Here is a 56,825-nt window from a genome sequence, read left to right on the forward strand (position 1 = left end):
TGATACCATGCCACGCCTGATCCTTGGCTTGTATGAACGGCGGCGGCGCCAGTGTTTCCGGGGGAAGGTTTCGGCGCTGCCCATCTGGTACCAGAGTAAGCATGCGTATCTCGCCGTCAGTGTAGTAACGGCTTCCCTCTCCATTGCGCCCATTGAGGGTCGGGCCGACCCCAGAGACCAAGTATATCGCTTCAACCATGCCGGCGTTTGAGAGGCTGGTTGAGAAAAAATCGCGTTCGGCATCGATGTCAGGATCGATCTCGTGTGTAACCTGGCCCGTATATTCACTAAGCCCAACACTCTTGTCGAAGGTCGCAGAGCCAAGCCAGACTGGACGCTGTTCCACCCCCGTTTGCAGAACCCTCCATAACCGGACGTGATGACGTTGACGGGCACTGGTGCCAACAGGCTTTTCATAAGCAAGGTCCTCGCGCCTCCCGTCATAAAAGAGCGAACTGACAGGAGCCGCGTCATACGGGCGGTCCAGGACCACACTTCCTATGATGTCGATGCTCGAACGGAGTGTAATCGGATCAGCCGGATACCAATCGCCCGCGTGCATGGCACGAATGATGTCTTCGCGGTCGCCTATCAGCCCGACGTTGAGCGGATCGCCGGGGATACCTCTCTCCGTATTGGTTACCATCGGGTGCCTGGCAAGATCCGGCTGTCGCTCAGGCTGCCGGAAGCACAACGTATGCTAGAATGACATAGACAGAGGCGACAACCGCAACGCTTACGAACAGACGCTTCATGGCTTACCTCACAACTCCGAAGGGCTCTCCAAGATGCGTTCGATCGGCTGCCTGGCGCGGAGATAGCTATGATATTCGCACATCATTCAAGACAGGGACACCGCCGATCATTGTCCAGTAGGACCCGAGAAGACTTCATTGTCTGCCTGGTATAACGCGCCGAATATTTGCGGTCGTCAGCAACGCGTTGCCACCAGGCCAGTCCGGCTGTATGTGATTTATCCATCGATAGCCTGGACCCTCGCATGACCGCTCGTCCCTTGCCGATCCACACCTACTTGATCCCGATCGGATCCCTCGTTCTTGCTGTCGGGATCCGTCTCGTTGGTTTTCCCATGGGGCACGAATATCCGGTATTGAGTATCGTGGTCTCCTTACTCGCCATCTGCATACTGCTTACGACGGTCTTCATCGTTCTCCAGCATGCGGAAGTCTTGGCTATACGCCTTGGCCAGCCGTACGGAACATTGCTTCTCACATTTGCCGTTACCACGGTCGAAGTTTCAATCATTGTGTCGATGATGCTGCACGGGGAGAACAATCCAACTCTTGCCCGAGAGTCGGTATTTTCGACGGTCATGATCGTTTGCGCCGGCGTCGTGGGTCTTTGTCTCACACTGGGCGGCCTGCACCACCACCAGCAGGAGCTGAAACGGCAAGGTACGAGTGCAATTCTTTCTGTCCTGACTGCGCTGACAATCCTGACGCTCGTCCTGCCCAACTTCACTCTCGCTGCGGCGCCGGGTACTTTTTCTCCTGTGCAGCTTGTCTTCGTCAGCTTCTGTTCAATCCTGCTTTATGGGAGCTTTGTCTTCGCGCAAACTGTAAGACATCGCGATGATTTTCTGGATGACGGCCGCCCCGGTGGAGATCATGCAAGTCACGGTATTTCTGGAGAGGCCAATTGGGGAAACGCCGCTCTGCTCCTCATTGGCCTAATTGGGATCGTCCTTCTGGCCGAGCAGGTTGCAACTGGCGTAGAAGACGGCCTCGCGGCTCTTCAATTTCAACAGACCGACGCAGTTGTCGGCGCCTTTATCGCAACACTCGTGCTCCTGCCGGAGGCACTCTCAGCCATTCGAGCCGCCCTGATCAACGAGCTGCAACGCAGCCTCAATATCGCACTTGGCTCGGCGCTCGCAACCATTGGGTTGACCATTCCTGCGGTAGGCATGGCCAGCGTTTTAACCGGCCGCGAGCTTACTCTCGGCCTTACACCGGGCGATTCGGTGCTTCTGGCTTTGATCCTCTCAATCAGCATTCACAGCTTCGGGACTGGTCGAACAACCGTTCTGACCGGGCTCGTCCATCTGGTGGTGTTCATTGCCTTCCTGTTGTTGATCGCGTTTCCCTGAACACACGTGTCTCGCTGGCCCCTCCTGGGTTTACATAACGGATTGGCAATTGTTTACCGCTACAAGAATCAAGTGAAATCACTGACGTGGACGGATGCTCATCTGCCTTCGGCCATGTCGGTCGCGCAATTCTGTAGAGCTCTGTCATGCCGCCTTCCGGAAGGGATACGAAAAAGGAAAAACGGACCGAGGAACGCAAGCGAACGAGGCTGCGCTCAGGCAAGCTCGTAACGCTCAGCGGCCAGTTCCTGACCGAGTGTCATTTCCATAACCTTGCGGGTGGCGGTGCCAGGATCAGGATTATGACCCAGTGTGTCATACCGGATCGCTTTTGGCTGTTTGACGATCAGTATTGCGGCGCCTTGATCACCGAAATCGTCTGGCGCAATGGTTCCGATTTCGGCGTGCGCTTTGTTCATGATCCAGGCGTCGCTCCCCTGAACGACACCACCCTGAACACGCTGGCGGGCAAGTATTACTCACTGTAGTGAGAGCTCCATCTCCGGGGTGTATGAGCCGCTACGGCCGCTCAAGCCCTTTGGTATTCTGGTCTCGAATCTCTTTTGACGTGATGTAGTTGAATTGCTCGACCAGGAGGTCTTGCACCAGCGGCTTTGGAAACCGCGCGTTGACCCCGTCGATAATCGACTTCTTGACGTCATCGAACTTGATTTTCTGCACGTCCTTCGTGTCCGAAAAATGCCCATAGAACTGCCGAAAAACTTCATCGTTGATAAAATAAGCCACCGGCACATCCATGGCATCTTTGGCGCCCTTGTCGAGAGTATAGGCGAGCTGGGAAACGACATATCCCTGGACAGTCCCGCCGACAATAATGGGAACACTGAAGACCTCGGTCTTGCCAACGTCGAGTGCTTCCTTGGCCACCGGTGCGGATACGGCCGCTGTTGCTGTGTTTTGCCAAACCGCGAAATACAGCGATCCGAGAGCAACCGCGCAAATCCAGAGGCCGATCAGCGCAATTCGGATCATGCGCCTTGCCCGTTCCTAACCTGGTCGACGGTGTATGTGCCGTCAGCCTCCTGCGTTTCAAGGGCATTGCGGATGATGCCTGCCAGCTCTGTAACCGCGCGCAAATGCAATTTGATGGCATCGCAATTGCGATCAAGTTTCTTGCGTAGATTGTCGAGAACCGGTTGCAGCGATTTAAGCGCGAGCGCGTCAACAGTTTTTGCTGCCTTGCTCATCGCTTTGTTGAAGTCGCGCAAGCCGCGGCTCTTGTGCGCATTAATGTCAACAAGATCGACAGTCTGGCCATCGAGGAGCAATCGCGTTTCCCGCTCGACGACTTCTTCCAGCCGCCGGATTGCGACAAGGACAGGCTCAAGCGCAGGTTCATGCCGGGGAGCGGTTGGAATGTGTTCGATCATTGTGCCATCGTTCAGGTTATCGTTCATTGAATCCATTTCCATTTCCTCCAATCTTTTCGGCCTCAGCTCTGTCTGGTTTCTTCAACGTTTTCCGTTGCTTTTAATTGTTTTTGGATCAGTTGCCGTTCGATCTGGTACAAAATGACGTTTGAATCGCGCTCATGAATATGATTCTGATCATTGAAAATTGCCGGTGTCGCAGGGTCGTATATTGCCGCCTCCGATTTCGCTTTCTTTTCGCTTTGCACTTGCAGCATACGTGCAACGCCGATGCCGCCGGCATCGCTCATCTTGTTTGCGATGGCTTCCGCCATCATGGATTTCCAGTAATCACCAGCGACGCCCTGGCCGAATACCGCCTGGTTATCGCCGGTAAACATCGATTCAATGAACGATTGCAGCATGAACGCTTCAAACTTCTTGAACGATGGGTTCGGCGCTTCACTGGACTTGCCGGCGGAATCGATTGCCAACCCGGTCTGCTGCATCGAAGAAAAATTATCGCGAGACAACTGCATCTGTGCGGCTACCCGAGCGGACGCGATACTGCGCAACTTTTCGACGGAAGCCCGCAAAGTGTCCGGATCCGCCGCCATGGCGACATCCAGTATAAGGTCGGAAGGTGGGCTAATGGCCATTGATTGCTGCCGCATTCTGATTCATGACCTGCACTCTAATCGCCCAAACTTACGGGAGGCTTGAGCCACGCCCGGTCAAATCGCATGTTTGGCAAGCAAATGACCGACGTGCTCGTCAATCTCCATCGCTTCTTCGGTTCGCAACGACGCTCGTTCAAAAGCACTGAGCCGATTATTCAGGATATCGAGCATCCGTGACACTTTAAGAAGATCGCGGGTCTCTCCTGCAATGTGCGCCGATAACTGCGTCTGCAGTATTTTGTTCGCATCCAGGCGCCTTATGATGATATGCACAGGAACAAAGCTGGCGTTGCCCTCGAACTGCTCGTCCTGCATCTTGAACAATGTGCCGTTCTCCTCTTCCATCACCGCAAACTGCGCGTTGAGGCGCGACAGTTCCATCTCATGGCGAGTCCTGGCGAGTTTCTGCAATCTGATCATACTGCGATAGGCGGTCCGGACATTTCCCGTCATCACTTAAAAACTCCTGAGATACGTACCGGCTTCATTTGTAAAAAACCGCAACAGGTCTGGCATGCTGAAGTAGAGCAGCATCAGTCCCCCGGCGAGAACAAACGGCATTGAGATGAAGTAAACCGGTATGGCTGGCGTAAGTTTGTTGATCAGCCCCACCGCGATGTTGACCACAACCGCAAAGACGATGAACGGGGCGGCTATGCGGATCGTGCTGAGAAACGCCTTTGACAAGGTGTCGGTGAAATTGACCATGGCAGTTGCCGGTTGGAAAATTCCGTCCACCGGAATTGCCGAATAGGAGGAGAGCAGCGCCCGGAACACTTCGAGGTGGAGATCTGAAACGAAGAACAGGCACAGTGCGGACAAGGTTACGATACTGGCGATGGCTGCCTGTGGTTCGTCCGCTTCGATCGCAGCGGCGGCCGCGCCCGAATAGCCGGTCGCCATGGCAATCGCGTTCGCCATGAACTGGAGCGCCCAAAAATAGATCCGCGCCAGGATACCAATGAGCCCGCCAACAATGATCTCAACGATGATGAGGCGCATCAGCACGAGCGGAGCTGCTTTTGCTACCGGAGCAACCTGCGTGAGCACGAGCGGAACAACCATGAGCGAGCAGGCGAGCGCAAGGAAAAGCCGGACCTGCATGGGAATGCGCGGGTTCGATATTCCCGGCACAATCAGCAGGCAGGCACCGACCCGCGCAAAAACCAGAAAGGCAGTGATGATTGTATCGTTCAGGGGCGGCATTAGGAGGTCACAGCCTCACGAAATCGTTCCAAGCGATCGGACCTCCACCCCGCGTGCAATCTCGACGTGTGACAGCACTGACAGCGTCGCAAACAACCGTTCGATAATCATCCGGATGTAGGGTCGCGCCTCTGGTGAAGCCACGAGAACGAAACGTTCGCCGGCATCAAGATGTTTGCGGATCGCAACGCTCGCCTCGGTGCCAAACTGCTCCAGCAGCCGCGGATCGATGTCGAACTCTGTAATCTCGCCCTTGGCATCACGCTTGAGGCTCTGGTGGAAGACCAGATCCCAGCGATTGCCAAGCCGCAAGACGGAGAGCACGCCATTGTCGGCCAGATCCCCGCAGATCTGTTGCGCCATTCGCATGCGGACATGCTCGACGATCATTTCGGAGCGGCGGATATGCGGCGCCACTTCCGCAATCGCCTCAAGAATAAGGTTGAGGTTACGAATGGACACGCGTTCCGAGAGCAGCAGCTTGAGGACCGCCTGCAAGCCCGAATAGGAAAGATGGGCCGGGCAGATATCATCGAGGAGTTTGCGGTATTCCGGTCCGAGCCGATCCAGCAGGCCACGCATGTCCTTGTAGGAAAGCAATTGCGCCAGATTGTTGCGGACAATTTCACTGAGATGCGTGAGCAGCACCGAAAGATTGTCAACGGTCATATAATTGTCGCGCTTGAGCTCGGCGGCGAAGGTTTCCGGAACGGAGTAGGCCTTCATACCGAATGCCGGCTCCCTCACCTCTTCACCTGGAACATGCGGCGGCGGCCTGTCACCGGGAATGACCAGGATCTCACCTACCCTGAGCTCATGTGAAGCTACAACCGTCCCATGGATCTTGATGCGATAGGTCTTTGGCGGCAGCAGAAAATCGTCTGTCACCTTGATCTCTGGAACGACAAAACCATATTCCAGCGCGAACTTCTTGCGCATCTTGTTGACGCGATGTGCCAATTCCAATTGCGATGCGAGAAGCCGTGCGGAGAGTTGTTTGCCAAGGCACAGTTCGATCTGTGCGGTCTCAAGTGACGCACGAACGGAGTTCCGGTCTTCTTCATCGGCAGTCCGCTGCTTCAGGGCCTGTTCGGCCTGGGCTGCGGCAGCCGCGCGTGCCAGCTTGCGTGGCACCGAAATGCCGATGGCAGTGAGACCGAGCGCCAGCACAAAAAACGGGAAGGCCGGCAGACCCGGCAATGTGCCGAGCACAAACAAAAGCAGCGCCGCCACAAACAGGGCTTTGGGGTAAGCACCGAGCTGACCGAAAACGGCCTGATCCGCAGAACCGCGCGTTCCGCCTTTTGAAACCAGAAGACCCGCGGCAAGCGACACGATCAGCGCCGGAATCTGTGTGACAAGACCATCGCCGACAGAGAGCTTGGTGAACACGTCGGCCGCCTGGCTGACTTCCATACCATGACGTGTAACACCAATGATGATGCCGCCAAAAATATTCACCGCGGTTATGATGAGACCGGCGATCGCGTCACCACGCACGAATTTCGAGGCGCCGTCCATCGAACCGAAGAAGGCGCTTTCCTCCTCCAGCTCACGGCGGCGATGCTGCGCTTGCTTCTCATCGATCAACCCTGACGAAAGATCCGCATCGATCGCCATTTGCTTGCCAGGAATGGCGTCAAGTGTGAAGCGAGCGCCAACTTCGGCGATACGCGTCGCACCCTTGGTGATGACGAGAAAGTTGACGATGATCAGGATCGCGAAGACGACCAGTCCGATGACGAAATCGCCGCCCATCACGAATTGTGAGAAGCCGTGAATGACCTGTCCGGCTGCGGCATAGCCTTCATCACCATGGGTGAGAATGACACGTGTCGTTGCAATGTTGAGCGACAGGCGCATCATCGTCGCGATCAGGAGCACGGTTGGAAAAGCCGAAAAGTCCAGCGGCCGTTGAATCCAAAGCGCCACCATCAGGATCAACACGGAAAGCGCAATTGAAAAGGCAAGTCCGATGTCAAGAATGATTGGCGAAACTGGCAGGAAGAGCACCGTGAGGATAATCACGATTCCGAGTGCCAGACCAACATCACTGCCGGTTAGATAACCCTTGTCACCCAGTCGTTTTACTGCGGCCTGCTGCACGGTCTTCTCCTATTGTCGGCAAACCATAGGAGCCGAAGCTTGCGCGAAGCCAGAGCGGCGGGCACAACGCGAAGTTTGGAGCAGACCCGATGTCTGGCGGCAAACCTTCTCAGAAACCGTTCTCAATCCGCGAATAGGTCAACAAAGTCAGCGTATTGATCTGCGAGCCAACAAAGGGCGCGGTCAAGGCGAGCACAGCAAGGATGACCAGGATTTTCGGCACGAAAGTGAGTGTGATTTCCTGAATTTGGGTCAGAGCCTGAAACAGTGCAATGCAAACACCGGCGAACATCGCGGCCCCGACTGCGGGACCGGAGGCGACAATCACCGTCCAGATGGCCTGATTGATGATATCGAGTGCATCCGCCTCATTCATGATCAGCTGATGGCAATGCCGGCAGTGATCGGAAGTTTGGTGCCGTCCTTAAGCGTTGCGATCATGCCGTCGCTGTAGATACGCACTGATTCAACCACACCACTGACCTTGCCGTCTGCGCTCGTCACTGTCCGGCCAATGAGCCCGTCAGCTTGCGACAGGGAAGAGCTGGCCAACAACTGATCAAGTTTGGTGTTGGTCTGGACCGCCTGCTCGACGCTGGAAAACTGCGCCAGCTGCGTAACCTGCTGCGTAGGATCCATGGGCTTGGTCGGATCCTGATTTTTCATCTCCGCAACGAGCAATTTCAGAAAGGCCTCGTAGTCGACACCGGGGCCGTTCGTAGTCGTCGTCGTGTTTGTCGCCGTGTTGGTCGTTCCGACAGCAGTGGTCGTAGTCATGCGATTGCCTCCGGCCTGGTGTTCTGGTCGCTTTGAGAAGGAATGGTTTGCTCTGCATCACCGGAAAGTATCTGGGCCTCCAACGCATAGAGCAATCGGATAGCTTTGAGCGCCTCGAAGACGCGGTCTTTACAGACCATTTCGTCGATCAGTTTCAACTCTTTGAGGATCTGTTTATTTTCGAACGTCGCAAGCAGCGATGCCAGCATGCGCTTGAATGCAAGAAATGCATCCTGCTTGACTGCGGGATCAACGAGCATGACCTGCGCAGCGAAATAAAGCTGGCGCAGCGGTGTCGTCGTCTCGTTCGCCTGGATGACATGGCTTTCGAGAAGAAACGTCACATCGTTCATGAACTCCAGCGAGACCTTCCGGTCAGCGCGCAAAACCGCGCCGTTCACGTAGATCTTTTCCCCGGCTCGCAGCGAAATCTTCATGTTTCAGATCCCGTCACGAATGGTTTTGGTGATGTCGATGATGCTGTCATAGTCCGTGGAGGTTTCCATGCGGATTGCCTCCAGTGTCTTGAGAATGAAGATGCCGATCGAAATCAATGAGGCGCGTAGTTCCGCTGGCAACCCGTTAGCCGGACTGCCGAGGTCTTCCATGATGATCATCCACAATCGTGACGTGAAATGAACGGCCTCGACACCTTTGTAAGAATAGCCGCCTTCGTCCCGGGCTGCCTCCAGCATCATGATTGACTGGTCGAACAGGGACCGTTCACGGTCTCTGGCGTTGTCAGAACCGTCATTCATGATGTCGTCGTATCGGGCCTGGTACATGTGCGTTTCCGGCTATTGACGGACGCGAAGGCGTCCGTCGCTTTTACTTCAGGTAGTTGAGCAAGCTCAGGCTTTGGATCTTCACGGTGAGCGCATAGGACGCATCGATCTGTGTCCTCAACGCTTCGACCCGATTGGCGGCCTCATAAGGATCGACCGCTTCCAGGTCGAGAACGGAACTGTTCAGGACATTGATCTGCACGGCCAGGCGATCTGTGGCGTCCTTGGTCCGGGCCTGCGCATTGCCAAGGAACGATTGCGCTCCGGCCAGCGACGTCGAGGTCTGCATGGACACTGCGCTGGCCTTGTCGATAATCGTATCAAAGGCGGCCTGGTTGAGACCTATATCACCAAATTCCGCAATCATGGTGTAGGTCATGGCAAGCTGGCGGAAGCCAACATTGTTGGCGCTGACCGATGTTTCCGCTAGTTCCGTCGGCGCTATCCGGCTCTTGACGAGCGTATCGGAGGCAGCTGAAAAATTGGTCGACCAGGATGCTGCATCAAACTCGGCTGCGAAGGTGGTGTCCAGAAAATCCTTCATGTCAGCGGCAGTGATATTCGCCACTTGCGGGTCGGTGGTTGGAAACCCGAAATAGTCCTGGAACGATTGCAACACGGCTGCACTTGCCGGATCGCCGGCAGCGCCATAATCGCCGAGCGGCTTTACGTCCGTGTTCTCGCCGGCGAATATGTATTCGCCATTGTAACTGGTATTGACAAGGTCTGTCGCGGTCTGCAGTAGGCCCTTTGCCTTGTCGACAAGGATCGAATGACCTGCGCTGGCTCCGCGCATGGCGGTCAGATTGCCGAGAAACTCCTGCGATCCCTTGATGACGTTGGTCAGGGCATTCTGAGAGGCCGTCATTCGCTCGGAAATGAGGCCGTTGGTCTCGGTCAGGACCGTCAGTCGATCATGCTCCTTGCGCAGTGAGATCGATTGGCCCGTGCGGCTTCCGAGCGCCAGGCCCGTATCGAAAACGAAGCCTGTCGTGGCTTCCTTCTGTGCCTGGACCAACTCCGCCTGGGCTTTTGCCAGAATGTTACGAGTCGAATTAGTCAGCATGTATGATGAAACGGACTGGGTTTTCATGTCTATCTCACCGCCTCCAGGAGTTCGTTCAACATGGCATCAACAGCGGATATGATCCGCGCTGAGGCCTGGTAGGAATGTTCGAGGTCAAGCAGTGACTGCATTTCCGTATCGATATTCACACCGGACGCATTGGAAATTGCGTCCTCAGCCCGCGAGGCCATAACCCCATTGTACTCGTTCGTCTGCGTAACCGATTTTCGTTTCGTTTCGAGCGAGCTGATCATGGCCGCAGAGAAATCCAGCAGGCTCTTGTTGTTGCCGGCTTCCGCGTCCGGGTCGTAGCTGCGCGGTGCAGCGATAGCACCGAGCAGATTTTGCAAGCGCGTCGAAAAACCGGCCGAGCCGTCGGTGTTCTCTATGTAACCCGCACCTGCAGAACCACCGTCACGCAGAAGCGCGGGATTGCCGCCCTCAGTCAGGATAAAGGCCGACGACACTTTGATGGTTCCGGCAATCCCCGGAAGGATTGTAGCATCCGCAGGCATCGCGGGAGCACCCGAATACGTGAACAGGCCAGGCACAGTCGGCAGCGTCGCCGGCGTGTTCTGGTCCGTTTCGGCAAACATGCTGACGAGGCTGCGCGCAATTTCGTCCAGCTGGTTCTGGTATGCCGGCGCAATATCGTCGCGCAATTGCAGCAGACCGCTGAGGCGACCGGTGCCGTAGGGCTGCTCAAATGTACCATGTGACAATGGCACACCATCAACGTAAACCGCATTGCCGCTTGTGCCCGCACTGAATGCGCTTGTCGGCGTAAAGCTGATGGTGCGTGGAGACCCTTCGAAGAGCGTTACGCCGGACTCCGCGAAGATCACCATGTCATTGTCGCCGCGCGTGAGCGTCGTGATGCCGATTTCGCCCGATATTTCTTTCAGCAACCCGTCGCGCTGGTCGAGGTAATCTGAAACGTCAGTCCCGGAGCGTGTACCATTTATGATGCGGTTGTTGATTGTTTCGAACTTTGTCAGAAGGGTATTCAAATTGTTGACGGAGTCGCTGATGTCGCTATCGGCATCCTGGCGCAACTTCTGTATTTCTTCCGTGCCCCTGTTGAGCGCGTTGGCCAGATCAACCGCCTTGGAAACCGCGGCCTCGCCAACTGACGTATTGCCGGGCTGCGATGCGTAGAGCTGCAACGAATCCCGCAGGTCACCTAGCAATGCGCTTGGAGAACCTGACGAATCGCTGGCGGAATAGATGCCTGACAGCCGGTCCAGGCCGCCCTGGAGCGTGTCCGATGCGCCAAGCTGGCTGTTGCTTTCAATATATTTGGTAAGAAGTGCAGCGTCAGCAGAGCGGGTCACTGATAGAAACGTCGAACCGTTCGGACCGCTAACCACAGAGCCTATGCGCCGTGAGAAATTAGGATCGCTGGCTCCCGCAATATTGCGGGATACCAGCGCGGTTTGCTTCGAAACGGTCGTGAGAGCACTCTGAGCAGTAAGGAGCGCCGAAGTTAGTGACATGCCCTTGGTCCAATCACCATTAGAAGTTCAACTACCTTTTCAGATTGACCAGCACGTCCATCAAATCCGCACCGGTCTGGAAGACCTTCGAATTTGCCGTGTAGCTTCTCTGCGACTCAATCATTTCAGTCAGTTCTTGCGCGATATCAGCGTTCGACTCTTCCAGCGCGCCGGAAGTCAGGCTTCCGAAGCTGCCGGTGCCTGCGAAGCCGAGCTGGACGTCGCCAGACTCTGCACTTGTCGAGAAGACGTTGCCGGACAAGACGAGCAGATTGTCCGGGCTTGGAACATCAGCCAGGGGAATCTTGTAGATCGCGCGCTGCGCGCCGTTCTTGTAGCGCGCGACAACTGTTCCGTCGGCGCCAATGTCGACGTTCTCGATCGGGCTTGGCGTATTGCCGTCGACCTTCACCTCAATGGGCGTGTAGTCGCCTGCGAGTTGTTTGGTTGCCGACAGATCGATCTCGAGGGCCTGACCATTCGGAACCGTGACCGAGAGTGATTTGTCGGTCGAGGTGAGCATGCCGGTGACGACATCGAACGTATAGGTTTCCGTCGTCAACGGAGCAGTCGGTGTGTAGGGGAATCCACCGGATGCCGAAGCGTTGGCATTGTTATAGACCGCTGCTTCCCAGGTATTGGCCGCGGTCTTGGTAAAATAGACGTCGAGGACAACCACGTTGCCGAGATTGTCGAAGGTCTGGATCGAAGTCTTGGCTGTATACTGCGCCGATGCCGTCGTGTTCGTTGGCGGGCGGTCCGCTGCCGCGATGACGGCGGCTCCAGCAGGCAGGTTGGCAGTGAAGGTGCCGACGCGGCTCGGATCTGCGATCAAATCATTCTGAGAAATGTTGACCTTTTCGAGCCCCTGGAACCCGTTGGTAACGGAGTTCACCTGGCCATTCACGATCGGGTAGCCCATCAGATAGTAACCGGCAGCATTGACGAGATTGCCTTGAGCATCCGGTACGAACGATCCGGCACGGGTCAGGTACGGAGTATCGTCGGCATTGCCGACAACGAAGAAGCCGTTGCCTTTCAAGGCAAGGTCCGTCGATGATGTCGTGAAGCGGAGTGAGCCATCATCGGAGATGTGATGGCGAACAACGGTTTCCACACCACCTGAATTGTAGGAGCCCCCCGAACTTGGAAGAACAAGCGATGCAAACTGCGTGCTCGCGCGCTTGTAGCCGGTCGTGCTGGAGTTGGCGATATTGTCGGCCACAGTGGATAGCCGGTTGGCCTGCGCGTTCATGCCCGACACGCCCGTTCGCATCATTCCATAGAGGCTCATTTCCGTCTCCTTACACCGTGATTCCGTTCGGAATCGTTAGCGTCCGATACTTGTGCGAAGCTGACGTGTTGTTGTGAATGAAAAAATCTCTTGGTCTGCCCGGTGGAGGCAGTCAGTCGAGGTTTATGCAGTAGCCAAGGAAACGCTTTGAATCGATCGGGTCATGTCCGAGCTGCTCACGCAATTTTTTGCGCAACTTGCTGATATGACTTTCAACGACACTTTCCTCTACGTCGCTGTCGAAGATGCCGTAGATCGCGCTGAATATCTGCGCCTTGTTGAGGCGCCTGCCACGGTTGGCAATCAGATATTCGAGTATGCGGCGTTCACGACGTGGAAGCGTAAAATCAACGCCGTTGATCTGCGGATCGCGGCCATCCGAAAAGACCCGGATCGGACCGATCTGCGTTCCAGTACCGCCATTGCCATAACGGCGGCGGATGGCATTGATCCGGGCAAGGATTTCCCGCACGTGCATAGGCTTGCGAACGACATCATCGACACCGGCCTGGAAAAGCTCCAGCGTATGCTCCAATGATTGCGTCTCGTTGACGGCGATAACCGGTACCGAGCAGCGTGCACGAATTTTTTGTGGAAACTGGCTGCGATTGGCACATTCCCCTATGAGAAATGCCTCGACCGCCATAATATCACTCTGCTGTACGGTGGCGACCCAATCGCCAAAATCGTCCGGAGCGAAACCTGTTGTGGTTATGCCCTCGCGGGCGAACCACGCCGAATACCCACTCGTCACCAGACTTCGTTCGTCGACGACTACGATCACTGCCCCACCTTCCGAATCAATATAATGCCCCAAGCAATACACAAGTAGCGGGGTGAATGACTCGGCGACAATTCCCAACAAATTGCACCTAATTTATTGGGAGATCTAATTAATTCGATGTATAGCGGTTTTCGGGCAGCGAAAGTGACGCTTTGCGTCCTGCAGATTTGCAGGCGAGACCCTAACAAAAGATGACCGCTCGAACAAATTCACGTTTTATTACCAACTATTAACACGATCACTTATTGCAGAACATGCGCGCCTTTTGCGTCCAGTTTCCAAAGCCCGTGGCGACCATGTTTTCCATTACCCGGCAAACATATTGCTTCTGTGCGGGATCGTTGTTCGGCCCCGCGTGATAGCGTGCAACGGCCATAGTCCAGCTGCCTTCACGCGCACGGAGCTGTTTCAGGAACCGTGCGGCGTAGTCCACGTTGGCCGCTGGATCCAGAATTGCCCCGACCGAGGAGAATGCGCTGGCATGAAAATAGTGATTGATTTGCATGCATCCGAGGTCGATGAGCTTTGCTCCCCGCAGGTGTGCCTCGTCGAATTTGGCCACGGCGGCTGCAGCCGACGGCATGAACAATGCCCTCCCCTCGATGTTCATCGCATAGGGTTGAAGCGATTCCCTGTGGCCGGTTTCTGTAAGGCCAACGGCATACAGAATGCCTATCGGAACATCATACTTTGTCGAGGCGCGGTGCATTTCGCGCTCGCAGAGATTCGTCGCAAAGGCGGGGTGACAAGCAAGGATCGCGCTAAACAACCAGCCCGCGTGAAGGGCGAGTCTCCGCCCCAGTTTTTGCAGATACTTCGTCACGATCATCCAGTTTGAACTCTCCAAAAGTCTGTTGCCCGGGTGAGCGCTGGTCCGGAGAACCCTGAGAAGCGGAAGGGGGCTGGCCATTCGCACGTCCATTGGCCTGCTGCTCCTGCCCCGTCAGGTTCTGCTGGCCCGTTTGCGCAATTGAAGGGGCGCTGGAGCGATCAATGACCGCGATGGTAACCGGGGATGTATCGTCTGCCACGCCGGCCCGCTGCAGGGCTTTGCCAAGAGCTTCGTGATCGCTGGCGAGATGTTCGGCCATTTCCCTGCTTTCGGCCGTCAGCTGGATATGCATGCCTTCGGACGTGAGGCGCATGCGTGCTGTGACGGTTCCAAGTTCAATTGGCTGCAATTGGATCATCAACGTCTTTGTGCCCCCCGCTGTGCGTTCTGAAAGAACGAGGATACCTGTAACAGGCGGTCGGACTGTTGGCGTCGCGGGAGCATTATTTTGTGCCGTTGCGTTCGGTTTGACTTCCGCAGGCGCAGGCTGGGACGAGCTGGACATGGCAGTGTCTGCGACTGGCAATGAGGGCTTCTCAGCTGGTTCCTTGGGAGTTGACTTGGCCATTGGTGTTTCAGGGGACAATTGCCCGGGTTCAGTGACCTGGCCCTGTTCCACGCCGGGCTTAGCCGGTGTCTGAGTGGTTTGGGAAACAGCCGGCGCGGGCTCCTCGGATTTTGGTGTTGCCCGTTGTGCCAGTCGTTCCGTTTTCTTGTCGGGCAATGCCTCGGTCTGCTCCTCGCCTTCAACGTCGAGCGTCTCGGCAATGACCGATGAAGCCGCGTCCGCATTGGCGGACAATTTCGTATCATCGGTGGGTTGCGTCTGGTCAGCATTTTCGTGCCGCTGCCGGTCAAGCAATTGTTCGAAGGCAAGGATCGCCTGTCCGAACAAGCCGGCAGTCGGCGATGCAGGGAGATCCACATCCGGCTTGGTAACGTCCCGCGGCAAATTTTCTACCGCCGCATCCTCCTTGTCGGGCGTGAGCTTGGGTAACACGGTTTTCACAATAGTCTTGAAGTCTGCCGGAATATCCGTTTCCTTCGCCGACTTCTGATCGGACGCATGTTTACCATTGCCCTTGTCGCGGACAAGCGCATCTAACTGCGATCTGAGAGGCATGTCAGCTCCAATGGTCATTTCCTGGCCTTCCCGAGAAGCGCATCGATGGCGTCAAGTTTCTTTCGTGTCTCGTCGATCACAGGGTCTGCCTGTTCAACCGGCAGAGGATCGGCCCTTGCAGGCGCACCTCCGGCCGCACTGCTTTTGGCCGCAGCATTTTGCAGTGTGTCGAGCCCCGGTATCGGTTGCGCAAGGATTCTACCGGCCATCGTTGTCGCAGCCTCCAGCAGTTTGATATCGCGATCGTGCAAGCGCTCCCTGGGCAGTCGCGACAGCATGAATTTGGCATCGCCGGTCTTGTCCGAGCCTACATTGCTGATCGCCAGATACAGCTTGGCCTGCGTGTCATCCGCCTTGAGGGCCAGGGCCAGCGCATCGGCGCGCTCTGAGGCAAAACGTGCACGCTGCAAGTTCCCGCTGACGATCGCCCCCCGGGCGATGCGTAGATAGAAGGGTAACCGGGCGCCTGGCCAGGCAAGCGAGGCGATCTCCTCGATCTCCTCGTTGCTGATCTTTCCCTTGATCTCCATCAATGCATCGACAAGCTGGCGGAAGAAATCCTCGGAGTAGGGTGAAAGAGCAAATCGCTGCAAATAGTTTCGTGCGAGCAACCTCACCTTGTCCTTGTCGCCCAGACGGGCCGCGATCATCAATCCACGGCGCAGCGCTGCCTCTTCCAAAAGGGTGCCGGGTACATTGAGGCGAATGTAGTCCAGGCGCTTGAGCGCCGTCCGGGCATCGATTGCCGCGAGCTGTGTCGCGGTCACCAGATATATCGACGCGATGAGTTCGCTCGGTACATCCGCCGGAAGCTGTTCGGTGAAGTTCTCAACGACTCGAAGTGAATCACCGTCCGCGTAGGCCAGGGATCCTGCAATCAGCTTCGGACTGATCCGGTCGAGGTTCGCTGAAGTCAGAATGTTCCTCACAACTTGCGGATTGCCGCCATTGAGGAGATAGACGAAGATGGCATAAGCATTGGCCGGTTTCTGCCACACCTCTGGCTTGGCGGATGCCAACTGATCGGCAATATGGCCGAGAACACGGTTCAGCATCGGCAGGGCCTCTGGCTTTCCGGATGCTACCTGGTCCTGCAGCATGCGCATGGATCGCACCAGCAGATACGGCTCCGGCGATGGCATATCCGCGCGTGCTGTCGCCAGCGGCAAGCTGATAAAGCCGAATAGCAACCACCGGATGTATCGCCGAGCCATCATCGCGAAGCCGTCTTGAGAAAGATGTCGATGCGTCTGTTTTGAGCGGCATAAGGATCGGCCGGAATCTTCGGATCGCGATCAGCATAGCCTTCGACCCGCAGGATACGTTTCGCGTCAAGTCCGCCACGGGTCAGCATGTAGTAGGCCATGTGCGCTCGTGCAGAGGACAGGCGCCAGTTGTCGTAGGTTTCGTTCTTGAATGGCCGGGCATCGGTATGGCCGCTGATGATCACTTCACCCTTGCGCGCCGCGATAATCCTGGCGATCTCTTCAAGCACCTGCACGACACGCTTGTCCGGCTTCGCCGATCCAATCGCAAACATGCCGTAGTTGACCTTGTCCGTGAGTTGAATCATGACGCCATCCTCGGTGGGGACAACGGTGATATCGGGCGCTTTTTCGTCATTTTCGGAGCCGGTTTTCCTGGAGATTTCCGCAGCAAGCTCGCGTGCCGATGCGAGCTGCGTCGCATCGGGTTTCTGCTCCTTCTCGGTTGATGTTTTTTTGTTCTGGTCAGCAGGCGTCGAGACCTTGGATTCAGCCGCCTTCGCCTCGGGTAGCGGCTTTCCTGCGTCCATCCGCTTTTCAAGGGCGGTCTGCTTTGCTTCGGCATCGGCCACACCGCTTGCCTGTTTCATCGCCTGGTCCTGCGATGGAGGCGCGGTCACCGGACTTGCCGTCAGCGGAAAGATCTCGTCTTCAACGTGTGTCGACCAATAGTTCGGGTTGAAAGGATCGCGGTAAGCATCGCCACCTTCCGCACCGGTCGAGGGGCCGGCCTGACCGGATCCGCCCTCTCCCTTGGCTGACCGGTTCTGCAGGACGCCAGAATCCGTGGCGATTTCGGCCAGCACCGCGTAAGGGTCCTTGAAGATTTGCCGTTCTTCCTTTTCCGGCACAGGTTCGACCTGCTTTTCATTGCGTGCGCTCTTGGTCTTGGGGTCAGTCGATTCCGGGCTTTCGAAACGAACCTTGCCCTGCTCGTTCTCTGTTTCCTCGATACCCTTGGGCCGCGATTGCCGGTCCATAAGCTTGACCGGATTGAAATAGCTGGCAACGGCCGCTTTCGTTTCTTCATTAGCCGCGTTGATGAGCCACATAACGAGAAAGAACGCCATCATGGCGGTCATGAAGTCCGCATAGGCTATTTTCCAGACCCCACCGTGATGCCCTTCCTCGCCATCGCCGCGTCCACGGCGGACAATGACGATCTCACGGTGCGTTTCAGGGTCAATGTTCATCCGTTCTGATCCTTCAGCGCATCGATCAGGCGGCCAAGCCGCGTTTCGACAACGACATCATCAAGTTTCAATGATAATTCTGCCCGTGCCGCTTCGGTGAAAGTGAAGCGTATCGGGTCAATCTCAGGTCGTTTGCGCAGAGTTTCGAGCAGGTGCCCTGGGCCTGTTACGTCGGCCACCATGCCCTCCAGTCCCTTGGTCAGTCTTTCCACTTCACGGACAAAAGCAGTGATCGCTTGCTCCCGCAGTTTTTCCTCGACCAGAGGAGCGAGGACTGCGGCGAGTGAGCCGGAAAGCTCGGCGGCCATGGTGGCAAGTCCTTCACTGATCTGCGTTGCCATGCGGGCACCGGTCTGTTCCATAAACAAGGTATCGGCTGCCTCAAGCTGTTCCTGGAACTCGCGCTCAAGCCTGACCTTATCGGCCTCGAACAGAACCGAGGCTTCGGCCTGGCCGGCTTCCCGTCCCGCGTTGAAGGCTTCCTTGATTTGCAGCTCATAGTCGATCAGATCATCAACACGTTCGGCGGATTCTTCATGTTCCACGATTGGGTCAGCAGTCTCCTTGCTGACCGCTGCAAAAACCGTAATCCGGTCAGCAGGGACATGTTTTGGCGTGAAGTCCGTCAGCATGCTGGCGATCGATCTGGAACTCATCTCACGCGGCCTCGTGGACCCATTGCTTCAGGATCGCGGCCACACGCTCTTCGTCCATGTCGATCATCTGTTCGAGACGGTTCTGAGCCGGTACGCGCATACGTCGCCTGAGTTCGCTCAGATCGTCATAAGGCAAGCTGTGCTCCGTGTGGGTCGATGCTACGGTGGGAAGATTGGTTGCGTGGGCAAGGTTCGGGACGGTGACATCGGATCCGGCGACGAGTTGCGCAACGTCCGGGGTCTTGCCCATTTCACGCATCAACGGGCGGACACCGAACCAGATGACGAGCGCGACAGCAGCGATGAGCGCTGCCGCGTTAACAAAGCTGCCAGTCTGACGGAAGATCATCTCCGATACCGGCGTGCCTGCCGGTTGCATCTGCTCGTCGCTCGCTTCCATGAAATTGACAGCGGTCACGTTGATGACATCGCCGCGCTTTTGATCGAGACCGGCGGCTGTCGCCACGAGTTCGGTGATCTTGACGATCTGCTGTTCGACGAACTTGTCAGGAACAGGCGTCACACCAGCGGTCGCCAGCAGCCGCGCCTGGTCGATGACCACCGCGATTGAGAGACGCTTGATCTGATAACTGTCGCTGACAGTCGATACGGTCTTCGAATTCAGTTCATAATTGGTCAGTTCTTCGCGCTTGTCGGTCTTTTCTGACGAACTATCGCCGTTCTTGCTGGCGATCTCTTCCTGGGGGATGTTCTGTTCGACACCTGTCGCGTTGTCGCTGGTCGAGTTCTGCGCATCGCCGCTCTCGCGCACCACCCGCACAGACCGCTCCACGCGCGATTCGGGATCAAAAACCGTTTCATTGGTCTGGCGACGATCCGTATCGAGCGTGACCTGGACGCTGCTCTGGAAATGGCCGACCCCGAGGTAAGGCGCCAGGGCCTTGCGAATATTCTCATCCACCGATGATGAGACAGTCTGCTCAAGTGTTGCGGACATCACCGCGCCGGCATTGGTCCCGTCGTCCTTTGAAGCGAGTAGCCGGCCATTGGTGTCAAGAATGGTGACCTCGGCAGCAGTCAACTGAGGAACCGCTGCTGCAACGAGCTGGCGGATCGACTGGGCCGATTCTATGGCAAAGTCGCCTTCCGTCCGAATAACAACCGACGCCGAAGGCGCCTGATCGCCCCGGCGGAAACTGCCCTTCTCCGGCAGCACAATATGGACGCGTGCTGCCTTAATGCCGCGAATGGCCTGAATTGTTCGGGAAATCTCGCCCTCAAGCGCGCGAACCCGGGTGATCTCCTGCATGAAGGACGTGAGGCCCAGCGAGCCCATATTGTCGAAGAGCTCATAACCGGCATTGTTGCTGGTCGGCAGTCCCTTTTCCGCCAGGTACATGCGTGCCTGGTCGGCCTTGCCGAACGGTACTAGAATGGAGGTGCCATCTGACTTCACGTCGAAAGGAATGCCCGCCTCGCCAAGGGCCATGCCCATGCGGTTGACGTCATCGCGGCTCAGGCCGACGTAAAGCGTCTCGTATTGCGGACGATTGAGATAGAAACTGGAAATCAGGATGGCGCTGAACAATGTTACGCCGATGATGCCAACAGCAATGAGCCGCCGCGCACCGAGCTTTTTCAGGGCTGCCGCTATCTGCTCCAATGTTTGTCTTATGTTTTCCATCAATACCCACCACGAACCCGTGGTGGAAACATAGAGTGCGAAGCTTGCGCGAAGTTAGAGCGCTACAATGTTGATGCCGTTTCCGATGAAAAAAGGCCACGTGCGAAGCGTGGCCCAAATTTGAATCCCGAAGGATCGACGTTATTAGCCGCGGAACAGCGACAGGATGCTCTGATTGCTCGAATTGGCAATCGACAGAGCCTGGATACCAAGCTGCTGCTGGACCTGGAGAGCCGACAGACGAGCCGATTCTGCATTCATGTCTGCATCGACGAGCTGGCCAACGCCGCGATCGATGGCGTCCATCAGATTGCCGGTGAAGGACTGCTGCGTGTTGATGCGTGTCTTGGCCGAGCCGAGAGCAGCCGCTGCTGCTTTCATGGCATCAATGACGGTTCCGACAGCCGCTGAGGTTGTTGCGGCCGTCAAGGCACCTTCGAGCACATAGGCCGAAACGGCCATCGTGGTGACGCCGGTACCGGCTGTATAACCCGTAACGACGTTCTGAGCTGTCGCACCGGTCTCGAGCAGGTTGACACCCTGGAATGTCGCACCCTTTGCCATTTCGTCGATCTGCGCCTTCGACTGTGCGATGTCCGCATCGATAACAGTTGTATCAGTGCCTGGTGTTTCGCGGGCAACATACTTAGCCTGAATGTCCTGGGCGATTTTGATCGCGTCATTCAGTGCAGTGTAAGCAGTGTCAACGATGGAGGCACCGAGACCGAGGCCGTCCTTGACTGCAGACAGAGCCGAATTCTGGGTGCGCATGCCGGTCGCGATGGACCAGTAAGCGGCATTGTCGGATGCCTGTGCAACGCGCTGACCGGTAGCAATGCGGTCCTGCGTAGTAGCAAGGTTCTTGTTGGTTGTGTTGAGTGTCTGCAGCGCTGTCATTGCTGAAGCGTTTGTGAGAATGCTGGCCATAGGATGAAGCCCCTGATGAGATATTGATGGTGGGGGACATACCGGGTTCTCACCGGCATAACGGAGCGGCATGATGCCTGTTGTCACAACGACAACCCGTTATGGTTATGATGAGTACGACTAAAGTATTACCGTTTGAATAACAAGGGGCTTCGCTTTTTATTCGATGCGAAATTCGTGCTCCCCGTTATACGCCGATGTTAATTCGAGACGTACTGAACTTTCAATTCGACTTAAGATGTACGGTTTGTGCTTGCTACGAATATGAGCGGATCAGGCTGCCCACCAGAATGTTCCACCCGTCAATCAGCACAAAGAACAGGATCTTGAATGGAAGCGAAAGGACGGTGGGAGGCAGCATCATCATGCCCATTGACATAGTGAGGGTCGCGACGATCAGATCGATCACCAGGAAGGGCAAAACGATCAGAAAGCCGATCTCGAAACCGCGGCGCAATTCGGAAATCATGAAAGCCGGGATGAGAATACGCAGGTCGACCACTTCGTTCGCCTGGGTGCGGAATGACTCGTCCGCCAGATCCTCAAAGAGCCGCAAATCCTTGTCGCGGACCTGCCGCAGCATGAATTCCCGAAACGGCGTCGTGATCTCGTTCATCGCGACGTCCTGCGTAATCTGATTGTTGACCAGAGGCTGGACGCCGTTTTGCCAGGCCCGGTCGAAGACAGGTGCCATGACATAGAACGTCATGAACAGGGCAAGACTGATCATTACAAGATTGGCCGGGGTGGTTTGCAGACCAAGTCCCGCACGCAACATCGAAAAGGCGATCGCGAACCGCGTGAAACTCGTGACCATGATGAGCAAACCGGGGGCAATTGACAGCACCGTCAGTACCGCCAGCATCTGGATAATCTGGCCACTCGTCGAGGCACTTCCGGGGGGTATGAGACCTTCGAGGATCGACGTTTGGGCCGTCGCTGTCCCGCTGAAAATCAGCAATAACGCGGGAGTAAGAAGACGTCGTTTCATTCCATCACCAGCGCCCAGATGTACACTTTTTCGATCTTGCCTTCAGAACGCATGGCTGCCCGCTCCTGGAGATCCATCCTTAGATATTCGAGCCCGGCAGGACCGCGCAGCTGCATGAGATTGACAGTCTTCAGGAACGCCATGAAATCCCCGCCTATCGTGGCAGCGAGCTCATCCGATATTTTCTCGCCGGGCCGTGCCACGACACCGGCTTCCAGTCTGATCCACACATCCTGTGGCAACTTTACATTGGTGAGGATCGGCTTCAGCGGCACGACACTTCCCGAAGGCATCGCCTCAGCTGGCTTGATTGCGGATGCATCGATAGAGGCTGCGTCACCATGTGCGGCCAGGCCGAGCTGTCCGCCCAGAAACCATCCTCCACCGCCCGCAATGAGCGTCAGCACGGTAACAACGGCGATCAGTGCAACCGTCGATGGACCTTTCGGCGGCGAAGGTGCGTCGTCGGCAAGGTTGCTCATCTTCCACGCCCTCTCCTAGAATGGTGCAATGGTATCGAGGACCTGTTGTCCCCAAGGTGGCTGCTGCACTTCGCTTTGCCGCCCGCGGCCGCCGTAGGAGATTCGCGCCTCCGCGATCTTGTCATAGGATATTGTATTCTTATGTGTGATATCCCGTGGCCTGACGACGCCGGCAACGTTCAGGATGCGCAGCTCGTTGTTGACGCGGATTTCCTGCGATCCCTGGATGACCATATTGCCGTTCGGCAGGAGGTTCGTGACGATCGCCGCCACCTGCAAATTGACCTTCTCGGACCGCTCGATCTTGCCGGTGCCCTTGGAGCTACTGTCCGAGTTCAAGTCGAGATTTCCGTCTATCGAACCGCCCGGAAAACCGCTGCCCGTTATGTCAGCTGTGGCCCCATAGACCTGTGACGAAACACGCGACCGGTTGGACTTGTTGTCGAACGTTGCTTCGTCATCCATTCTGATCACAACGGTCAACAGATCGCCGGGATTGGCCGCGCGCGGGTCACGGAAGAAATTGGCCTGCTTCTCTTGCCAGAGCGAGTATTTCTGTGGCCGCGGCTGCGTTGGATAATAGGCGGGGTCAGCAACGTTAAAGGACTGTCCGACGCCCGACCCTACCGGCGACATTGCCGGAGCGCGGTTAAAATCTCGGAAGTTGTCTGCACATCCCGAAAGGGAAAGAACACTGGTGAGGATTATCACGGGTGCCGCTTTTTTCATTGGGCGGTGCTTTCTGCTGCTGGAACGACACGTGACCCGACAATGACCCGAGCAAGACGGGAGGATTTCTCGGCCGGCATTTCATTCAGGATCACGCTGGACACGCGCGGATTGAGCTTCAGGAGTAATGCAGCCGCCGCTTCATCGCCGAGCAGCGCCATCTGTGCCGCGGCAGCGTCCGGACGCATTTTGGATATGATCCCGACAAGCGAATCTTCGGCCTTGTCGATAAATTCATCGCGCCGCTTCAACCAGACCTCGTATTCCTTGCGCTTGGCATCAAGCTGCTCGATGCGGCTGTCAATATCTGCTCTAAGCTGGGCAAGTTCGCGCGTCTGCATGGCGTAGCGTGCGTCGGCCGCCTTGTCGGTGATATTGGTGCAATAGCGATCGATTTCCTGTCTCGCCTCATCCTTCGACGCTGCTTCCTGTGACAGTCCGTAGGCGACCGGAAGCAGAAGCGCGGAGCTGAAGGCAAACGCAGCACAACCCATGCCGATCAATTTCTTCATACCCGCATTCATTGCACCACCAGCTCGGCGTGCAGCGCTCCGGCCGTCTTGATGCTTTGCAGAATAGCGATGATGCCCTGCGGCTTCACACCAATCTGGTTCAGGCCTTTGACGAGGTTTTCAAGGTCGGTTCCGCCGAGAACACCAATGTTTGAGGTTTGCGTTGCTTCGATCGTCGTATTGGGTTCGACAGCAGTCTCACCATAGGAGAAGGGCTCAGGCTGGACCACGGTTGGCGTTTCTGTCACCCGCACAGACAGGCTGCCATGGCTGATCGCAACACGTGAAATTCGCACTTTGTCGCCGATGACGACCGTGCCGGTACGCTCGTCGACTACGACACGCGCCACTTCATCCGTCACCACGGGAAGGCCCTCAATTTCCGCGAGGAAGCGGGTAGCGGAGATGTTCTTCGGCTTGCGCAGCCGGATCGATTTGGAGTCGCGTTCCTTGGCGACCGGCTGGTTGTAGCGCCGCCTGGCGAAGGCATTGATCGTGTCGGTAATGCGCACAGCTGTCGTGAAGTCAGGATCCTGCAATTCGACGACGAGTTCGTCCTGCCCGAAATTGCCGGCCACTTCCTTTTCGACCAATGCGCCGTTTGGAATGCGGCCGCTCGTCGGAACGCCCTGCGTCAGCGTGGACGCGTCGCCGGACGCGGTGAAGCCGGAGACAATCATGTTGCCCTGCGCCACCGCATAGGTCTGTCCGTCGGCTGCCGCCAGTGGTGTCATGACCAATGTGCCGCCTGCCAGCGATGTCGCATCGCCGAGCGATGAAACCGTGATATCGATGCGGGAACCGCGACCGGCAAAAGGCGGCAGATTGGCGGTAACGATAACGGCTGCGACATTCTTAACACGAGAATCGCCTGGCGGCGGATTGATCCCGAGATTGTCCAGCATGGCCCGCAAAGACTGTTCGGTGAAGGGCGCGCTGCGCAGGCTGTCACCCGTGCCGTTAAGGCCGATAACGAGACCGTATCCGACAAGCTGATTGTCGCGCACGCCCTGAATTTTGGCGATGTCCTTCAGCCGTGCGATCGCACCGCCCTCCCCCAGCGGTGACGCTGCGCCGCCCCATCGGCCATCGTCGGCATCCCGTTCAGCCTTTCGCCAAGCGGCTTGCGCTTCGGCAGGCGTACGGAAATCCTTGGCGTTGGCAGACGACTCGGCAGCTTGAACGATGGCAGATCCGGATAGAAGCATCAGACCAACAGCAATTGTGAAGCGCATCACTGCCATCATTGCATCCCGACCTGGACAGTGCCGTCAGCCAGTATGGTGCCGGAAATGATGATGCCACTGTCGACATTCCTCACTTTGATGAAATCCCCTGCACGCCCTGCTTCCATGGGTATACCCTTGGCTGTAATCACCAGTGCGCCGGTGTTGTAGACCAATGCCACTGGCACACCGCGCTGGATCAGGTTCGGCTCGTTGACTGCCGTCACCAGGATCGGCTGTCCCGGCAACAGAGTCTTGCGCGCCACTTTGCCGACTAGCTGATCAACGGACATGACGTAATGACCCGCCGCACTCGCCTTGATCGTGAAGAACTTTTCCTGAAACCCTGCATTGCCGATGGTCTGGCCCGGATAGATGATCTGTGACGGCACAACGAAAGCGATGCGGTCCGCATGGGCGGCAAATGCAAAGAGTGTTACGCACAGGGCCAGCGGCCAAATGCGGATGATCCTCTTACACAGATGTCTTGCCGCCATCACCAATTCCTCAGCGCAGATTCTTTGACACAACGGCGGCCATTTCGTCGGCAGCCTGAATGACCTTGGAATTCATTTCATATGCACGCTGGGCCGTGATCAGATCGGTGATTTCCTTGACCGGATCGACGTTGGAGTTTTCAAGATAACCCTGCTTGAGCGTCGCGTACCCAGGGTCGCCGGGCACTCCAACGACCGGGTCGCCGGAAGCATCGGTCTGGCGATAGAGGTTGTCGCCAAGCGGCTCGAGCCCTGCTTCGTTGGCGAAATTTGCGATCTGAAGCTGTCCGAGATTCTGAAGCTCGGTCTGGTCCGCCATTTTCGCGAAGATCTGGCCGGTCTCGGTGATCTTGACTTCGATCGCGTCAGTCGGGACGACGATGTTCGGCTCAACCAGATTGCCATCCAACGTTACGAGCTGACCCGTATCATTGGTGTTGAAGGCTCCGGCGCGGCTGTACAGCGTTTCGCCCGCCGCGTTCTGGATCTGAAACCAGCCGCGGCCGACCAAAGCAACGTCGAATGGATTTCCGGTCTGACCGAGCGCGCCCTGAATGTGCAGGTTGCGCACGGCAGCCGTCTGCACGCCAAGCCCAACCATGGCTCCCTCCGGAATGACGCTCTGGTTCGCCGCGTTCGGCACACCTGCTGTGCGCTCCGCCTGATACAACAGATCGGAGAACTCGGCTTTGGCGCGCTTGTAACCGGTCGTGTTGATATTGGCGATGTTGTTGGCAATCACTTCCAGATTGAGCTGCTGGGCATTCATGCCCGTGGCAGCGATGGTGAGCGCTTTCATGTTTGATCCTTAGATGGGCATGCGGCTGATTTCGAGATAGGCCTGGACGATCTTGTCGCGGATGGCGATCGCCGTTTGCAGCGACTGTTCCGCATCCATCACCGCATTGACCACGTCTCGCGTCGGCAAATCGCCGGTCATACTCTTCATGGAAACGGCCTCGGCATTTTCAAGCTTGCCACTGACCGATCCCGCGAGCTGCGACAGGACGTTGTCAAAGGAGGGTTGACCCGTGGCGGCCGGCACCGTGCCCTGCGTTACCGTCTCCGACAGCTTGGAAAGCGCGTTGCGAGTGGAAACACTGAGAAGTTGGTTTATCATCAGGAATTCCTCAAGAGATCGACGGTCATCGCAATCAATTCGCGTGCTTGCTTGACCACCTGGAGATTGGCTTCGTAGGAGCGATTGGCTTCACGCATGTCCGCCATTTCGACGACCATGTTGACATTGGGGTATTTCACATAGCCCCTGGCATCCGCGGCCGGATGGCTGGGGTCGTATTGTTCGGTGAAGTCGGAGATGTCCTTGCCAACTTCCGCGATGCGCACCGTTTCGACGCCGGTATTCCGGTCAAGTTCGGTGGCAAAGGATACTGTCTTGCGCCGGTATGGATCGCTTCCGGCTGTCTTGCCAGTCGATTGAGCATTGGCCAGGTTTTCGGAGACGATGCGCAAACGTGTCGATTGGGCGGAGAGACCGGAGGCAGCTACCTTGAGCGCGGCTTGTAACGGATCAGACATGTCCCTAGCCCTTCACGGATGACAGCATCATGCGGTGGAATGCCTTCACGATGCTGGTGTTGAGCGCAAACTGGCGGTTGATCTCGCCGGATTTCACCATTTCTGCTTCGAGACTGACCGTGTTCTTCGAATGGTTCTGTTCGGTCACTGCATCCTTGCGCAAGACTGTCGCCGCAATGCCCGATGCATCAATCTCGAGGTGTTTCGGGTTCGTCGCTGCCATGGTCAGCTGCGTCTGTTCCAGGACGTCCTTGAAGGGCTCTACATCGCGTGCTTTGAAAGCCGGAGTGTTCGCATTGGCAACGTTACCAGAGACTGCTGCCTGTCTCACAGAAAGCCACTCGGCCTGACGCGACGCCAGATCGAACAGATGAATTCCCTGCATATCTTTCCCCACACGCCTGACCCGGTTTAATCTGGGATTAACCTATGCTTCCAATCTTGCGTGAGACTTGCGGCACGGTCAGTTTCGATACTTGTGTCCACAACGAGAAACATTTGCCTGGCGCAAATCAGTTCGTGCGGTTGATAACCTCGCCATCGGACGTCTTGATCTGCCAGCTGCTTTCATCACTGCCGCGCTCAATCGCGACAAGCTTGCTGCCATCGGGTAAGACTGAACCTTCTTCTACGAACCAGTATCCCGTATCGTCTTCGATCATCACCAGACCACCCACCACTTCGCGCACAAGGAATACCGGTTTGTCCGGGAACGGCTGCTTGCTGGACTCTTCGATACGGGCAAGTCTGTCTCCGGTCTGTTCCGCAGTCGTCGCTGTGGTCATCGGATCAAGGTCTTCAGCGGGCTCCTTTTGCATGGAAGAACCGGCTTTCCCGTGGGTCGCGCGTACAACTTTCTGGTTGGTTCGATTGAGCGGGTCGCGCACTTGCTTGCCCGTTGCGATGGGGTGCGGACGCGCTTCGAGAACGTCAAAATACATCACGAAAGGCAGAACGAAGCAGATAATCGCCAGCACAAACCCTGCGGCCTTCAAATAACCGTCAAAACGCTTGTCGCGCGGCCGCGCCGCCGCTGCAGCTGCGGCAACGGCGGGTTTTCCAGGCGCCGGTTGTTGTTTCGTCATGATTGCTCCCTTGGTCTGAGCGCCGAGGCAAGATCACTGTAAGGATCCTGGGCCAGCGGCGAAGCGGGCCTCTGTTGCATGGCGTCATAGATGAGCGGGACCAGGTGGACTGCCTGATCGATGAGAGGATCGCTCCCGGCTTGGTACGCGCCGATCATCCGCAGATCCCTGGTTTCCTCAAAGCGTGCGACCAGTCCTCGCAAGCTTGTAGCAAGTTTCGCCTGTTCCGCCGTCCAGTTGTGCTGGGCAAGCCGTGAGATCGACCCAAGAATATCAATCGCCGGAAATCGACCTTGGGCGGCAATACCGCGATCGAGCACTATATGGCCGTCCAGCGTTCCGCGAATGGCATCCGATACCGGATCATTGTGATCGTCACCGTCAACAAGAACCGCGTAGATACCGGTGATCGTACCATTTCCCACGAGACCTGGCCCGGCTCGTTCGAGCAAGCGTGGCAGTTGGCTGAAGACGCTCGGTGGGTAACCACGCGAAACCGGCGGCTCTCCCGCGGCAATGGCGATTTCGCGTGCGGCGTGGGCAAAGCGTGTGATCGAGTCGACGATCAGCAGGACATTGTCGCCGCGATCGCGAAAATACTCGGCAATGGCCGTCGCGGTATTGGGCGCAAGCCGGCGCATCATTGGACTTTCGTCGCCCGTGGCAATCACAGCGATCGTCTTGTGGAGCTTGCCTGCCATGGTGCCTTCGAGCATGTCCCGCACTTCGCGGCCGCGCTCGCCGGTCAACGCCAGCACCACCGTGTCGAAATCAGTGGCTTTGGTCATCATGGCGAGCAGCGTCGACTTGCCGACACCGGAGCCGGCAAAGACACCCATACGCTGGCCGAAACACATCGGCACAAACACATCCACTACATTGACGCCGGTGCGCAGTCCCATCTCAACCCGTCCTCGATCCATGGCCGATGGTGCAGGGCAATCGACCGGCCCCGGATCGGTCCCAGCAGACAGGAGACCCTTGCCGTCGAGCGGTCTTCCAAGAGCATTGATCACCCTCCCCCTCCAGTCGGGTGCAGGGGCAATCCGGAACGGTCCTTCGGGGAAAACCGGCGTTCCCAACGCTGGTACAATGCGGTCATCGAACGGCTTGACCAGCACTCTCGTCTGTTCAAGCCTGACCACCTCTGCCGGGTGAAGCTGGTTATCATAGCGGATCATCACGAGATCCCCGAGCTGCGCCCTGTCCGAGATCCCCCGGACGCCGATTGCCGAGCGCGAGACTTCGTTGACGTAGCCGCCTGTCACAACCGGGGCGCGTTCCTGGCTGAACTGGGAGACGAGCTTTGCGAGTGCCTCGATACTGCCGGTCCTGCCCTTCATCGTCTGCAAGGCGGATTCAAGAGCCTGCATGACCAACCGATTTGCTCACTACGATTGCGGAGGATCGATCCGTCACGTCTTGGATCCGAGTGTTTTGATGGCTTCCGTGTAGGTGTTCTCATTACCGCGAAGCAACGCATCAACGCGCTCGAAGGCGCGGGTCACACTCATCAGACGCGTCATTTCGCTGATTGCGTCAACGTTCGAGCCTTCGATTGAACCCTGGATGACCCCTGCATCGGGATTGTCCAAAACCGGTTGCGCCGCAACGCTTGGTATGACCGCCGAATTGTCAAAATAGGTCAGTTTGGCGTTGGGGCTGATTGTGAAGAGCCCGATTGCGCCCAGTTGCCGCCCACCCTGATAAACGGCGCCATCCGATGAAATGTCCGGAGGTCCGCCGTTCGGATCGATTGTCAGCGGCTGTCCGGCTGCATCGAGAATGGGATATCCCTTGACCGACAGCAATTCGCCGGTCGTCGACATCTGCATACGCCCGTCACGCGTATAAACCTGCCCGGCAGGCGATTGCAAAGCGAACCAGACGTCGCCTTTGGCAGCCACGTCGAGCGGGTTGCCGGTCTCGGTGATGGGACCAGGTTGGGTCTTGATGTAGCTTTCCCCTGCCGAAACAAAGCTCGACTCTTTGGCCGCCTTTGAGACCATGGTTTCAAATTTCATGCCCGTGGCGCGAAAGCCCGGCGTGGACATGTTCGCCACATTCTGCGCAAGCACATCAAGACGGCGCTCAAGCGAAATTTGTGAGGAAAGCCCTACATAGATCGAATTTTCCATCAGCGCCCACCCAGCTTGAAGGATTGCAAGGTTGCCAGAATGCTTGCGGAAATCCCGATCGTTGATGCCCCCCCCAACAACGAGGGAATGCTGGTGGTCGTTGTTGGATTCTTCATTTCGTACATGGCTGTGAAGCGCGTCAGCAGTTTGTTGAGCTTTGCCGGATCCTTGAGATCATCCAGATCAAGCTTTTCCTCCACCAGTTTGGCCTGGCGGTCGATATCCAGATTGGAGGTCTGGGTGGGCAGGTTGAACGTGGTCTGAAAAACCTGAAGCAGCGCCTTGTCGCCGAGAATTTGATAGGGACTGGTTATTGTCGGGGCCTTGCGCGCAAAATATAGTGCCAGCCGGACACCCTCATTCTGCTGTCCTGTCTCGACCTCGAGCGTCTGACGGACATATTTGTCGACGAGCGGCTGTAGAACCGTTGCCTGGCTGGTCGTCTTGTCCCCGAGCTTGGCGAAGTTGAAGGCGGTAGCGAATTCCTTGTAACGCGTATCTGTCAGTTTGTTGGCAAAGCTCTCCGGATCCTCGATCCCCTCGGTCAAGACCTTCCTGACGAAGGCCTTTGCGTAGGCCATGTCTTCAAGGCCGTAGGCCTTCATGGCGTATTTGTACAACCGGTCGTTCTTCATGAAATCGTCGATTGATTTCACCTTGCCAATGTTTTTCAGGTAATAGTCGCTGTCGCGCTGCACCAACGGCTCTTTGGAAACACGGGCAAGCGAGCGTGGCAGGTCCTTGGCGATCAGCTGGTAGCTCGTCATAGTATTGATCATGATGCGCCTTTCCCGAACTGTTTACCCATATCTGTCAAATCAAGCTTGCCTGAAGCTGTCGGGATGATCACCGGTGCAGGGCGGGACACCTGCACCGTATGCGATCCAGATCGGGACAAATCAGCCGGTCAGACTTCCTTTATCTCGGAGGGAATATCGAGGTCGTGGGCGGACGATGGTAGCGACCCGGGAAATTGTACCCGTTGTAGAAAGCCCATAGCCCAACGCCCGTGAGGCTACGCGTATCGGTATAATCGGAACCTATGACACCAGGGCCCGGATAGGGAGCGTCCGGCGGTTGCCAGGCCGGTTTCGGCGGCGGTCCTTTCAGCATGTCTTCCAGCGACGTGGTGAAGGATGGCCGCGGAAAACTTGCAGGGGCATTGAAACGATGGTCGTTGGGGGCGGTCACGGCGAAGCCATCCCGCTTTCCTTCCTTGTTGTAGCCGTCGACCACGGTTTCCAGCGAATTAATGAAGGCTTCGGCGCGTTCCTTCGGAAGTGTATTGAGATAATTGACTACAGAGGGACCGTCGGTCTGACACCATTTGCGGGCGAATTCGTCGATTCTCGAAGGCATATCCTTCTCATCTGCAATGAGCTCGGCGATTTCGGAACGGATATTGGCGCCTTTCAGATAGTTTTCCGTATCGGTTTCCCGCTGATTCTCCGCTTTCCAGCTGCCATAGATCATGTTGGCAATCGATGCGACAACCGTGATCCCCAGAGAGACGGGTGTCACCCATTTCGGCGTTGCAAAGAATGCAACCATCCCGTCGGCCACCGTTTGTACGCCGAATATGGCTGCTTCGGGATATTTTCCTTCCGAGAGGTTGGAAATTGTATAGGCGGCATCTATCCCGAACCAGCCCTTGAGATAAACGCCGGTCGATTTGGTCCAGAGATCGCGTTCCACCTTGACGAAGTCCGTCAGTTTGTCGATGCGTCCGCCCTGCATTTTCGGATTTAGCGCTACAGCTGCCTGGCCCAAACCGCCGAGGAATTCGGCGCTATGACGTGCCGTTGCTGTCGAAAAGGCCAGTCCATAGGCTGTGCCCCAGAAGTCCTTGCTCTGGAACATGGCGTCTACGTGAAAGCCGCCGAGAATAGAGCTGGCAAACCGATAGTTGAAACCGAAACGCGTGGTCGAATTAAACCCGGCAACCGGGGTCGGGCCGCCGCTGGCCGTTTTGCCCGAGCTTGGACCGCCGGGTACGGGCGCTCCAGACTGGGTCACATATCGGGTCGAGTCATTAATCTGATTCATATTGCGCCCGGCAATATCATGAGTCAGATCCAGGCCTGCACGCAGCGACCACCATGGCGTCACGCCGGGAAGGTCCGGTCGCTCCACCCGTGAATCATTGGCCGAAATATTCACCACCTCGTCGGAACCCATATCGAGTGCGAAACCGAGGCTATCCTGTTTCTTCTTGTCGCCTTCGGCCTTCGCAAGCGTATCCTTGAGCTCCTTGAAGTTCTCCTGATCGCCAAGTTGGTCCTCATAAGAGGAGACAGCCGCCTGGGCACGCCATAAGGCACGCCCATCCTCCCGGACGTTGTTCAGGGAATCGTCGAATTTCTTCGCCTGTTCGGGATTGCCTTTTCTGGCCGCTTCCATCGCGCCGGGCTTGTCGCCTTCACTGACGAGCTTGCCGGGGTTCTGTTCCAAAGCAATAAAGGGCTCCCTTGCCTTGCCGAACGCTTCCACATCACTATAGGTCTTTTCGCGCAGGCGCCCGACGCCGTCCTTGACTGATCCGCTCAAGCCATTTGCATAGTCGGTCCGCTTCAGGTCCTTCAACTGCGATGCGGTCGCCAACGTCAGAACTGTACCGTTGCGTTCCGACACGACCCATTTGAATGCCTTGGTTACGTCATGTATCGGGCGCTCGCCGGTCTTGTAGTCCATATCCTTCACGTCCGGCAGTGCCTGAGCCAGGGTGAACGACACACTCTTGAGCGCCTTCTCGCCAGGATCGGAGCCCGCGGCCGCTTCATAGGCGGCCGACAGATCGCCCAAAACAGCGACGAAAGTATTGTCGCTCGTCATCTTCGCATCCTTGCGCGAATGATCGAGGAAAGCCTGATCTCCCTCCAGGAGATCGGAGACATTGCTGGTCGAGTTGGCTGGCAGCTTTTCTCGGGCCTCGGTACCGAGATCAGTAGCGACCCTGGTCATGGTCAGGTCGGCAGATTGCAGAATTTTGCCGGCGAGCACAGACGAGACACCCGTCGTCTGTTTTCGCGCCTCGAAGGCTGCCGCAGGAGCGCCGCCCTTTTCGTAGGCAGCCTCGATCAGCCTGGCCGGCTTGTCGACGACCTCTTTCGCAGTCGCAGCGTCAAGCGCCTTGCGGTAGTTGACATCATCGGGGCCGAAACTTGCCAGCGTGAGGATCCGGCCGGCCACATCGGTCTCGCGTTGCCTGGGATCCTTGTCCTTCGAAATCTCCGGCAGTTGCCGGGCAGCTTCGTCCGTCACCGCCGCCCATGCCCGTTCCGCCTCGCCTTTGGCTTGTTCCGCCTCTGCGCTCGGCGAATTGTCGCCGTCCTTGAGTAACAGATCGTCATAGCTCTTCTGCTTGCCTTGGGCCGTCTCAGTCAGGGTTAGTAACTTATCGAAATTCTCCGGCGTACGCCCGACAGCCTTCAGTTCACTTTTTAGCGTGCTCGCAGCACTGTCCACGATGCCGTCGAAGCGCACATTGTCAGGCGCACGCGCCTTGATTTCCGCTACCGCCGCATCAAGCGCCTTCTGCGGCGCTCCCCCTTCCCTCGTGACATAACGCAGTTCTGCCTCGACAAGTGGCTTCATGCCCTGCCAGGCTTCGTCACGCATGGCTTGCGCTCCGAACCCTTTCGGCAATTTGTCGATGCCGTTGAGCGCCTTGCGTTGCTGCTCAAACGCATCGGTACGAACCGGATCGAGGATATTGATCTTCAAACCGACATCGATGGAATTCTCGTTCGTGATAACCGGATTGGCGCGAAGTAAATCTTTTACACTTGTATTGCTTTCCTTCGATATCTGATCGAGCCGATCACCATTTTCTATTGTGTATTGCGTCTGACCCGTTGGGCTTTTGCCCGGATCAACCGGCCTGGTCGCGCTTTCCTTCAGAATGGCATCAAAACGGGCCTGAATATCTAATGATGTCCGCCACGCTCTGTTGAATATACTGTTGGTACCAAACGACATGCCACGTCCTCCCTACTGCAACAATCGATGCTATTGCTCTATCAATTTCTCCATGGATAGTATTCGTCAACATCTTGCGCAACTACTATGCAATTCATAAATTATTTCATACATGAAAGAATTCATATGAATTGTATCATTACAAATATAACCAATACAATTCGGTATTTGTTTTTATTATATTGTATCATTACAATATCAACAACGAAAAAGGGGGCGGCTCTGCTATAATGGATGCACCCACCCCTCTTGTCTCCAATTTGCATCGCAGCTTCCATCATCTTCCGGGTGTGATTAACGTGCCCTGACCCTGGCCAACCCTGCAAGGTTCACGCAAGCCGACGCTGCTAGCCCTGAAACTGCTGGCAAATGTGCAGGAGAGTGTCTTGGGTATTCTTGTTGGACTGGTCGTGACGATGGGGTGTCTGCTTGGCGGTTTTATTGCCATGGGCGGTCACGTTTCCGTTCTCATGCAGCCATGGGAGTTCGTCATTATTGGCGGCTCGGCGCTCGGCACGTTCCTCGTGGCCAATCCATTTTCAGCGGTCAAGGATACGGGCCGCGCCTGCATGGAAGCCTTTACCAACAAGATTCCCAAGCAGCGGGACTATTTGGATGTGCTCGGCGTACTCTATGCCTTGATGCGGGAATTGCGCGCCAAGTCGCGCAACGAGGTTGAGGTCCACATCGACAATCCAACCGAATCCGCAATCTTCCAGACTTTTCCGAGTGTGCTGAAAAATCACGACCTGACACACTTCATTTGCGATTATTGCCGGCTCATTATCATCGGCAATGCTCGTTCGCACGAGATCGAAGCATTGATGGACGAGGAAATCCACACAATCGCCCGCGACAAGCTGAAGCCATATAACGCGATGGTCAGTGTTTCCGAGGGCCTGCCGGCGCTCGGCATTGTCGCGGCGGTCCTTGGGGTCATCAAGGCCATGGGCGCTCTCAATGAATCGCCGGAGATTCTCGGGCACTTGATCGGCGCAGCGCTCGTCGGCACATTTGCGGGTATTTTTCTTTCCTACGGCGTCGTCGGACCGATTGCCACCAAGATCAAGACGACCCGCGAGAAGCAGAACCGCCTTTACATGATCGTCAAGCAGACACTGCTTGCCTACATGAATGGCGCGTTGCCCCAGATTGCGCTCGAATACGGCCGCAAGACGATCTCCGCCTATGACCGTCCATCGATTGATGTGGTCGAGCAGGAGACACTTACGACCGTCCCGATGCAACAGGCGGCCTAGGACCCATGGACATCGAGGCTGAACAGAAACGACCCGATGCACTGGCCGAGAGTATTCTGCGCGCTGCGGGCATGTCCGTCGACGATCTCAAATCGCTCGAAACAGTATTCCGGGATCTCGCGGCATCGTTCGGTACCAGAGTGGCAGCGCAGACGGACGTTCCTGTCGGTGCTGAATTTGTCCGCATCGAATCGCTTGAGAAGGACGACATTGCCGATACTCTGCAGCGGTCCGGTCTTGTCGGACTTGTTTCTGTTGCCAAATGGGGGTCGCGGCTGCTTCTCATCGCTGATCGCAGCTTCGTCGATTGCGGGATCGAGGCGTTGTTTGGTTCGGGCGCCAGTCACGAGACCGGCGCTGCAAACAGACCGCTCACAGCGGTGGACCTCGGCATTGCCCGTCAGATCTTTGCGGACGTAACAGCATCGCTCGACCACATGTTCGCCGGTGGAACCGATTCCCTGTTTCAGATTGGTGATCTGGTCGAGGCTGCTTACCTTGCGCCGACGATGATCACCGAAACACGCATGATCTGCTGCTCGATCGTGCTGAAAGCCGCGGGCCGCTCCGGCCAGATCCGGATCCTGCTGCCGCGTTCCGGTTTTCGCCCCATGCAGGACGCCATTGCGCGCTTGCTGCGTCAGCCGGCACATCATTCCGACCCGGCCTGGGCCAAGAGACTTCGCCTCGAAGTCAGCCGGGCCAGGATTGATATCGAGGCCTATCTGCAGCAAGGGTCGATGACGCTTGAACAAATCGCGCTATTGAAGCCGGGACAGGTTCTCCATTTACCCAAGGACGCCATCGATCAGGTTCGTTTGCGCAGTGGCAGGCAATCGCTTTTCAAATGCCGTCTTGGCAAGACCGGCAGCGCATTTACCGTGCGGATCACCGATCCGATCAATGAAGAGGAGGATCTGCTCGATGAACTTGCAGCTGGTTAATCTTTTTTCCCTGGCGCTGACCGCTGTGTCGCTGCTGATCTTTTTTGTGTCCTTTCGCAAAGCCAATCGCCTGATGGCGATGAGCCGCGCTGTGGCGCAGCAGGTGGCTGGATCAGCGGCAAGCCTCGAACAGGCCCTTTCCGTTCTTCGCACTGAACGAGAAATTTGCCGCGATGAAAGCGTGCGTCTCGAGGCGAGGCTCAAGGATTCCGATCGGGCCCGCTCGGAAATCGCCCGGGCCATTGATCTGGTCAAACTCGCCAAGGTGGATCTCAAGGCGAATGCGGTGCCGTTTCCGGCACCTGCCCCTGGGTCTGCGCAAGCGATACCAGCTTTCGTTGCAAAGTCCGCGCCCGTTCCGCCGGTACAAGCCGGTGCTCCGGCAAGAAACGTCCCCGTGTTCGTCAACCGCATCGTTCGCTCTGCCGATGTGGCAAGCGCCGTTCTTTAGAAACTGCTTTTCCGGAGCCCATAGATCATGGCCATCTCAGACAAGAATTCGATCGAAGACGAACTCAACGAAGCTATCGAAGACCTGAAACACGACAATCCGCAGCCGGGCCGCAAGGCACAGGGATCGAAGCCGAATATCGACCTGATCATGGGCATTCCCGTCGACGTTCAGGTGGTGCTCGGCAGTACATCGATGCCCGTTGCAAATCTGATGAAGCTCGGCCGCGGCGCCGTCGTCACAATTGACAAGCAGATCGGCGATCCGGTCGACATCGTTGTCAACGGCCGCGTCATCGCACGCGGCGAAGTGATCGTTCTTGAAGATGACAGCTCCCGCTTCGGTGTCAGTTTGACCGAAGTCATCGGCAGCGGCGTCTAAAGCAATTGAAGGAAAAGTGGACCGGTTTTCAGTCCGGGATTGCGTGAGACAAAACTCAGACAAAGATACCGGCTTTAGCCGCACAACCCTTAGAAGCCAGGCCGCATGAGCGATCAAGAAACACCTCCAGTTGCAAGCGCCATCAAGGACCTTTCAGGCCCCGAGAAAGTGGCGGCATTGCTCGTGGCAATTGGGCGGCCCTCCGCTTCACGGCTGCTCAAACATTTCAATGCCGACGATCTGCGTTCGCTCGCCGGGCATGCACGCCGGCTTGAACCAATCACTCCCGGCGATTTCGAAGAGCTGGTGAAGGAATTCGAGAATGCGTTCGCCGATGGCGCGCCGGTCTCGGAGGCTGGAATTCGCTTCGAGGGCCTCTTGCGCGAGACCCTTTCGGCGGAGGACGCCAGCGCTGTTATCGAGAACCGCCGCCCGGAACTCCTGATGCAGGAATCCGTATGGGATCAGCTTCCACGCATTCCCGTGGACGTCCTGGAGAACTACCTGTCTGCCCAACACCCTCAGGTTACCGCCTATGTGATCTCGCGCTTGCCTTCGGATATTGCGGCAAAGCTCCTGATCCGTTTTGGGCCTTCAGAGCGTAGCGCCATCATCCAGCGCACCCTGCACATCCGCAAAGTCGGACCGTCGATTGCCGCGATGCTGGAAACAATCCTGCAGCGCGAGGTGACAGGCAAGGACAATTCAGGCTCCGAGAAGAGCCATCACGGAACGATCGCCAATATCATCAATCAGCTCGAGAAATCCGAGATCGATGAGTTGCTGGCTGACCTTACCGACCTCGGTGCCGATGACCTTGCCAAGATCAAGGCCAAACTGTTCACCTTTGAAGATATCGCGCGCATTTCCCAGCGGGCGCGGCTCGTGCTGTTCGACGAAATCCAGACCGATGTCGTCACGACGGCCCTGCACGGCTGTGAAGCGCAACTGCAGGAACTCATTCTGCAATCGTTGTCGACCCGCGGCCGCCGCATGGTGGAAACCGAGCTCTCCAGCCAGACCAATATGAATGCCAATGCGGTAACGGAAGCACGGCGCACCATCGCACGCACCGCGATCGCGCTGGCCGACCGGGGCGACCTCAAACTCGAGACCGAAGAGCCTGCTTCGTGATCCGGAGATTCTGATCGGACATGTCAGACACCGCTGACAAAGAGAGCAAAACCGAAGAAGCAACTGAGAAGAAAATCAGTGATGCGATAGAAAAGGGCAATCTGCCCTTCTCCCGCGAGGCCCCGATCCTCGCCTCGATGATCGCTCTCCTTGTTATCCTGATATTCGTTGTCGTGCCCAGCGGGGCAAAACTTGCAACTTTCCTTTCCGAACTGCTCGACAAGACCGATGACTGGCGGCTCAACAGCGCAGACGATGCCCGGCAATTGTTCGGGATCATCGGCATGGCTGTCGGCCTGGCACTGCTGCCCGTACTCATCATAATCCCTGGTGCCGGTATTCTCGCGTCGGTCTTGCAGAATGCTCCGCGGATCGTCTTCGACCGCATCCAGCCGGAAGCGTCGCGCGTTTCGATCATCAAGGGCTGGCAGCGCATATTCGGCTCGTCTGGTCGCGTTGAGTTCCTGAAAGCCACTTTCAAGTTCGCAGCGGCGAGCACGATCGTTTTCATGATTTTCTTTGAGGACAGCCATTTCTTCGTGGATGCGATCATTACGGAGCCGAACCAGTTGCCGGAACTTATTCGTTCCCACCTGACACGGCTCCTTGCCTCAGTGGCAATTGCTGTCACCGTGCTTGCCGCATTCGACCTTGCCTGGACACGCATTCACTGGCGCAGCGAACTCAGGATGACGCGTCAGGAGGTCAAGGACGAGCACAAGCAGGCTGAAGGTGATCCTCTGCTGAAGTCCCGGCTGCGTTCGCTCGGCCGCGACCGCGCGCGCCAACGCATGATTGCGTCCGTTCCAACGGCCACGCTTATCGTCGCAAATCCGACACACTTCTCGGTTGCTCTCCGCTACGATCCTGCAAAGGATTCCGCCCCCGTGGTCGTCGCCAAGGGGCAAGATATAATTGCTCTCAAGATCAGAGAGATGGCCGAGGCAAATGAAATACCGATCTTTGAGAATGTGCAGTTGGCGCGGTCACTCTATAAGCAGGTTCAAGTCAATAATGTGATTGCCCCGGAATTCTACAAGGCGGTCGCTGAACTTATTCAATTCGTTAATATGCGTCGTAAATGATTGCGCTGCCCGTAATCGGATCAATATATGAAAAGAACTCAATATTCAGTCGCCCGTGTTGAGATAATCTCAACACATCTGTCAGAGGTAATCCGTGACCTCCGTCTGGTCGACGTAGCCGACTACATCGCCTTCATTCGCTGCGAACTGTTCGGTAATATCGCCGATATCGTCAACTCGGCAACGGAATTGACGTTCTATCCAGATACGCTCATTTTTGGGCTTGGCGGCGAATACACGCTCGACTGGAACTCATCACCCAGGGTGATGCTTGATCTTGAGTTCAGCAACATGGGTGTGAACGCTTATTTCCGGCTGACGCTGTCGGCGGAGTCCGCAGAGATCGATCTGCATCACGTGCGTTTCGCAGACACGGGAAACAGCCCTGCAGATAATACGGCCTTGCTGGCATCGGCCTTCGAGGATGCTCGCCTTCCGCAATTCATCACGCCAGGGAAGATCGGCTAGGCTCTAGATCCGGCCGGCAATCACAGGCATCTCGATAACGCCAAGAGCCAGTGCGGTGGCAACAGTCGATGTGCGATTGGAACAGCCGAGTTTGTTCTTGGCATTCTGCAAATAGGTGACCACCGTCCAGCGGGCAATGTTGAGAATCTCGCCAATTTCGCCATCGGTTTTGCCATTGGCGGCCCAATAGAGGCAATCGATTTCGCGCTTCGTCAGAAGATTGGCAACCGCTGCAGCAAGTGCGGGATTGCGATTGCCGTGCAGCGTATTATGCAGCCGCGTTGAAACTGCCGTCATTCTCTTGCGTATGCCGTCAACGAGCCCGGCTTCGTCCGCTGGATCTACGTCAAACGTGAACAATGTCACGCCGCGAAAACCATAGGCGTTGGCAACGCTTACAGTCAGAAACAGATTGCCGAGACCGCGCAACTTGCAGTCTCGTAGAAATTGTCTCGCCTCAGGCGACAATCCAGCGTCCGCTGCTAGATTGCGAATGGTACCCGGCATGTTTGCCTGGCGTTGGAACAGAGCGATCCCCCGGATCAGCGGGTCCACCTTGTAGTAGTTCTTCGCAGAGTAACGCAGCACCCATTTCATCGGAAAAGTCGTAAGGACCGATATGTCCTGAGTGAGAGCTTGCTCACCGGTTAACTGATCTGAATGACCGATATGAGTGATGTAACGGCAATTAAGTTGCTTTCTAATACCCGCAAGCATTTCAAGGGTATCGTGCTTGACGTTGTTACTGAGAAAACCTTCCTGGAAATCCGGGAAATGGGCCAGATCAAAATGCATCGGGGGTGCAAACCATTCCTCTTAGCAAGCATAATATGCCCGCATCATCACTCGTACTTCTAAAAAACAGGATTGCTTTCAATGTCAAAGAATCAACAGCGTGTGTATGGTTGCACGACCTTGGGCGTGGGCACAAGCTGATGAACAATTGTATTCTGGATTTGTCACCTATTTGCAACGCAGCACCAATTCATGGTTGACAATCTCCTAATATTTACTCCCACATTTAACGACCGAGGGCTCATTCCAGTTTATTTTTTGAGTTACTACCCTCATGATGCAGTCGTTCATCGCCCGCCACTTTAGATTGTGCTAATGGCCACGCATGGCAAATGAAACACATGACGATTTCTTTGATACGCTTCCCGTTTTTCTGGAATTCGAGGGCGTTGCTGACGTTGGTAACTACAAGCCGCTCCCCGATGACTGGGTGCTTGCGACAGCGGATATCGTCGGCTCCACCAAGGCTATTGAGGCGGGCCGCTACAAGGCAGTCAACATGGCCGGCGCCAGCGTCATCTCAGCACTCCTGAACGCACTCGGCAAGCGGAATTATCCCTTCGTATTTGGTGGCGATGGCGCAGTTGTGGCGTTACCGGAATCTGCCGCATCCATTGCCCGCGAAGCCCTCGCGGCGGTGCAATCCTGGGTTCGCGATGATCTGCAATTGAACTTGCGTGCCGCTCTTGTTCCGATGCGCGACATCCGGAAGGAGGGCTACGATGTGCGTGTCGCCCGCTTCAAGGCCAGCCCGGACGTTTCGTATGCCATGTTCGCTGGAGGGGGTGCGAGCTGGGCCGAAGCCCAGATGAAAGCAGGCAAATACGCGATTGAGCCAGCACCCTCGGGTACCCGACCCGACCTCACCGGCCTTTCATGCCGCTGGAACCCGATTGAAGCCCGCAACGGCGAGATCGTGTCTATAATCGCCGTCCCGGGCACATCGGGGGCGAGCACGCAGTTTCAGGAACTGGTTACCAGAATCATTGCCGTCGCTGCCGAGCAGAGCCGCGGAGCCCACCCGCTTCCTGCAGAGGGTCCACCGATCGTCTTCAACACCAAAGGCATCGACTCGGAAGCTCGCGCGACTGCACCGGCAGGCAAGCTTTTTTCGCGTAAGCTTGCCATCCTCGCCCAAATCATACTGGTCGTTGTGCTTGACAAACTCGGGCTGACTGCAGGGGGTTTCAATCCAAAGACTTACAAGGTCGAGGTGACGCAGAATTCCGATTTTCGCAAATTCGATGACGGTCTGAAAATGACTATCGACATCGATGCCGAACGGCTTCGCCGCATCGAAATGCTACTCGAAGATGCATCGACGGCCGGTATCAGCCGGTATGGACTGCACCGGCAGGAATCCGCTCTGATCACCTGCTTCGTGCCAACCCACCGCGCACATGACCATATTCATTTCATCGATGGCGCCGCGGGTGGCTACGCCATGGCGGCAAGCAATCTGAAGGCTAAGCTGTCATAGATCGAAGCGCGGTTATGCCTTTACGATATGCTCCGCCATCAACCCCAACCTGGCAAAGATGTTGCGTGTGTCGACGATCAGGGGAGACCATCTGGCCAGGGCCGCATAGTCAATGCCATCATGATCAGTTGAGACAAGAACGGCATCATAGGATCTCACCATTTCCTCGGTCAGTTCCGCGGATTTCCGTCCCTTCAGTGCCATAAACTCTCGTGTTGAGGGGATTTCAGAGACGAATGGATCATGATAATCGGCCCTCCCACCCCTCTCCTCGATGATCTCGATCAGCCGCAATGACGGGCTCTCGCGGATATCCGGCACATTTTTCTTGTATGCAAGACCGATGATCAACACGCGAGAGCGGCTCAGCGCCTTGCCCAATCGCATATCAAGCGCTTCGGCGAGACTGCCGACGACATAACGCGGCATGGCGGAGTTGATTTCGCCGGCCAGTTCGATGAATCGAGTTGGAAGTTCATATTCGCGCGACTTCCACGTCAGGTAGAATGGATCAATTGGAATACAGTGCCCGCCGAGCCCCGGACCCGGATAGAACGGCATATAGCCGAATGGCTTGGTCTTTGCTGCCTCGATGACTTCCCATATATCAATGCCCATCGCCGAATAAAGTGTCTTGAGTTCGTTGACGAGTGCGATGTTGACGGCCCTGAAGATGTTCTCGGTGAGCTTCACCGCCTCCGCCGTCGCATTGGACGAAACCGGCACCACTGTCTTCACCGCCGCTCCATAAAAGGCCTGCATCAGCTTGCTTGCCTCTTCGCCATCACCTGCAACAATTTTCGGGATCGTGGCGGTTTGGAAATCGCGATTGCCAGGATCCTCGCGCTCAGGGGAAAAGCCGAGGAAGAAGTCGGTTCCGGACTTGAACCCGGTCTCCTCCAATATCGTCTTGACGATGTCGTCGGTCGTACCGGGATAGGTGGTCGATTCGAGCACCACCAATTGGCCTGGTCTCAAGCTTGCGGCAATTGATCGGCTCGTCGCCTCAACGAAGGAGAGATCTGGATCGCGATGCTTCGTCAACGGCGTGGGCACGCAAATGATGATCACGTCACATTGTGCAAGTTCGGCAAAATCGCTTGTTGAGCGAAACCGGCCTGCTGCCGCTTCCGTTGCAAGCGCCGCATCGGTCACCGCCTCGATATACGACCGGCCGGCGTCAAGCGCGACGATCTTGCCGGGATCGATGTCAAACCCGGTGACGGAGAAACCGCTGTGCGCCAGGGTGATCGCGAGGGGCAGGCCGACATAGCCAAGACCAATGACGCCGGCTTGCGCCTGCCGCGTTTCAATTTTTCCTGATAGGTCCGAGAAGGGAGAGGAGGCCAAGATGATCTCTTTTGTGCGAGCGTGCCGTCATTGGCATTGCAATCAAGTTGGTTTTAGATGGCTGCTACGGGATTGCCTGTCAAGCGAGCGATGGCAGCCGGCCAGCCTCACGATCAAGTGACTACACCCTATTGTTTAGAGTTGACGACATACCCATCTCAATGGTTCGGAACCAACGACTGATAGAGGAACGCCCGTCGAGCTACCCGCTCAAGTTGTATCGGAGCGACAAAATCGCAATGCTGGCTTACCAGTTGCCGGCGTTGACACTGTTGCCCGATTCACTCATTTTCATAAGCTCCGGCATGCCTTGAGCGCGATCTTGTTGCGCCCGGCCGGTATAGTGAAAGTGTCTCGGGGAATGGGCGTGGCTCGCATGTGTAAGGATCAGGGATGAGCACGACCCAATCTGACGTATCCACTATACTTCTTGACAAGGTAGCCGACTGGCTCACGCATTCTTCTTTGGCCGGCGACAATCTCGAAACCATCGTCCGTGGCTTTTGCGAACGCATTGCATCAGCAGGCTTGCCGATTTCCCGCGTAAACCTTTCCTTTTCGATGTTGCACCCGCTTTATGATGCGCTGGGTTTCACCTGGAAGCGATCAAGCGGAATGACCGTCGAAGGGTACCGGCATGATCCTGCCGGAAAGCCCGAGCGCTTCCTGCTCAGCCCGTATTTCTATCTTCTCACCAACAATCTGGAGCATGTCAGACGCCGTATCACCAACGACGGTCCGATGGAATTTCCGGTTCTCGACGAATTAAGGGAAGAAGGTGTGACTGACTACCTAGCATTCCTGCAACCCTTCGGCGGTCAATCCACCCAGGGCATGATGGGATCCTGGTCAACCGATAGCAGCGACGGCTTCAGCGACGCCATGATTGCTGCACTCCTGCGCCTGCAAAATCACCTGGCGGTTGCCGCGAAAATGGCTGTCCTCGGCAAGCTGGCGGATAACATGCTGACGACCTATCTTGGCGGCAATGCCGGTAAACGTGTTCTAAACGGCCAGATCCGGCGCGGTGACGGCGAGACCATTCGAGCAGCGCTGGTCATGGGCGATATGCGCGAATCGACCGTGCTTGCTGAAAAGGAAGGCCGCCAGGCTTATATTGATACACTCAATCACTTCTTCGACGCTATCGCCGCTCCGTTCAACCGCAGCGGCGGCGAAATACTGAGCTTTATGGGTGATGGCTTCTTGGCGGTTTACCCCTGCGGCCGCCACAAGGATCCGTCCAGGATAGCGTGCGAAGCTGCGCTCTCGGCCGTTTTCAAGGCGCAGGCCCGCGTTGCCGAGCTCAACAAGGAGCGCCGCAAGGACGGCCTTAGCGATGTTCGCTATGGCATCGGCCTGCATGTCGGCAATGTCATGTTCGGCAATGTTGGCCTCAAGGACCGCCTGACCTTCTCCGCGTTCGGTTCAGCTGTGAACGAAGTTCAGCGCTTGCAGGGCCTGACCAAGAAATATTCGCGCGAGGTGATCGCCAGCCAGGCATTTGCAACCTATTGTGGCGGCGAATGGACAACCCTTGGTGAAGAGAAATTGCGTGGTGTTGGCCAGAAGGTCACGGTCCTGCTACCGAAATCGTCGGAAAAGACCGTACAACTCGAAGACGCTTATGACGATGTCGCTTATGATGGCTTGTCAGAAGCGGAACAGGTGATGCTGTTGCACCGCGACAAGAAAACCGGACGCCCCTTGCTCGAGAAATTCATGCAATGACAGGAAAGACCGTCGCCATGGCTCTTCTGGCCGCAACTCTCAATTTAACAAGTGCGGCAGCGGATCCGGGAGGCGACGTGCTCATCGACAGTTTCGATGGGAACGACTTCGCCGCGAGCGGCGGTCTCTACTATCGGCAGAATTTCGAACAGCGGGCCGGAAAGGTCGAATTCCAGTCCGAAGTAAAGCAGACTGGCACTGGCGCGCTCAAACTCAGTGTCAAACCGTTCTGCCCGAAGGCCAGAAAGAATTGCAGCGAGCGAGCCGAGATCTGGGAGAAAACAGACCGGCGCGTGCCCTATGACCAGGGCGTCTGGTACGGTTTTGCGGTAAAATTTGCCGATCCCATCCCAAGTGGCGACCATCGCTATCTGATCGCACAGTGGAAGCGGGAAATCGGGCCCGAGGCCGTTGGCGATTTCAGCCCATTCCTGGCGTTGCGTCTCAATCAGGGCAAATTGTTCGCCACCATCGAAACCAATTATGTGGCGCCCTCAAAGGCAGAGGGAGCGAGCACGGTCCAGGCGTGCGGGGAAAAACAAACGCCGGTTTGGTTTCGGCCGGATACCAACCAGATGCGCGCGTTAATTGCGACCGACGCGAATTGGACGCCGCAGGATGGCAAGGAATTCAACAGTTGCACCAATGCACTCGTCGTGACCGATCATGGCAACAAACTCCCGGCGCCGGATTCGGGCTGGATTGATTTTGCCATTTATACGAAACCCGGTCCTGATGGCTCGGGACATGTCGAGATTTTTGCCAACAACAAATGGATCGTGACAGTCAAAGGCCATGTAGGTCATGGTGACAAGGGTCTGGGCGTCAATCAATATTTCAAGTTCGGACCCTATCGTGCCGCGGACAAGACCGACTGGACGCTCTATTACGACAATTTCCGCCGCTCTCCGCGTTGCGAAGATGTATTGGGTGCCGGCATCTGCCCCGAGCTCTGATTGGTACCAGCTGTACTAGATCGAGCCCTGCTTTTTGCCCCAGTGCCGGCAAAATACAGGGCCGCTAGACTCGCCGTATATGGTACGATAGTCTCATCAATAATGGGAGACAACGATACGCCATGGGGAATAATTAGCTGGCATGAAGTCAGGATCTGATCTGCTGCGTATCGAAAATCTGGGCATTGCATTTTCAATGCTCGGAGGACGGCTGGATGTGGTCAAAGGTGTCAATTTGCGGGTTCTCCCGGGCAAGGTGACAGCACTTGTCGGCGAGTCCGGATCTGGTAAATCCGTCATTAGCCAGTCCGTCATGGGTATCCTGCCTAGTACTGGAAGAGTTTCCGGCAAAATCCTTTTTACCGATCCACTCGACGGCAAGACCACGGACATCCTGCAATTGCCACAGGATGGCGAGGCGATCCGGTCGTTGCGCGGCAGCCGTATGGCCAAGATTTTTCAGGAGCCAATGACATCGCTGTCACCGTTGCACACAGTCGGCAACCAGATCAGCGAAGTACTGGACATCCACACGGAAGCGACAAAGGATGAACGGCGTGCCCAGACCGAGGAGATGCTCGGCCTTGTTGGGTTCTCCAGGCCGAGCCGCACTTACGACATGTATCCGTTCGAGCTGTCGGGAGGCATGCGCCAGCGCGCAATGATCGCCATGGCTCTGATATGCCGCCCTGCCCTCCTGATCGCTGACGAGCCGACGACGGCGCTTGACGTGACGATCCAGGCGCAAATCCTCGAACTGCTGCGCGAGCTTCAGCACAAGCTCAACATGGCTATGTTGCTCATCACCCACGATCTCGGCGTCGTTGCGAACATGGCTGACGAAGTCGTCGTGATCTATCACGGGGAGATCATGGAAGCCGGACCGGTTGATGCGATCTTCCGCACACCGCAACATCCTTATCTGAAAGGCCTCATGGCGGCCGTTCCGCATTTCGACATGAAGCCCGGTGAACGGTTGAAAGCACTTCGCGAAGTGCCGGTCAATTCGGACACGCTATGGGCGAAGAAGAAGCAAATCGAGAACGCGCCAGATATTTTGCTCAGTGTCCGTGACCTGACCAAGACCTATACGACACGCAAATCTGGTCTATTCGGCGGAAAAGGCAGCACAACGGTCCGCGCGGTTGACGGGGTCAGCTTTGACATCAGGCGCGGCGAATGCCTCGGCCTTGTCGGCGAGAGCGGCAGCGGCAAGACGACGGTCAGCAAGATATTGATGCGTGCCGTCACTCCGGATGGAGGCTCGGTCAGTTTCGACGATGGCCACGGCAGGATCGATGTTCTGGCGGCGGAAGGCGACGCACTAATGGAACTGCGCACCAAGATCCAGATGGTGTTCCAGGATCCGGTCTCCTCGCTATCCCCACGCATGACAGTGCAGAATATTCTCAGCGAGCCCCTGGAAATACACGGGCGCGGTGACGGCGCCTACCGCCTTGAGAAGGTGCGCGCACTTATGCAGGCCATCGGATTGGATCAGCGCTATCTCAACCGTTACCCGCACAGCTTCTCCGGCGGTCAGCGGCAGCGTATCGGCATCGCGCGCTCCCTTGCGCTCGGGCCGCAACTCCTGATCTGCGACGAACCCGTTTCGGCACTCGATGTGTCGGTTCAGGCGCAAATCCTCAATCTCCTCAAGGATTTGCAGAAGCAATTGGGGCTGACTTACCTGTTCATTTCCCACAATCTCGCTGTCGTCGACTATATGGCGGATCGCATCGCCGTCATGTGCGGCGGGCGCATCGTTGAAATTGCACCGCGAGAGATCATCCTGCGCAATCCCGTCCATCCCTACACCCGTGGGCTTCTGGCCGCCGTGCCATTTCCCGATCTCGACCGTCCCCTCGATTTCGAGACGTTGCAGGCAAGCGGAGCCTCCGACCAAAGAGCCTGGGGCGCGCAGTTCTCCAGTGATGGCAGCGGTGAGGGGCTGGCGCCGGCCGATCTTGGCGAAGGGCATCTTGTCCTTGCACGGCGCAGCGTCGATGCCCGGGAGCTACGGTCGTGGTAACGCGGCGCACCCTTCTTGGCACCTTCGGCCTCGGTGCTATCGGGCTTACAATGCTGCCGGATCTGGTGCACGCCGCTGACCGGGAGCTTGAGCCGGAATATCTGGATGAACAGCTTAGGGCTCGCAGCCTGCCCCCGCTTTCCGAACGCCTTCCGAAACGGCCGCGGATCGTTGGCCTCAAGGCCATGGGGCGAACACCAGGCAGGTATGGCGGAACGGTCCGCACCATTATCGGCAGCGGCAAAGATGTCCGGTTGATGACGATCTATGGTTACGCGAGGCTGGTTGGCTACGACGAGCATCTCGTCTTCCAACCCGATATTCTCGAAGCCTTCCAGTCGGAGAACGACACCGTCTTCAGCTTTACCATCCGCGACGGACACAAATGGTCTGACGGTTCGCCGCTGACCACGGATGATTTCCGTTATTGGTGGGAAGATGTGCTGCTCAACAAAGATCTCACGCCAGGCGGCGGCTCGCTTGACCTGCGTGTCGACGGAAATCTGCCGCGCTTCGAGGTGCTTGACGCGCTGACGGTCCGCTATTCCTGGGAAAGGCCGAATCCGAATTTCCTGCCAAGCCTCGCCGGTCCGCAGCCGCTCATCATTGTCGGACCCTCTGCCTATCTCAAGCAGTTCCACAAGAAACACCAGGACGAGTTCAGGCTTGCCGCGCTGATGAAGGAAAATCGCGTAAAGAAATGGGCTGACCTCCATATCAAGATGTCGCGCGAATACCGGCCGGAAAACCCTGATCTTCCGACGCTCTATCCTTGGCGCAATACCACCGCGCCGCCGGCAGAACAGTTCATTTTCGAGCGCAATCCTTACTTTCATCGCGTCGACGAGAACGGTCGGCAGTTGCCCTATATCGACCGGTTCATCCTTAATGTCAGTTCGTCATCCATCATACCTGCAAAGACCGGTGCGGGCGAAAGCGACCTGCAGGCGAACGGCATCGATTTCACTGACTATACCTTCCTGAAAGATGCCGAGGACCGTTACCCCGTAAAGGTTGATCTGTGGAAGGTCACGCGCGGCTCGCGGGTGGCGATCCTCCCCAATCTCAATTGCGGAGACGAAGGCTGGCGTGCCCTGTTTCGCGATGTCCGCGTGCGGCGTGCCCTGTCTCTTGCTATCGACCGGCATGAAATCAACATGGCGGTGTTCTACGGTCTGGGTACGGCCAGCGCCGATACGGTTTTGCCTGAAAGTCCGCTGTACAAACCTGAATACGCCAATGCGTGGATCGATCACGATCCGGAGAAGGCCAATCAGTTGCTCGATGAGGTGGGCCTGCATAACCGCAACGATGACGGTTTCAGACTGCTTCCAGACGGGCGTCCGGCGGAAATAACAATCGAAACGCCCGGCGAAAGCACGCTCGACACGGATGTGCTGGAGTTGGTGACCGATCACTGGCGCAAGATCGGCATTGCACTGTTCACCCATACCTCGCAACGCGACATTTTCCGCAGCCGCGCCCAGGCTGGCCACATCATGATGTCCATCTGGTACGGAATTGAGAATGGAGTTCCAACCGCCGACATGAACCCCCAGCAACTGGCCCCAACGTCGGACGATCAGTTGCAATGGCCAATCTGGGGAATGCATTATCTATCGCTTGGACAGAATGGTAAGGCGCCGGATCTTCCTGAAGCGATGGAATTGGTCAAGCTGCAAAACAGCTGGCGCGAATCTTCGAACATGCCCGAGCGGACTGCCATCTGGCAGAAGATGCTCTCCATTTTCACTGACCAGGTATTTTCCATCGGCCTCATCAACGGCACGCTGCAGCCAGTTCTCCGCACGGCGCGCTTGCAGAACGTTCCGAGGAATGGGCTCTACGGCTTCGATCCGACCAGCTATTTTGGCATTTACATGCCTGACACCTTCTGGCTCAGTGAGGAGCAGGTCTAGCATGCTGCGTTATATCCTTTGGCGCATCGCCGCCATGATCCCTACTTTGCTTATCATCTCTGCTCTGGTCTTCATTATCATCGAACTGCCACCCGGAAATTTCCTGGACAGCCAGATCGCCGAAATGCAAGCTCAGGGCGAGACCGTAAACCTTCAGGACCTGGAGGAACTGCGCCATCAATATGGTTTCGATCAACCTCCTGTACTGCGCTATTTCAATTGGCTCGGCGGCATGCTGCACGGCGATTTTGGCTATTCGTTCGAGTATCAGTTGCCGGTCAGCGAAGTGGTCGGTGACCGCCTCTGGCTAACGGTTCTTGTATCTTTCGTTACCATTTTGTTCACATGGTTGCTCGCTTTTCCGATCGGCATGTATTCGGCCACGCACCAGTATAGTTGGAGCGATTACGGCCTCACCTTCCTTGGCCTCCTTGGTATTGCCATTCCGAACTTCATGCTGGCGCTGATCCTGATGTACTTCGCCAATATCTGGTTCGGCACGTCCATTGGTCATCTGATGGACCAGAAATTTCTGGGCGAGCCCATGAGCTGGGAAAAGGCGCGGTCCATCCTTTCCCATTTATGGATACCAGTCATCATCGTTGGTACGGCGGGCACGGCCGGCATGATCAGGCGTCTGCGCGCCAATCTTTTGGATGAACTACAAAAGCAATATGTGATGACAGCGCGCGCCAAAGGGCTTCATCCATTCAAAACGCTGGTCAAATATCCTTTGCGCATGGCACTGAATTTCTTTGTCTCCGATATCGGGTCGATATTGCCGTCGATCATTTCCGGAGCTGAGATCACCGCCATCGTCCTCTCTCTGGAAACCACAGGACCAATGCTCATCAAGGCCCTGCAGAGCCAGGACATGTATCTTGCAGGCTCATTCCTAATGTTCCTCGCTTTCCTGACGGTAATCGGCGTCCTGATATCCGACATTGCACTGGCCTTTCTCGATCCACGCATTCGACTGGCCGGGAGAAGCACCAAGTGACGGCGCCGCTTCCCTCCCCCGGCGCGCCCTTGCAGCATTATGTCTCGACGGCGCCGTTCGATCCAATGTCCGTCGAAGTGATGACGGACGAACAGGCGAAGATTCATCTTGCTTCGCAGACCAGGTTGATGTGGTGGAAGTTCAAGCGCCACAAGCTCGCCCTCGCATCGGGCATTTTTCTGCTCCTGCTCTACGGCATGATCATTATTGCCGAGTTCCTTGCCCCCTATAACCTGCACACGCGCAATGTGGATTTCATCCACTCCCCGCCCCAGCGGGTTCGTCTGTTCCATGAGGGTCAGTTCGTCGGTCCATTTGTCTATGGCCGCACGATGCAACTCGACCTCAAAACGCTCAAGCGCAACTACACGGAGAACAGGAAAGACGTCGAACCGATCCGCTTCTTTTGCCGTGGCGACAGCTATCGCTTCTGGGGCCTCGTGGAGAGCAACATCCATCTCGTCTGTCCCGCAAAGGACGGACAGATGTTTCTGCTTGGAACGGACCGACTTGGCCGGGATGTCCTTTCCCGCATCATTTATGGTGCGCGCATTTCGTTGTCCATAGGGTTGATCGGCATCACCATCAGTTTCGTTCTTGGCATCATCATTGGTGGACTTGCCGGTTACCATGGGGGACTTTTTGACCTACTGGTGCAACGCGTCATCGAGGTGTTGCAATCCTTGCCTAGCCTGCCGTTGTGGATGGCGCTGGCAGCGATCATGCCGGTAACATGGAGCCCGATTCTAATCTATTTCGGCATCACCATCATTCTGGGCATGCTCGACTGGACAGGGCTTGCCCGCTCCGTACGCTCCAAGCTTCTGGCTTTGCGCGAGGAAGACTATGTCCTGGCGGCGCAGCTTATGGGCGCGAAAAGCCCGCGCATCATTGGGCGGCATCTTGTCCCCGGCTTCATGTCGCATTTGATCGCCACAGCCACCATTTCCATTCCTGGAATGATATTGGGCGAAACAGCGTTGAGTTTTCTCGGTCTCGGCCTCAGACCGCCCATCACGAGTTGGGGTATTCTCCTCACCGAGGCCCGCAGCGTCAGCGTTATCGCCTTTTATCCCTGGCTGCTGTTTCCAATGATTCCGGTCATTCTTGTTATTCTTGCATTCAATTTCTTGGGAGATGGGTTGCGCGATGCCGCCGATCCATACAGATAAGACCGATAAGTTTGCATTCTCATAGCTGGTTCGAGTGCACTGCGCGGGTCAACCCGCAAAACAGAGGGTTTTGACCATGATGCGGCGTTTCGAAGATGCTCGGATCCTGATGTACAGTCACGATACATTTGGCCTTGGCCATTTGCGGCGGTGCAGGACAATTGCCCACTCGCTCGTCGAGGATTACCGCGGGTTGAACATCCTCATTATCTCCGGCGCGACGATCGCCGGCGCTTTCGACTACCGGGCGCGCGTCGATTTCGTGAAGGTGCCGAGCGTGATCAAGCTGCGCAACGGCGAATATACCTCCCTTGCACGGCATATCGACCTGCACGACACGTTGAAGATGCGCCAGTCGATCATCCGGCATACGGCGGAAACCTTCCAACCCGATATTTTCATCGTCGACAAGGAGCCGATGGGCCTGAAGGGCGAAGTCGAGGAAACCCTTGCCTATTTGAAATCGCGTGGGACGATGCTTGTGCTCGGATTGCGCGAAGTCATGGACGCTCCGCATCTGCTCGAAGCAGAGTGGAAGAACAACAACGTGATGCGGAAGATCGATCAGTTCTATGACACTGTATGGGTCTATGGACCACCGGATTTCTACGACCCTCTCGTTGATCTCGATGTGCCCGCCAGCGTGCGTGAAAAGATGAAATTTGTCGGCTTCCTGCAGCGCAGCCTGTCGAACGATCAGGCACCCACGCACGTTCCGGAGGGCGAGTATATTCTGGTCACGACGGGCGGCGGCGGCGATGGTGCCGACCTCGTACACAATGTCATCCACGCCTATCAGCAGGATCCTACATTGCAGCACAAGGCGTTCATTGTCCTTGGTCCCTATATGCCCGCCAAGCAGCGTGCAAAGCTTGTGAAGAAAGGGAGCAAGATCCCCTATATCCAGGTCATCGAGTTCGACAATCGCATGGAAGAGCTCATCGCTGGGGCAAAGGCTGTGGTTGCGATGGGCGGGTACAATACCTATTGCGAGATCCTGTCCTTCGACAAGCCGGCGCTCATCGTGCCACGTGTTTCGCCGCGCGAAGAGCAACTGATCCGGGCGCAGCGTGCTTCCGAACTTGGCCTGATCGAGATGCTCCTGCCCGAGGCAGCGGAGGATCCCTTGCGCCTCGCGGAGGTACTCAAACGCCTGCCGGACAGGGCACCGCCATCGCAAACCGGCAAGGGCGACGGCATGCGGCTGGAAGGTCTCGTCCACATTTCCGAAATTGTCGGCGACTGGCTGGATGAACGCGAACAACCGCTTCCTGCCGTCGCGGAATAACGTCTGGTTTCATTCGCATGCATTCGCCTCTCATACGCCGCAAGACCCTGGTCGTCCTCAAGGGTTATCCGCGGCTGTCGGAAACCTTTATTGCCCAGGAACTGCTGGGGCTGGAGCGCGCCGGGTTTGACCTCACCCTCATCTCCATGCGCAAACCGACCGACAAGAAGCGCCATCCCATCCACGACGAGATCAAGGCGCACGTCGTCTATCTGCCGGAGTACCTGCATCAGGAACCCATTCGGGTCTTGCGTGCCCTCTTCGCCAGCTGGAAAAAACCGAACTTCAAGCCTCTGCTCAAACGATTCTGGGCGGATCTGCGCCGCGATGTTTCGCGTAATCGTTTCCGCCGTCTCGGCCAGGCGCTTGTCCTCGCCCATGAATGGCCGGACGCAGGCGAATGGTTGCACGCACATTTCATCCACACGCCGGCCTCCGTCACGGCCTACACGAGCATCCTGACCGGCGTACCGTGGACCTGCTCGGCCCATGCCAAGGACATCTGGACGTCCCAGGATTGGGAGCTGACGGAAAAGCTTGCCGACGCGCGCTGGAGCGTGACTTGTACGCGCTCCGGCTTCGAGCATATGCGCGAGCTCACGGATCGCAAAGACAATGTGCATCTCAGCTATCACGGTCTGGACCTTGCCCGGTTTGGTCATTTCGACACCCCTCGCTCGAGCCGCGATGGATCGAACCGAGCCGATCCGGTTCAGATTTTGAGCGTAGGCCGTGCCGTGCCAAAGAAGGGCTATGACGTGCTTCTGCACGCCCTCGCGCTGCTTCCAGCCAAACTCCACTGGCGGTTCGTACATATCGGCGGCGGTGACCAGCTGGCCAAACTCAAGCCGCTGGCGGCGGAGCTCGGCATTGCTGACCGCATCACCTGGAAAGGCGCGCTCGCCCAGGAGGAAGTGCTGGAGCATTACCGTGGCGCCGACGTTTTTGCCCTCGCCTGCCGCGTAGCGGAAGATGGTGATCGTGACGGTCTGCCCAATGTCCTGGTCGAGGCATCGAGCCAGAACCTCGTCTGCATATCGACCAGCATTTCGGGCATTCCCGAACTTTTGACCGGCGGTGAAAATGGCTTTGTCGTCCCGCCGGATGACCCGCGGCTGCTCGCCGTTGCCCTAGAACACGCCATTCGCGAGCCGGACTTGCGTCACCGCCTCGGGCGCGCTGCAGAAAGTCGCGTTCGCGAACACTTCGATCACAATTCAAGCATCCGCCAGCTCACCCGCCTGTTCGAAAGCGAGTGGCAAAAAGCATGATCGCGCCGCGTGTCTTCTTCTACGTCCAGCATCTTCTTGGGATCGGCCATCTCGCGCGGGCCAGCCGCATTGCCGTCGCGCTTGCGTCAGACAAATTCGAAGTAACGGTTGTCACCGGCGGATCGCAGGTTCCCGGCTTTCCGGGACCTGACGTCAAGTCCGTTGTGCTGCCGGCACTGCTTGCCGGCAATGCAGGGTTCTCCGGCCTTGCCGATCAACAGGGCAACCCGGTCGACGAAGAATTCCTTCACCGCCGCCGCGAGCTGCTCCTCGAAGCCTTACACCAGGCCCGTCCGGATATTGTCATCATAGAAGCCTTCCCCTTCGGGCGCCGGCAAATGCGCTTCGAGCTTCTCCCCTTGCTCGACGCCATCGAAGCGATGACCCCACGTCCCAAACTCCTGACGTCCGTACGCGATATCCTCCAGGAGCGCACGAAGCCGGGCCGCGATGAAGAGACCGTCAGCCTCGTCAAAGCGCATTTCGACCATGTCCTCGTCCACGGTGATCCTTCCTTCGTGACCCTGCCGGAAACATTTCCACTTACACGGGAGATTGCCGAAAAAATCATCTATACCGGGCTTGTCGCCGGGCCGATCCCGCCTCCGCCCGCCGAAGTTTTCGACATCGTCGTTTCTGCCGGTGGTGGAGCCGTGGGTCTGGATCTCGTTCGCTCGGCACTCGAGGCCGCCAGACGATTGGACTTTCGCGGATCATGGTGTCTGATCACCGGACCGAACTTACCAGAACGTGACTTCGTGGACCTGTCGGCGGAAGCGCCAGACAATGTCACCCTTGTGCGCTTCCGCAGGGATTTTCCGTCTTTGCTGAGGGGTGCGGAATTGTCAATTTCGCAGGCTGGTTATAACACGGTTTGCGATATTCTGCAGGCGCAGTGCCGTTCAATTCTCGTCCCCTTTACCGCCGGCGGCGAAACTGAACAAAGCGTTCGGGCAGCGCGCCTGGAAGCCCTTGGCCTGGCCATCGCGCTGCCGGAGAACGGCTTGAACGCTGATATCCTTGGAACTGCGATCAAGCGAGCCTTGGCCGGCCCGAACCCGCCTGCGCACAAGCTCGACCTGAGCGGCGCACAGCGCACGGCCGAAGCGTTGCGCAGAATGATTTAATCCTGGTGTCATAGAAAACGTTCCGCGCATCACGCAAGGCAATTGACAAGCCAACTTGAGAACCCATGTCATATAGCGTTCATGGTTTGGATGCTGTAGGCTAAAGCGATTCAATCATGGAGTTCGTCCATGTGCTCTTCAAACGTTTCAATAGTTGAAATTTCCGCTGAATTCACAGCTGACGGTCATTGATGGAAAAAAGTCTAACGCGTTATATCTGGTCGAATACGCGGCTGCAGCAAATATGGATTCTGCTCGTCGTGGCCGTTTCGATGATTCCCTATTTCCTATCGTTCGATTTGCCGAAACAGATCGTCAATGGTCCGATTCAAGGTACCGGATTCGAGACGCCCGGTGCGACCCAGACCTTCATGCGCATACAGTATGATGTGCCCTATTTCGGCGAGGTGCTGTTTTTCGACGGGCTCGAACTTACCCGCTTTCAGATGCTCATGGCGCTCAGCCTGGTGTTTCTCTTCCTCGTCGTCAT

General features: G+C 56.6%; 58 protein-coding genes and 1 pseudogene (2 of these 59 cut by a window edge). 20 read left to right on the top strand and 39 right to left on the bottom strand.

Going from position 1 to position 56,825, the window contains the following annotated elements:
* A protein-coding gene (locus CU102_RS14540) for an LssY C-terminal domain-containing protein (RefSeq protein WP_106711830.1) crosses the window boundary here: on the bottom strand, positions 1–646 show its 5' portion. Its footprint begins 20 nt before the window's first position; the window shows 646 of its 666 coding nt (coding positions 1–646); it begins with the start codon at positions 644–646; the stop codon falls past the left edge of the window.
* A 354-nt stretch (positions 647–1,000) separates the two neighbouring features.
* On the opposite strand from CU102_RS14540, the gene CU102_RS14545 reads away from it, so the two are divergent.
* Both CU102_RS14545 and CU102_RS14550 read left to right on the top strand, forming a co-directional pair.
* On the top strand, positions 1,001–2,110 hold the full coding sequence (locus CU102_RS14545) for a calcium:cation antiporter (RefSeq protein ID WP_106711831.1): 1,110 nt from the start codon (positions 1,001–1,003) through the stop codon (positions 2,108–2,110).
* Positions 2,111–2,256: 146 nt separating this feature from the next.
* Positions 2,257–2,598: a PilZ domain-containing protein gene (locus tag CU102_RS14550; protein ID WP_106711832.1), complete on the top strand. Its 342-nt coding sequence runs from the start codon at positions 2,257–2,259 to the stop codon at positions 2,596–2,598.
* 31 nt (positions 2,599–2,629) lie between these two features.
* On the opposite strand, the gene CU102_RS14555 is transcribed toward CU102_RS14550, so the two are convergent.
* The 36 genes from CU102_RS14555 to CU102_RS14730 all read right to left on the bottom strand — a co-directional run bounded on the left by CU102_RS14555 (position 2,630) and on the right by CU102_RS14730 (position 34,492).
* Complete coding sequence (locus CU102_RS14555; protein ID WP_106711833.1) at positions 2,630–3,103, bottom strand: hypothetical protein; 474 nt, start codon at positions 3,101–3,103, stop codon at positions 2,630–2,632.
* Positions 3,100–3,528 (bottom strand): flagellar protein FlgN, encoded by a 429-nt coding sequence (locus CU102_RS14560; RefSeq protein ID WP_425351556.1) that lies wholly within the window; start codon positions 3,526–3,528, stop codon positions 3,100–3,102. Before CU102_RS14560 ends, CU102_RS14555 begins: the two co-directional genes overlap by 4 nt.
* A 35-nt stretch (positions 3,529–3,563) precedes the next feature.
* A complete protein-coding gene (locus CU102_RS14565; RefSeq protein WP_245425349.1) occupies positions 3,564–4,154 on the bottom strand; it encodes a rod-binding protein in 591 nt (196 codons plus the stop codon).
* Positions 4,155–4,214: 60 nt separating this feature from the next.
* The gene (locus CU102_RS14570) at positions 4,215–4,541 is read right to left on the bottom strand and encodes a hypothetical protein (RefSeq protein ID WP_133624546.1); all 327 of its coding nucleotides are present in this window, start codon (positions 4,539–4,541) and stop codon (positions 4,215–4,217) included.
* Between the two features lie 75 nt (positions 4,542–4,616).
* Positions 4,617–5,366 carry a flagellar biosynthetic protein FliR gene (gene fliR / locus CU102_RS14575; protein ID WP_106711835.1) on the bottom strand — a complete coding sequence of 250 codons (750 nt, stop codon included), beginning with the start codon at positions 5,364–5,366 and terminating at the stop codon, positions 4,617–4,619.
* A gap of 15 nt (positions 5,367–5,381) precedes the next feature.
* Complete coding sequence (gene flhA, locus CU102_RS14580) at positions 5,382–7,472, bottom strand: flagellar biosynthesis protein FlhA (protein ID WP_106711836.1); 2,091 nt, start codon at positions 7,470–7,472, stop codon at positions 5,382–5,384.
* A gap of 109 nt (positions 7,473–7,581) precedes the next feature.
* Entirely contained in the window at positions 7,582–7,848 is a 267-nt protein-coding gene (locus tag CU102_RS14585; protein WP_106711837.1) for a flagellar biosynthetic protein FliQ, read from the bottom strand.
* A gap of 2 nt (positions 7,849–7,850) precedes the next feature.
* On the bottom strand, positions 7,851–8,249 hold the full coding sequence (gene flgD / locus CU102_RS14590; RefSeq protein ID WP_106711838.1) for a flagellar hook assembly protein FlgD: 399 nt from the start codon (positions 8,247–8,249) through the stop codon (positions 7,851–7,853).
* On the bottom strand, positions 8,246–8,686 hold the full coding sequence (gene flbT, locus CU102_RS14595) for a flagellar biosynthesis repressor FlbT (RefSeq protein WP_106711839.1): 441 nt from the start codon (positions 8,684–8,686) through the stop codon (positions 8,246–8,248). The genes flgD and flbT overlap by 4 nt, the downstream gene beginning before the upstream one ends.
* Before the next feature lie 3 nt (positions 8,687–8,689).
* A complete protein-coding gene (gene flaF, locus CU102_RS14600; protein WP_106711840.1) occupies positions 8,690–9,034 on the bottom strand; it encodes a flagellar biosynthesis regulator FlaF in 345 nt (114 codons plus the stop codon).
* A 43-nt stretch (positions 9,035–9,077) separates the two neighbouring features.
* Positions 9,078–10,127, bottom strand: a complete 1,050-nt coding sequence (locus tag CU102_RS14605) for a flagellar hook-associated family protein (protein ID WP_106711841.1) — start codon at positions 10,125–10,127, stop codon at positions 9,078–9,080.
* 2 nt (positions 10,128–10,129) lie between these two features.
* Complete coding sequence (flgK, locus tag CU102_RS14610; RefSeq protein WP_106711842.1) at positions 10,130–11,596, bottom strand: flagellar hook-associated protein FlgK; 1,467 nt, start codon at positions 11,594–11,596, stop codon at positions 10,130–10,132.
* A gap of 31 nt (positions 11,597–11,627) precedes the next feature.
* Complete coding sequence (locus CU102_RS14615) at positions 11,628–12,890, bottom strand: flagellar hook protein FlgE (protein ID WP_106711843.1); 1,263 nt, start codon at positions 12,888–12,890, stop codon at positions 11,628–11,630.
* A gap of 112 nt (positions 12,891–13,002) precedes the next feature.
* Positions 13,003–13,674: a flagellar transcriptional regulator FtcR gene (ftcR, locus tag CU102_RS14620; RefSeq protein WP_106711945.1), complete on the bottom strand. Its 672-nt coding sequence runs from the start codon at positions 13,672–13,674 to the stop codon at positions 13,003–13,005.
* A gap of 238 nt (positions 13,675–13,912) precedes the next feature.
* Complete coding sequence (locus CU102_RS14625) at positions 13,913–14,503, bottom strand: transglycosylase SLT domain-containing protein (protein WP_166648434.1); 591 nt, start codon at positions 14,501–14,503, stop codon at positions 13,913–13,915.
* Positions 14,436–15,629, bottom strand: a complete 1,194-nt coding sequence (locus CU102_RS14630) for a flagellar hook-length control protein FliK (RefSeq protein WP_166648433.1) — start codon at positions 15,627–15,629, stop codon at positions 14,436–14,438. Before CU102_RS14630 ends, CU102_RS14625 begins: the two co-directional genes overlap by 68 nt.
* Positions 15,630–15,643: 14 nt before the next feature.
* Entirely contained in the window at positions 15,644–16,846 is a 1,203-nt protein-coding gene (locus tag CU102_RS14635; RefSeq protein WP_133624544.1) for a chemotaxis protein MotC, read from the bottom strand.
* Entirely contained in the window at positions 16,843–18,087 is a 1,245-nt protein-coding gene (locus CU102_RS14640) for a MotB family protein (protein WP_106711847.1), read from the bottom strand. Before CU102_RS14640 ends, CU102_RS14635 begins: the two co-directional genes overlap by 4 nt.
* Positions 18,084–18,743: a hypothetical protein gene (locus CU102_RS14645; protein ID WP_106711848.1), complete on the bottom strand. Its 660-nt coding sequence runs from the start codon at positions 18,741–18,743 to the stop codon at positions 18,084–18,086. Before CU102_RS14645 ends, CU102_RS14640 begins: the two co-directional genes overlap by 4 nt.
* 1 nt (position 18,744) lies before the next feature.
* Entirely contained in the window at positions 18,745–20,388 is a 1,644-nt protein-coding gene (fliF, locus tag CU102_RS14650) for a flagellar basal-body MS-ring/collar protein FliF (RefSeq protein ID WP_106711849.1), read from the bottom strand.
* A 144-nt stretch (positions 20,389–20,532) separates the two neighbouring features.
* Positions 20,533–21,315: a flagellin N-terminal helical domain-containing protein gene (locus tag CU102_RS14655; RefSeq protein ID WP_106711850.1), complete on the bottom strand. Its 783-nt coding sequence runs from the start codon at positions 21,313–21,315 to the stop codon at positions 20,533–20,535.
* A gap of 256 nt (positions 21,316–21,571) precedes the next feature.
* A complete protein-coding gene (gene fliP, locus CU102_RS14660; protein ID WP_106711851.1) occupies positions 21,572–22,306 on the bottom strand; it encodes a flagellar type III secretion system pore protein FliP in 735 nt (244 codons plus the stop codon).
* On the bottom strand, positions 22,303–22,788 hold the full coding sequence (locus CU102_RS14665) for a flagellar basal body-associated FliL family protein (protein ID WP_106711852.1): 486 nt from the start codon (positions 22,786–22,788) through the stop codon (positions 22,303–22,305). The genes fliP and CU102_RS14665 overlap by 4 nt, the downstream gene beginning before the upstream one ends.
* Positions 22,789–22,803: 15 nt before the next feature.
* Positions 22,804–23,517, bottom strand: coding sequence for a flagellar basal body L-ring protein FlgH (flgH, locus tag CU102_RS14670; RefSeq protein WP_106711853.1), 714 nt, complete (start codon positions 23,515–23,517; stop codon positions 22,804–22,806).
* On the bottom strand, positions 23,514–24,029 hold the full coding sequence (locus CU102_RS14675; RefSeq protein ID WP_342588766.1) for a MotE family protein: 516 nt from the start codon (positions 24,027–24,029) through the stop codon (positions 23,514–23,516). The genes flgH and CU102_RS14675 overlap by 4 nt, the downstream gene beginning before the upstream one ends.
* Before the next feature lie 8 nt (positions 24,030–24,037).
* Positions 24,038–25,264, bottom strand: coding sequence for a flagellar basal body P-ring protein FlgI (locus tag CU102_RS14680; protein WP_106711946.1), 1,227 nt, complete (start codon positions 25,262–25,264; stop codon positions 24,038–24,040).
* Between the two features lie 8 nt (positions 25,265–25,272).
* Positions 25,273–25,752 (bottom strand): flagellar basal body P-ring formation chaperone FlgA, encoded by a 480-nt coding sequence (flgA, locus tag CU102_RS14685; protein ID WP_106711854.1) that lies wholly within the window; start codon positions 25,750–25,752, stop codon positions 25,273–25,275.
* Positions 25,753–25,762: 10 nt separating this feature from the next.
* The gene (gene flgG, locus CU102_RS14690; RefSeq protein ID WP_106711855.1) at positions 25,763–26,551 is read right to left on the bottom strand and encodes a flagellar basal-body rod protein FlgG; all 789 of its coding nucleotides are present in this window, start codon (positions 26,549–26,551) and stop codon (positions 25,763–25,765) included.
* Positions 26,552–26,560: 9 nt separating this feature from the next.
* Positions 26,561–26,872 carry a flagellar hook-basal body complex protein FliE gene (fliE, locus tag CU102_RS14695; RefSeq protein WP_106711856.1) on the bottom strand — a complete coding sequence of 104 codons (312 nt, stop codon included), beginning with the start codon at positions 26,870–26,872 and terminating at the stop codon, positions 26,561–26,563.
* Positions 26,872–27,291, bottom strand: coding sequence for a flagellar basal body rod protein FlgC (gene flgC, locus CU102_RS14700; protein ID WP_106711857.1), 420 nt, complete (start codon positions 27,289–27,291; stop codon positions 26,872–26,874). The genes fliE and flgC overlap by 1 nt, the downstream gene beginning before the upstream one ends.
* Before the next feature lie 4 nt (positions 27,292–27,295).
* Positions 27,296–27,676: a flagellar basal body rod protein FlgB gene (flgB, locus tag CU102_RS14705; protein ID WP_106711858.1), complete on the bottom strand. Its 381-nt coding sequence runs from the start codon at positions 27,674–27,676 to the stop codon at positions 27,296–27,298.
* Positions 27,677–27,803: 127 nt separating this feature from the next.
* Entirely contained in the window at positions 27,804–28,376 is a 573-nt protein-coding gene (locus tag CU102_RS14710; RefSeq protein WP_106711859.1) for a hypothetical protein, read from the bottom strand.
* Complete coding sequence (gene fliI, locus CU102_RS14715; RefSeq protein ID WP_245425350.1) at positions 28,373–29,749, bottom strand: flagellar protein export ATPase FliI; 1,377 nt, start codon at positions 29,747–29,749, stop codon at positions 28,373–28,375. Before fliI ends, CU102_RS14710 begins: the two co-directional genes overlap by 4 nt.
* Positions 29,750–29,791: 42 nt before the next feature.
* Complete coding sequence (gene flgF, locus CU102_RS14720) at positions 29,792–30,517, bottom strand: flagellar basal-body rod protein FlgF (RefSeq protein WP_166648439.1); 726 nt, start codon at positions 30,515–30,517, stop codon at positions 29,792–29,794.
* Positions 30,514–31,293, bottom strand: a complete 780-nt coding sequence (locus CU102_RS14725) for a DUF1217 domain-containing protein (protein WP_106711861.1) — start codon at positions 31,291–31,293, stop codon at positions 30,514–30,516. Before CU102_RS14725 ends, flgF begins: the two co-directional genes overlap by 4 nt.
* A 139-nt stretch (positions 31,294–31,432) precedes the next feature.
* On the bottom strand, positions 31,433–34,492 hold the full coding sequence (locus tag CU102_RS14730; RefSeq protein ID WP_106711862.1) for a LysM peptidoglycan-binding domain-containing protein: 3,060 nt from the start codon (positions 34,490–34,492) through the stop codon (positions 31,433–31,435).
* A gap of 386 nt (positions 34,493–34,878) precedes the next feature.
* Between CU102_RS14730 and motA the strand changes: the two genes are divergently transcribed.
* From motA to CU102_RS14765, 7 genes are all read left to right on the top strand, one after another.
* Positions 34,879–35,751: a flagellar motor stator protein MotA gene (gene motA, locus CU102_RS14735; RefSeq protein ID WP_106711863.1), complete on the top strand. Its 873-nt coding sequence runs from the start codon at positions 34,879–34,881 to the stop codon at positions 35,749–35,751.
* 5 nt (positions 35,752–35,756) lie between these two features.
* Positions 35,757–36,695, top strand: coding sequence for a FliM/FliN family flagellar motor switch protein (locus tag CU102_RS14740; protein ID WP_245425351.1), 939 nt, complete (start codon positions 35,757–35,759; stop codon positions 36,693–36,695).
* A complete protein-coding gene (locus CU102_RS14745) occupies positions 36,676–37,146 on the top strand; it encodes a BAB2_0123 family type IV secretion system effector (RefSeq protein ID WP_106711864.1) in 471 nt (156 codons plus the stop codon). Before CU102_RS14740 ends, CU102_RS14745 begins: the two co-directional genes overlap by 20 nt.
* A 27-nt stretch (positions 37,147–37,173) precedes the next feature.
* Positions 37,174–37,527, top strand: coding sequence for a flagellar motor switch protein FliN (gene fliN, locus CU102_RS14750; RefSeq protein ID WP_106711865.1), 354 nt, complete (start codon positions 37,174–37,176; stop codon positions 37,525–37,527).
* 105 nt (positions 37,528–37,632) lie between these two features.
* A complete protein-coding gene (locus CU102_RS14755) occupies positions 37,633–38,661 on the top strand; it encodes a flagellar motor switch protein FliG (protein ID WP_106711866.1) in 1,029 nt (342 codons plus the stop codon).
* A 20-nt stretch (positions 38,662–38,681) separates the two neighbouring features.
* A complete protein-coding gene (locus CU102_RS14760; protein WP_106711867.1) occupies positions 38,682–39,746 on the top strand; it encodes an EscU/YscU/HrcU family type III secretion system export apparatus switch protein in 1,065 nt (354 codons plus the stop codon).
* A 27-nt stretch (positions 39,747–39,773) separates the two neighbouring features.
* Positions 39,774–40,214 carry a hypothetical protein gene (locus CU102_RS14765; RefSeq protein ID WP_106711868.1) on the top strand — a complete coding sequence of 147 codons (441 nt, stop codon included), beginning with the start codon at positions 39,774–39,776 and terminating at the stop codon, positions 40,212–40,214.
* Positions 40,215–40,217: 3 nt separating this feature from the next.
* Here CU102_RS14765 and CU102_RS14770 read toward each other — a convergent pair whose 3' ends face one another.
* Positions 40,218–41,009, bottom strand: a complete 792-nt coding sequence (locus CU102_RS14770) for a helix-turn-helix transcriptional regulator (RefSeq protein ID WP_106711869.1) — start codon at positions 41,007–41,009, stop codon at positions 40,218–40,220.
* A gap of 325 nt (positions 41,010–41,334) precedes the next feature.
* Here CU102_RS14770 and CU102_RS14775 point away from each other — a divergent pair, with 325 nt between their 5' ends.
* Positions 41,335–42,489 (top strand): DUF3095 domain-containing protein, encoded by a 1,155-nt coding sequence (locus CU102_RS14775; RefSeq protein ID WP_106711870.1) that lies wholly within the window; start codon positions 41,335–41,337, stop codon positions 42,487–42,489.
* 12 nt (positions 42,490–42,501) lie between these two features.
* Here the strand turns inward: CU102_RS14775 and CU102_RS14780 are convergent, their stop codons facing one another.
* Complete coding sequence (locus CU102_RS14780; RefSeq protein WP_106711871.1) at positions 42,502–43,839, bottom strand: nucleotide sugar dehydrogenase; 1,338 nt, start codon at positions 43,837–43,839, stop codon at positions 42,502–42,504.
* Positions 43,840–44,232: 393 nt separating this feature from the next.
* Here CU102_RS14780 and CU102_RS14785 point away from each other — a divergent pair, with 393 nt between their 5' ends.
* From CU102_RS14785 to CU102_RS14830, 10 genes and pseudogenes are all read left to right on the top strand, one after another.
* The gene (locus CU102_RS14785; protein WP_106711872.1) at positions 44,233–45,570 is read left to right on the top strand and encodes an adenylate/guanylate cyclase domain-containing protein; all 1,338 of its coding nucleotides are present in this window, start codon (positions 44,233–44,235) and stop codon (positions 45,568–45,570) included.
* Positions 45,567–46,526, top strand: coding sequence for a polysaccharide lyase family 20 protein (locus CU102_RS14790; RefSeq protein WP_166648432.1), 960 nt, complete (start codon positions 45,567–45,569; stop codon positions 46,524–46,526). Before CU102_RS14785 ends, CU102_RS14790 begins: the two co-directional genes overlap by 4 nt.
* A gap of 142 nt (positions 46,527–46,668) precedes the next feature.
* Entirely contained in the window at positions 46,669–48,558 is a 1,890-nt protein-coding gene (locus tag CU102_RS14795) for an ABC transporter ATP-binding protein (RefSeq protein ID WP_106711873.1), read from the top strand.
* Entirely contained in the window at positions 48,552–50,477 is a 1,926-nt protein-coding gene (locus CU102_RS14800) for an ABC transporter substrate-binding protein (RefSeq protein ID WP_106711874.1), read from the top strand. The genes CU102_RS14795 and CU102_RS14800 overlap by 7 nt, the downstream gene beginning before the upstream one ends.
* A 1-nt stretch (position 50,478) precedes the next feature.
* Positions 50,479–51,477, top strand: coding sequence for an ABC transporter permease (locus CU102_RS14805; protein WP_106711875.1), 999 nt, complete (start codon positions 50,479–50,481; stop codon positions 51,475–51,477).
* Entirely contained in the window at positions 51,474–52,649 is a 1,176-nt protein-coding gene (locus CU102_RS14810; RefSeq protein WP_106711876.1) for an ABC transporter permease, read from the top strand. Before CU102_RS14805 ends, CU102_RS14810 begins: the two co-directional genes overlap by 4 nt.
* 76 nt (positions 52,650–52,725) lie before the next feature.
* The gene (locus CU102_RS14815; protein ID WP_106711877.1) at positions 52,726–53,937 is read left to right on the top strand and encodes a glycosyltransferase family protein; all 1,212 of its coding nucleotides are present in this window, start codon (positions 52,726–52,728) and stop codon (positions 53,935–53,937) included.
* A 17-nt stretch (positions 53,938–53,954) separates the two neighbouring features.
* A complete protein-coding gene (locus tag CU102_RS14820) occupies positions 53,955–55,208 on the top strand; it encodes a glycosyltransferase family 4 protein (protein ID WP_106711878.1) in 1,254 nt (417 codons plus the stop codon).
* Positions 55,205–56,335 (top strand): glycosyltransferase family protein, encoded by a 1,131-nt coding sequence (locus tag CU102_RS14825; RefSeq protein WP_425351553.1) that lies wholly within the window; start codon positions 55,205–55,207, stop codon positions 56,333–56,335. Before CU102_RS14820 ends, CU102_RS14825 begins: the two co-directional genes overlap by 4 nt.
* 191 nt (positions 56,336–56,526) lie before the next feature.
* Positions 56,527–56,825 (top strand): annotated as a pseudogene (locus CU102_RS14830) (ABC transporter transmembrane domain-containing protein); it runs 2,418 nt beyond the window's last position.

This window comes from Phyllobacterium brassicacearum (assembly GCF_003010955.1).
Taxonomy (GTDB): domain Bacteria; phylum Pseudomonadota; class Alphaproteobacteria; order Rhizobiales; family Rhizobiaceae; genus Phyllobacterium; species Phyllobacterium brassicacearum.

What these genes read in the sequence shown, in the direction of transcription:
- CU102_RS14545 (WP_106711831.1), top strand. Translation starts at nt 1,001, where the DNA reads ATGACCGCTCGTCCCTTGCCGATCCACACCTACTTGATCCCGATCGGA.
- CU102_RS14550 (WP_106711832.1), top strand. Translation starts at nt 2,257, where the DNA reads ATGCCGCCTTCCGGAAGGGATACGAAAAAGGAAAAACGGACCGAGGAA.
- CU102_RS14555 (WP_106711833.1), bottom strand. Translation starts at nt 3,103, where the DNA reads ATGATCCGAATTGCGCTGATCGGCCTCTGGATTTGCGCGGTTGCTCTC.
- CU102_RS14560 (WP_425351556.1), bottom strand. Translation starts at nt 3,528, where the DNA reads ATGAACGATAACCTGAACGATGGCACAATGATCGAACACATTCCAACC.
- CU102_RS14565 (WP_245425349.1), bottom strand. Translation starts at nt 4,154, where the DNA reads ATGCGGCAGCAATCAATGGCCATTAGCCCACCTTCCGACCTTATACTG.
- CU102_RS14570 (WP_133624546.1), bottom strand. Translation starts at nt 4,541, where the DNA reads ATGGAACTGTCGCGCCTCAACGCGCAGTTTGCGGTGATGGAAGAGGAG.
- fliR (WP_106711835.1), bottom strand. Translation starts at nt 5,366, where the DNA reads ATGCCGCCCCTGAACGATACAATCATCACTGCCTTTCTGGTTTTTGCG.
- CU102_RS14585 (WP_106711837.1), bottom strand. Translation starts at nt 7,848, where the DNA reads ATGAATGAGGCGGATGCACTCGATATCATCAATCAGGCCATCTGGACG.
- flgD (WP_106711838.1), bottom strand. Translation starts at nt 8,249, where the DNA reads ATGACTACGACCACTGCTGTCGGAACGACCAACACGGCGACAAACACG.
- flbT (WP_106711839.1), bottom strand. Translation starts at nt 8,686, where the DNA reads ATGAAGATTTCGCTGCGAGCCGGGGAAAAGATCTACGTGAACGGCGCG.
- flaF (WP_106711840.1), bottom strand. Translation starts at nt 9,034, where the DNA reads ATGTACCAGGCCCGATACGACGACATCATGAATGACGGTTCTGACAAC.
- CU102_RS14605 (WP_106711841.1), bottom strand. Translation starts at nt 10,127, where the DNA reads ATGAAAACCCAGTCCGTTTCATCATACATGCTGACTAATTCGACTCGT.
- flgK (WP_106711842.1), bottom strand. Translation starts at nt 11,596, where the DNA reads ATGTCACTAACTTCGGCGCTCCTTACTGCTCAGAGTGCTCTCACGACC.
- CU102_RS14615 (WP_106711843.1), bottom strand. Translation starts at nt 12,890, where the DNA reads ATGAGCCTCTATGGAATGATGCGAACGGGCGTGTCGGGCATGAACGCG.
- CU102_RS14625 (WP_166648434.1), bottom strand. Translation starts at nt 14,503, where the DNA reads ATGATCGTGACGAAGTATCTGCAAAAACTGGGGCGGAGACTCGCCCTT.
- CU102_RS14630 (WP_166648433.1), bottom strand. Translation starts at nt 15,629, where the DNA reads ATGCCTCTCAGATCGCAGTTAGATGCGCTTGTCCGCGACAAGGGCAAT.
- CU102_RS14635 (WP_133624544.1), bottom strand. Translation starts at nt 16,846, where the DNA reads ATGATGGCTCGGCGATACATCCGGTGGTTGCTATTCGGCTTTATCAGC.
- CU102_RS14640 (WP_106711847.1), bottom strand. Translation starts at nt 18,087, where the DNA reads ATGAACATTGACCCTGAAACGCACCGTGAGATCGTCATTGTCCGCCGT.
- CU102_RS14645 (WP_106711848.1), bottom strand. Translation starts at nt 18,743, where the DNA reads ATGAGTTCCAGATCGATCGCCAGCATGCTGACGGACTTCACGCCAAAA.
- fliF (WP_106711849.1), bottom strand. Translation starts at nt 20,388, where the DNA reads ATGGAAAACATAAGACAAACATTGGAGCAGATAGCGGCAGCCCTGAAA.
- CU102_RS14655 (WP_106711850.1), bottom strand. Translation starts at nt 21,315, where the DNA reads ATGGCCAGCATTCTCACAAACGCTTCAGCAATGACAGCGCTGCAGACA.
- fliP (WP_106711851.1), bottom strand. Translation starts at nt 22,306, where the DNA reads ATGAAACGACGTCTTCTTACTCCCGCGTTATTGCTGATTTTCAGCGGG.
- CU102_RS14665 (WP_106711852.1), bottom strand. Translation starts at nt 22,788, where the DNA reads ATGAGCAACCTTGCCGACGACGCACCTTCGCCGCCGAAAGGTCCATCG.
- flgH (WP_106711853.1), bottom strand. Translation starts at nt 23,517, where the DNA reads ATGAAAAAAGCGGCACCCGTGATAATCCTCACCAGTGTTCTTTCCCTT.
- CU102_RS14675 (WP_342588766.1), bottom strand. Translation starts at nt 24,029, where the DNA reads ATGAAGAAATTGATCGGCATGGGTTGTGCTGCGTTTGCCTTCAGCTCC.
- CU102_RS14680 (WP_106711946.1), bottom strand. Translation starts at nt 25,264, where the DNA reads ATGCGCTTCACAATTGCTGTTGGTCTGATGCTTCTATCCGGATCTGCC.
- flgA (WP_106711854.1), bottom strand. Translation starts at nt 25,752, where the DNA reads ATGGCGGCAAGACATCTGTGTAAGAGGATCATCCGCATTTGGCCGCTG.
- flgG (WP_106711855.1), bottom strand. Translation starts at nt 26,551, where the DNA reads ATGAAAGCGCTCACCATCGCTGCCACGGGCATGAATGCCCAGCAGCTC.
- fliE (WP_106711856.1), bottom strand. Translation starts at nt 26,872, where the DNA reads ATGATAAACCAACTTCTCAGTGTTTCCACTCGCAACGCGCTTTCCAAG.
- flgC (WP_106711857.1), bottom strand. Translation starts at nt 27,291, where the DNA reads ATGTCTGATCCGTTACAAGCCGCGCTCAAGGTAGCTGCCTCCGGTCTC.
- flgB (WP_106711858.1), bottom strand. Translation starts at nt 27,676, where the DNA reads ATGCAGGGAATTCATCTGTTCGATCTGGCGTCGCGTCAGGCCGAGTGG.
- CU102_RS14710 (WP_106711859.1), bottom strand. Translation starts at nt 28,376, where the DNA reads ATGACGAAACAACAACCGGCGCCTGGAAAACCCGCCGTTGCCGCAGCT.
- fliI (WP_245425350.1), bottom strand. Translation starts at nt 29,749, where the DNA reads ATGCAGGCTCTTGAATCCGCCTTGCAGACGATGAAGGGCAGGACCGGC.
- CU102_RS14725 (WP_106711861.1), bottom strand. Translation starts at nt 31,293, where the DNA reads ATGATCAATACTATGACGAGCTACCAGCTGATCGCCAAGGACCTGCCA.
- CU102_RS14730 (WP_106711862.1), bottom strand. Translation starts at nt 34,492, where the DNA reads ATGTCGTTTGGTACCAACAGTATATTCAACAGAGCGTGGCGGACATCA.
- CU102_RS14740 (WP_245425351.1), top strand. Translation starts at nt 35,757, where the DNA reads ATGGACATCGAGGCTGAACAGAAACGACCCGATGCACTGGCCGAGAGT.
- CU102_RS14745 (WP_106711864.1), top strand. Translation starts at nt 36,676, where the DNA reads ATGAACTTGCAGCTGGTTAATCTTTTTTCCCTGGCGCTGACCGCTGTG.
- fliN (WP_106711865.1), top strand. Translation starts at nt 37,174, where the DNA reads ATGGCCATCTCAGACAAGAATTCGATCGAAGACGAACTCAACGAAGCT.
- CU102_RS14755 (WP_106711866.1), top strand. Translation starts at nt 37,633, where the DNA reads ATGAGCGATCAAGAAACACCTCCAGTTGCAAGCGCCATCAAGGACCTT.
- CU102_RS14760 (WP_106711867.1), top strand. Translation starts at nt 38,682, where the DNA reads ATGTCAGACACCGCTGACAAAGAGAGCAAAACCGAAGAAGCAACTGAG.
- CU102_RS14765 (WP_106711868.1), top strand. Translation starts at nt 39,774, where the DNA reads ATGAAAAGAACTCAATATTCAGTCGCCCGTGTTGAGATAATCTCAACA.
- CU102_RS14770 (WP_106711869.1), bottom strand. Translation starts at nt 41,009, where the DNA reads ATGCATTTTGATCTGGCCCATTTCCCGGATTTCCAGGAAGGTTTTCTC.
- CU102_RS14775 (WP_106711870.1), top strand. Translation starts at nt 41,335, where the DNA reads ATGGCAAATGAAACACATGACGATTTCTTTGATACGCTTCCCGTTTTT.
- CU102_RS14785 (WP_106711872.1), top strand. Translation starts at nt 44,233, where the DNA reads ATGAGCACGACCCAATCTGACGTATCCACTATACTTCTTGACAAGGTA.
- CU102_RS14790 (WP_166648432.1), top strand. Translation starts at nt 45,567, where the DNA reads ATGACAGGAAAGACCGTCGCCATGGCTCTTCTGGCCGCAACTCTCAAT.
- CU102_RS14795 (WP_106711873.1), top strand. Translation starts at nt 46,669, where the DNA reads ATGAAGTCAGGATCTGATCTGCTGCGTATCGAAAATCTGGGCATTGCA.
- CU102_RS14805 (WP_106711875.1), top strand. Translation starts at nt 50,479, where the DNA reads ATGCTGCGTTATATCCTTTGGCGCATCGCCGCCATGATCCCTACTTTG.
- CU102_RS14815 (WP_106711877.1), top strand. Translation starts at nt 52,726, where the DNA reads ATGATGCGGCGTTTCGAAGATGCTCGGATCCTGATGTACAGTCACGAT.
- CU102_RS14820 (WP_106711878.1), top strand. Translation starts at nt 53,955, where the DNA reads ATGCATTCGCCTCTCATACGCCGCAAGACCCTGGTCGTCCTCAAGGGT.
- CU102_RS14825 (WP_425351553.1), top strand. Translation starts at nt 55,205, where the DNA reads ATGATCGCGCCGCGTGTCTTCTTCTACGTCCAGCATCTTCTTGGGATC.